We start from the raw sequence: 46028 nt of genomic DNA on the forward strand, positions 1-46028 counted from the left end.
AAATTAATCCCAACAGTATATCTCGTATTTGTCGCTTTTGTCAAGGCATAAACAATACCACCGCTATCACCACTATTTGAAGTATATTTTGCCAATATAACATCCTTGTAAATAGTTTTTTGTGCTGAGTTAGGAACGTCATAGCTTGCATTAAATATAGTTCCTGAACTTCTTTTAGAGACCATTCCAACCATATTTATCCAAGAGCCTTTTGGCGGTTGAGCCAAAGCTATAGAAAGTGTATCTTTTTGCAAATCTTTCATGAATTTGATTTTATTAGTTGGAGCATGTTTTTTTGATGTTATTGAACAAAATGCAGCGTCAACATAATACTCTTCCTTTGAATATAAACACTTGCCAATTTCTACGTTGGCTGAATCTTTTAAAATATCATTAACTTTTATAAAGTGACCTGCTGTGACAATGCCTATATTGCCATTTTTATCTTTAGCTCTATACCCTATAGATGCATTGTGTGTTTTGCCATCACGAATTGTCTTGATTTCACCAGCACAATCAATTCCGTCATTAAGAATGATTTTTCCGCAATTTACAAATTTGATTTTATTGCTATCGCAGATTTTTTTCTTGAATTCTTGGATTGTAGATGAATTTTTATGAAGCAACCCCACTTCTACTATATTTTCTTTTTCAGATATGCCATATATTGTCACATTTTGATATAGAAAGTTATTGCCTTCAAGTGCTTTTTGCCGAATATCCTCAACCACTTGCTGCAACTCTTTATAAGAGTATTGGCAACTTTCATAAATAGTTGAACGAGATAATGCTGCTCTAGTTTTTAGAACAGATACACCTTCTCCCTTTTTTACTAAGACTACAAGATTTCCATCATCATTTATATAGCATCCACCATAATAAGCAGGGATTTCAGCTGTGGACATACTTCTTGTTGGCGAACTATTTAATGATTTCATAAGTTCAAGATAATCTGCATAAGCATTCTCTTGAAGAGAGACCTCCTGTCCGTTTTGAACTTGTTGCGCTTCAACAGAAGCGTTCTTGTCTTGCTCTAAATCATTGTTGCAAGAATAGAATGTCAATAATCCTACTAAGCAAGCTAACATTTTTAAATACACTTTTGCTTTCATAATTAAAACGTTTTAAGTTGGAACTTATTTATACAGTAAATATCTTAAAATATTACTTAATACTCAAGTTACATATACCCATATAAAAAGCGAAGTCCCACCGTGGTACGCATCGTTGAGAGGCGTGGTGGGATTTGTTGCTGCAAAAATACGCTTTTTTGTCGGAATCTCCAAATATTTTCTTAGAAAACTGCATTTCATGCATAGGATTTAACACAAAAAGTTCTAATTGCCATAAAATTCTCATCGTAATTCATTGGATATTTAGAAAATTATCGTATCTTTGTCCCCGAATTAAGGCGTTCTTTGTATATTGCAAAATACAGAAACGGGCAGAAGTCCGCTCGTTTCCATATTGTTACCTGTATAATATAGGTAAACGCCCAAATTCTTGATTTTCAATCAAAGTCCAATTTAGAGCGAGTTAGCTTTTTTAACATAAAATAATTGCTTATCTCGTTAATAATCAGTATTTTTGCAGCTGTATAATCATAAAGACGCAAAGATATGGATAAATACTTATCAAGAAGCATCGACCAGGCTTTGCTGGAATGGAAGGATAATCCTCGAAGAAAACCTCTTTTGGTGAGGGGCGCCCGACAGGTGGGCAAGTCGAGCACCATTCGGCATTTGGGCAAGAGCTTCAAATATTTTTTGGAAGTTAATGTGGAAAGAAATCCTGAGGTGATGGAATTCTTTAAGGGCTGTCGTGATGTGAAGAGCATAGCTGCTAAGCTATCCGACTTCTTTAATGTGCCGGTTGTTCCGGGCGAAACTCTTCTTTTTCTCGATGAGATACAAAAGAGCGAGGACGTCATTCACAGCCTTTGGTTCTTTAAGGAAGATTATCCTGAACTTCATGTCATTGCAGCAGGTTCGCTCCTGGAGTTTGCGCTGAAGGATTTGTCATCATTTGGAGTGGGCAGAGTAAGTTCACTGTTTGTCTATCCGATGTCTTTTGATGAATTCCTGACGGCAACGGGGCAAGAGGGGCTTCTTAGAACCAAGCGAAATAGTAGTCCTATGAATCCGCTGCCCGAGGCATTCTATAACAGATTGGTGGAGAATTTTCGAAGTTATATGCTGGTTGGCGGAATGCCAGAAGCCGTGGCAACCTACACGGAGACAGGGTCTTATCGCTATAGCAGTAATATTGTAAATGAAATCATCCAGGGGTATCAGGACGATTTTGCCAAGTACGGAGCCAAGGCAAATCCTCTGCTTTTGCGCCAAACTCTCATAAGCGTAGCGCATCAGGCTGGAGCCAAGTTTGTTTACAGTAGGGTAGAAGGACAATATCGTTCGGCAGAAGTAAAGGTGGCTTTGGAGATGCTGAAGGATGCCGGACTAATCATCCCGACCTATCATACGGATGCCAATGGGGTGCCGCTTGGGGCTGAAATCAACGAGCGGGTTGTGAAATATCTTATCCATGATACAGGCGTGCTGCTTGGAATCCTGGGAATAGATGACGACATCGACGACAGCATCAAGGAGATGATGGTGGCAGATTCCATCGATCTTGTTGACAAGGGGCATGTAGCAGAGATGATGGCGGGTTTGGAACTGGTTAAATATTCTTCTCCGCAGAAGCGGCATCAGTTGTACTATTGGCAAAACATGAACAAAGGTACTTGTGCCGAGGTGGATTATGTGATAGCTCGCAGTGGCAGCATTGTTCCGATAGAAGTAAAATCGGGTGTGAAGGGTTCTATGAGCAGCATGTATTCGCTGATGCGCAATCCGCAGAAGCATATAGAAATGGGCATCCGCTGTTCTCTCGAAAACTTTGGTACATTCGAAAGTCCCGATGGCAAGAAGATAAACATCATTCCTCTTTATGCTATCTCCAATTTGTTTGCGGAGAAGTAGATGGGGGATATAAAGAAATATCAAAAAAAACTAAGAATATGGCTAGAGCAACAGGTTCAATCAATTATTTGGAGCATCGCACGCCCTTGAAGGACGAAAGCGGTAAGTATCAGATACATCCGATGTTCGTAAAACGGGATATCGTTGACCGGGAGAAGATGGAGACGCGTGTTCGCGATCATTATGCGATGAACGTTTCGTCCTTTATCTCCGCATTGGAAACGTTGGAGGATGAAACGCTTTACGCCTTGGCTGAGGGCAACGAGGTGAGGGTAGGCGATATGTTTATCGTCAAGCCTAAGCTGGGGATGGTGAAGCATAAGGACAAGAATGGAATCGAATGGAAAAGAACCTATCATGAGGGTGACCTGATTCCAGCCAACGAGGTGGATATCTGCGGCTTGGAAATTCAGCCCACGAAGGAGTTTCTGGAAAGGCTGAAGCGCCACTCTAATGGTTGCAGCCGACAGTATTGGAGTGTGAAATCTACTCCAAAGGAGGCAGATAAGGAGTTTGCTGATATTGTAGAGATTTGTCAGCAGCAGGGTTATATTACGGTGAAGGATATGATTCGTGAATTCGGTGTCACCCGCTATCATGCCAATAAGGTATTGAATGATCTCTGTGAGGAACCGGCAGCCAGAATGTATGCTACCAAAGAAGGTCCTGTTACGATCTATCGTTTGAGAAAGAAGGAATGATGATAGGAAGTTGAAGTAAACGGCTTTTGGGGTTCAAGTAAGTATCTTTTGGGGTTGAAGTAAGTATCCTTTTGGTTTGAAGTAAGTATCTTCTCGGGTGCAATCAAGTATCTTCCCAACTGTTGCTACTAGGCTCAGCACCTCTGCCGAGCCTAGTCAGCAGGTCTGCTGACTGCAGTCAGCACCTCTGTCGAGCTTAGTGGCAACCCCTTGTTATCGTACAACTATAACCCCTTTAGTTGTACGGTTATAACCTGTATAGTCGTACGACTATACACCCTATAGTTGTACAATTGTAGCTTTATAGTCGTACAACTATACATCTTTTAGTTGTACGACCATAATATGATGATACTTCCATGATACATTGATGATACTTTTTGCTGCATTTTTTTAAGAAGTGTTATTGGTGTTAAGTTATTAATTATCAGAAAGATAACTGGTGTTTTGAGGGCAAAGTAGAAGGTGTATTGGGTACATCTCCAAGACCCGTGTTCTATGAAGAACTTGATCTCTTAGGATTAGAGTGATAGACCTTATGATATCGGAAGATAACGTTCAAGGCCTATGGAAAATAATTCTCTCAATTATGAACGGTTAGAAGGAAACAAAGAAGGATTGTCCTCGGTAAGAGTGAATGATCAGTATCGAATAGAATTTGAAGAAGAATTTGAGGATGGTAAGACTATTGATGAACTTCTTGCCGCAGTCCCGTCGGTTGATGTAAACAGCGAGGGAGAAATATCATTGCGTGGCAATGCCGATGTCCTTGTGTGGATAAATGGCAAAAAGATGGGGATGAACGATGACAACCGTGCCCAGATACTTCGTCAGCTTCCTGCTCAAGCCATTGAGAGCATTGAGGTCATGACGAATCTGTCTTCCAAGCATAGCACGGAGGGAACTGCCGGAATCGGACTTAAACCCCAACATGTACCCGGAGGCTCGGCATCACGCCGCAGTTATGACAATGGAACATATCTCAACTCTGACGGCGATAGCAAGAAGCATGAAAACAGCATGTTCCTTCGTCTGGGCACGAATTTCAGACCTGATGACAGGAATGATGTTTACCTGAGTGCAATCGGAACGCTCGGACACAAATGGGGACGTACGACAACCATTCACCTTAGCAATGTGCCGGGGCAATGGATCGGCAATTAAACTCCGGGGTGGAGATTATATCCCGCAACCTGCTGTTCAGACGGCTGACACTCACCACCACATTGAACCTTTACAATAGTCATCTCAAGGCTTGGAGTGCAGACTATCCGTTGCACGACAGCTTCTATGACGTACATGGTGACAAACAGAACCGTTTGATGTGGGATGTGCGCTGTATGGCATCGGTACGTCTGCCGTGGGACATGACTTTCCAAGCCGAGAAGAGCATCATTAGAAAAGACAAAAAAGAGGGAGGTTCTTTGTATGAGAATTGCCGTCACAAATTGAAGCATCGTGCAAGACCTGTAGGTGGCAAACATATTTATCAGTTCCTACATCATTTTCCTTATCATTATCTTGTCCATTCCCCAACTTTTTGAGGAATAGTTCCACACTATTTCCCCAATTTCCACAACCCTAATTTATGGCACAAAATTGATAACTATTTGTAAATCAACGGTATCATGGTTTTATCTGTTTTTTGGGCACGCTGGTTGCAACTATGAATAGCGGGTTCGATAATGAATCCACAAAACAGAGTAAATAACAATAAATTAGTAACAATTTAAAATAGATAAGATTATGAAGAAGTTCGTTTTTGCAGCTATCGCAGCTATGGTAATGGTTTCAGTAAGCAACGTATTTGCATCAGGCAAAATGATGATAGATAATTCTGAAGTAGTTCCAGTTGATACAGTAGCACCTGAAACTCCTAAGGATTCAGCAGAGGTCAGCACTCCTGTTTTGCCACAGGCTGGTGTAGAGGATTCTACAGAGCAGGCTACTCCTGCAGAGACAACATCTGAAGCAACATCTGAATCAACAGAGGCTACATCTGAGACTCCAGCAGAGTCTGTAGATACTACTCAGGCAGAGCAGCCTGCAGCACAGGCAACTGTTTCTGAGTAAGCAGTTCTCTGATATAACTCAATTCTAGGCATACACAAATGCAATACATTTTGCAGTACATATATAGATAGATAAAGAAGTAGAAAGAGTTTTCATCAAGGTAAAAGTTTATATTTAGGTTTAAATTGCAGTTTTATTATCTCAAAAGATAAGTAGGATTTTAGGTTCGGTTTATGAAAAGTGAAGCCTGCCGGCAGTGATGCCGGCAGGCTTCTGCGTTTACTGCTTCCTCAAACTATACTTGCCGTGCTTGTCGAACACGAGCCAATAGAGCACAGGCAGGATGGTGGCGATGAGTACCATCGAGATAAGCGTACCGAAGAAGATAACGGCTCCCATTGGCGACCACAGCGTATTGTTCTCTACCATCATAGGCAGTACGCCTACCGAGGCGGCTGCCGATGTAAGGAAGATAGGGCGCATGCGGCGCTCGCCAGCCTGGAAGGCGGCTTCCTTTACCGATAACCCCTTGTCGCGGCGCAGTTCCTCGGCATAGTCGAGCATGATGATGCCGTTTCTCACCAGGATACCCATCAGGCTCACAATGCCCAATATGCAGGTAAGACTCACGTCGAACCCCGTAACCAGAAGGCCTATCGCTGCACCGAAGATGCAGAGCGACATGGACGAGAGATTCACCAGTGCCAGACTGATGCGCTTGAAATGGAAGAGCAGGATGAAGAAGATGATCAAGGCTGCTATCATCACGCCCGATGTAACCTGAGGAAGGGTTTCGGCATCCTTTTCTGCCATACCGCCAATCTCCCAATCAAGACTGGAATCTAGCGGGAGTTTGGATACTTCCTGCTTCAGTTCGTTGGCCAATTGGTTGGCATTGAATCCCCTTAAAGGTTCACCTATGATAGAGATGGTACGCACGCCGTTTCTGCGTATGATGCTGCCGTCGTGCCAGTCGGGCGAAATCTTAGCCAGCTGGCGGAGTGGAACGCTCGATGTTCCTCCCATCACGGGGATGTATTCATTGGCAAGGTCGCTGTCGTTTTCCGATTTCAGAACCATCTTCACCGGATAGTCGCCTTCCCAAAGGGTGGCCATCGGGATGCCATCGCCAAAATGAATGGCAAGGTCGGCAGAGAGTATGGTCTTGTTCACACCCAGCCGGTTGGCCTCGGTGGCATCTGGAGTTACCCTGATGCCAGGCAGGGGCTCTTCGTAGTTGGTACGAATCAGGTTGATGCCTTCTATCTTGTGCATGCAGGCTTCTATCTTCCTGGCGGCAGCCTTCAGGTCGCCCATGCTGTCGCCGCTCACTCTTACTTCGATAGGGTAGGTGGCGTTGTTGTAATCCATCTGCTTGAAGCGGATGTAGCAGTCGGGAAAATAGTTGGAGTATCGGTCGACATATCGGTCGAGTACCTCTTCTGTGGCATCGTTATCTACCGTATTCACGATAAACTGTGCAAAGTTCTCACCGCCAATCTGTGGCGCATAGGTGGTGTGGAAACGGGGTGAACCCTGACCAACAAACGTGGTTACGGCTGTTACCTGCGGGTCGCGCTGCAGAATGTGGGCCATAGAATCTGCCACCTGTGCGGTTCTTGCAGCGGTGGTTCCGCTAGGCAGATAGAACTCTACGGCAAACTGGTTTCTCTCGGCGATAGGCATCATTCTCTGCGGAAGATGTACGAAGATGATGGCTCCGGTGCTCACCAGCATGATGCCCACGGCGAGGGTGGTGCGTGGAAAGGCAAAACAGCGTTTCAGCAACCAGGTGTACCCCATCTGCAGATAGTCGAGTGGCTTTTTGCGTGCGTTGGGCTTGTGCTGGCTGCTGATGCCCTGGTGAATCACCATATACTGTAAATAAGGTGTGAGCAGCAGCGAAACCATGAGCGAGATGCTCAGGATGATGAACATGGCCCAGGGGAATGATTTTACGAAATCGCCCATGTCGCCATGCATGGTAAAGAGGAATGGGAAGAAGGTGAGCGAGATGCTGAGCGTGGCAGAAAGCACCGACATGAAGAACTCTCTAGGAGCGGCGATGGCTGCATGCCAGCGTGACATGCCATGGCCCAGCTTCTCCATGTAGTTGTCGATGATAACCACGGAATCATCCACCACCATACCCAGTGTTACTATGAGGGCAGCCAGTGTAACGGTGTTCAGCTCCATGCCGAAAAGATAGAATATGCCCAACGACGAGAAGATGGTGATAGGGATGCTGAGGGCTGATACCTCTGCCACGCGGCGCGGCATGAGCAGGATGACCACGATGATGACGGAGATGACCGATATGAGCAGCTCGCGCAGGAAGTTTAGCACCGATTCGCTTACCACCTTGCTCTGGTCGGTAATGGTATTGATGTGTACATCGTCTGGCAGGGACTGTTCAAAATCATCCATCATCTTGTGTACGTCTCTTCCCATCTTCACGATGTCGTTTCCCGGTCGCATTTCAATGGATAGGAGCACGCATTTGTTGCCGTTGCTCTTGATGTATTTATTCAGTTTCGGATATTCTCTTTTAATCTGTGCGATGTCCTTCAGGCGCACGATGTTGCCCTTGGGGTCGGAATATACGATTTGTTCTGCCACATCCCGCTCGTTGTTGTAGGAGTCGGTGATGTGGATGGGCAGGTTGAGGTTGCCCATCTCCAGGTTTCCGCTCACGGTGGTGAAGCCCTGCAGGGCAAGGTCGTTCAGAATCTTATAGGGGCCGATGCCGTATTTGGCCAGTTTGTTCTGGTCCAGGCAGATACTTATCTGTTCGTTTTCCAGTCCGTAGGTTCGCAGGTTCGAGATGGCATCAATGCGGCGCAGTCTGTCCTTCAGCTGGTCTATGTATGTATTCAGTTCCCTATAGGTTTTCTGCTTGCTTTCCATCGTGATGAGCAGGGCAGAGGTATCGGCGATGTCATCCACAGCCTGCAGGGCAAGGACACCCGTAGGAAGGGAGCTCTTGAAGGCCTGCAGGCCATGCTTGAACTTGCTCCAGAAGGCATCCCGGTCCTCCACGTCGTCGTTGAGTTCCAGGAACACGATCAGCATGCCGTCCTTACTCTGGGTATAGGTCTTTTTCTTGTTCACCTCCTTGTATCCGAAGATGAAGTTCTCCAGCGGTTTAGCCACCCGTTCTTCCACCTCTCCGGATGTAGCGCCCGGATATACGGCTACGCAGGCACCCTGCCTGATGGTGAATTGCGGCATCTCCTGCTTGGGCATGATGCAGATGCCGAGTATGCCTAGAAATACGAGCATGCCCATCAGAAGTATCACGATGTTGTGGTTGCACATCGCCGACTCGATGAACGAGCGCTTGATGATGCGGTTGGGCTTCCTGGTGATGCGTGCCTTGATGTGGTCGCGAAGGGCGGTGTCTCTCTCCGGCTTGTTTGTCTCTTGATTCATATCTTTTCCCTCCACTTTTTTTATCGGTTATCGCTTTTTGCTGTATCTACATTCATTCCTTCCGAAACTTTCTGCTGGCCATTGATGATAACCTGGTCGCCAGCCTTCAGTCCCGAAAGGATGACGATGCCGTCGCCTTCGAAATCGCCGGTAGTTACGGGTTGCTGATGTGCCTTTCCGTTTACCACGGTCCATACGAATCGGGAGTTATCTACATCCAGTTCAATGCTTTGTGGCGGAACGGTGATGTGGGATGGGGTAGCAGCGCTACCCTGCACCTGGGCGTTGCATACCATGCCTGGGAGCAGACGGCCCTGCGGATTGGTGATGCCCACCTTGACATCGTAGGTATGCGAGATGGGGTTGGCATCGATGCCTTTTTCTGAAATCGTTCCCCGGAAAATGGCACCCGAAAGAGCGGCTACCGTCAGTTTCACCTTGTCGCCCACGTGCAGATGAGATATTTCAGCTTCGGGTACGGATACCTTGGCGTTGACTTGTGCCACATTGGCGAGTTTCAGCACAGGCTGTCCGGGGAGCACGTAGGTTCCCAAGTCCACGTTCTTGGCAGCGATGACACCTGCAAAAGGAGCTGTGAGGGTAGAGTGGGAGAGTTGCTGGCGGGCGATGCTTTCAGCCGCCTTTGCCTGTTCCAGTTTGCTTTCTATCTCCACCCATTTCATATCCGAGATGGTTCCCGACTGGTGCAGGGGCAGGAATCTTCTGTAGGCATCCTGCGCCTGTTTCAGGGTGGTGAGTGTTGCCCGGTGAGCCTCCTTCACGGTGGTAGGGTTGATGGTGGCGAGCAGCTGTCCCTTGCTCACTCTATCTCCTTCTTCCACCCGTATGGAAGTGATGTTCCCGGCTATCTCGAAGCTGAGTGTAGATCCCATCTTTTCCTCGATGGTTCCCACATAGTCTTTCGTTCCCCCCAGATTTGTATTCCCCACGGAGATAGTCTCAACTTTCACGTTTTTCTTCTCTAGCTTCCTGGATTTTTCGGTGCATCCCGCCAGCATCATACAGCTGATAATGAATGCGACAAGCCATCCCGTTATAACATCTTTCTGTTTCATATTGATTACATTTTGTTGTTTTTTGAAAAGATAATGCAAAGGTATGAATTTTAGCTGAATGCATAGGAAAAATAGGATTAAAAAAATAAAAAAACAACCGAACAATCTACACCTTAGACCGAGGGTTGAGTCGATTACAGAAGACAATGTGGAGTCAAATTGCTCCATGACCCGAAAAAATCCTCCAAAAGGAGTGAGTTTCTCAGATTTAATTTGTATCTTTGCCATGTTATGTCAGAGTTTTGCTTGTTTTCTTTTCGCAACACTAAGATAAGTGAAAATTCTCACATGGCAAAATCCTGAGCAACTTTTTGTTGTTCTGGGGCTTAAAAGGTTTGATTTATAATAGTGTTGTGGAATTAAGGTTATAACAATATTATGACATCGTTATTCATATTGCAACTTGTATGTTGCGTCATTACAGCCATGCTGGCATTGCAATTAGCCATGGCAAGTTTGCAGGTGAGATGGAAGGTGTGGCGCTACGAAATATCAAGATGGCTTCTTGTTGCATCCATGCTATTCTTCTCCGTCCACTACCTCTTGCAGATGGTTCATGGACTCCGTGCACAAGGTACCGATGTGGGCGCAGCATTCAACATACTGTTCTATACCCCAGTGGCATTTGCCATCACTCTCTCCATCATCAACATAGAGAGTACAGGCAGCAAAGTGCGCCGTCATTGTTTGCGTAGTATGATGGCATATATACTCATCGCCCTAGTTTTCGTCATTGGCATATTCCAAAATCGTAGTTTGCACATTGGCAATATGTTCTATGTGATGCTCGGTCTTTTTGTGGCTAGCATGGCATATTTTATTTTTGTCATTCGCAAAGAAACAAATACCCAAAGGCAGAAGCTCATGGAAAATTTCGGAAGTGACTTGATTCCATACGTGCGCTATTCGCAAGCCAGCATCATTTTGCTATACCTCACTGCTGGACTCCTGCCTGTAGCAATCCTCTTCAATACCTTATTATATATAATAGGTCCCTTGATGTTACTCTCTGTCATCTTTTTCGTCCACACTTTCATTGCTATGGGCTATTACATCACACCCAAAGGAGTCATTTCTGATGAAAATGATGCAGAGGCAAAAGTCACGGAAGCAGAAGACATAAATGACGATAAGAACACTCATAGCACAAATATCTTGACAGCTAATAGAAAGATGGAAATAGAATTAGCCCTCAAGAAATGGTGTGAAGAGGGATGTTATAAGGACTATGAAGTTAGCATCTATTCGTTAGCTACCAAGTTGGGATACAAGAAAATCGAATTGACAGAATACTTCAATCAGTCAGAATACACCAATTTTAGAACCTGGCTTAGCGACATTCGCTTTAATGAGGCAGTTCGCATGATGAAAGCCAACCCCGAATATAGCATTGACGCTATTTCCACAGAGTGCGGTTTCTCATCCCACACATGGATTTATCGTATATTCAAACAGAAAACGGGCATGTCACCTAGCCAATGGCGCCAACAGTTTGCCTCCATCTAAATATGAATTTTTGTAATTTTACATTAAATACTATTTAAAAAGTAGTAGTTTTCCTAGGAAAGCTACTACTTTTTTTGGTACGCTCGGCATGAGCATTATCTAACGGGTGCAAGTCCCGAGTAAGCCCTAATAGCGGGAATTACATAGCCAAGAGCAAGGGTGTTCATCGCAAGGTGAAATCTGAAGGAAGCTGGCGGCAAACATCTGACCTAACGAACAGGAACTTCATATAAGGCATTTAACCATGGATAAGATTGCCGAACAAATCAAAGTCCCATAGCTATTCGGAATGGTTGGTGTAAATGGAGTAGGTATAAGATGAAAAGATAATGCGCTTATCCGAGGAGGTCTCACGGACGCTTCAAATAGTTTTTTTTTTTTACGAAAGAAGCGGAGTAAAGCTTGCCGTGAGAAGTCAGCAGACGCCATAGTAGTGCAATACTCGATAACGTTGCATGAAGGGCTGAACCTAAAATTAAACGATAGTAACTGAAACATACCTTATGAAGGAAAGAATGCAGAAAACATTATCCCAAGTTAATGGCTGCCCCCAAAGAGATAGGTCGGAAACCGAATGGTATGGGGGAGTGCAGACCTTCATGTGGATGTGTGAAGACAACATCGTGGAAGTACCATTCGACAAGGAACACCTCTTAGAGCAAATCCTTAGTCCTACAAATCTCAATCGAGCCTACAAAGCAGTTATGAGAAACAAGGGTTGTGGTGGTATCGACAAGATGTCGTGCGAGCAGTTGCTCCCATGGCTCTTGACCAATAAGGAAGAACTCACTCGTTCCTTGATGGACGGCTCTTACCGTCCGAACCCAGTGAAAAGGGTAGAAATACCCAAAGACAATGGCAAGATGCGCCTGTTGGGAATACCTACAGTAGTAGACCGTCTGGTGCAACAAGCCATAAACCAAGTATTGACTCCCATCTATGAGAACCACTTTTCCAAGACGAGCTACGGTTTTCGTCCGAGACGCGGATGCCATGACGCACTACGGGGAGCGCAAAGGATAATCAACGAAGGCTACATATATGTAGTTGACCTTGACCTTGAACGCTTCTTCGATACCGTGAGCCATAGCAAACTCATAGAAATTCTCAGTCGTACGATAAAAGACGGCAGAGTGGTCAGTCTTATACACAAATATCTCCGAAGTGGTGTAATGAACAAAGGCTTGTTTGAAGCGAGCGAGGAAGGAACTCCTCAGGGTGGACCGCTAAGTCCATTGTTGAGTAATATAATGCTCAACGAATTGGATAAAGAACTCGAACGCAGAGGACTCCCCTTTGTGCGCTATGCTGATGACTCGATGATATTCTGCAAGTCCAAAAGGGCTGCAATGCGAGTAAAGGAGAGCATAACCCAATTTATAGAGAATACTCTATATCTCAAAGTCAACAAGGAAAAGACCGTAGTGTCATACGTGCGTGGAGTGAAATACCTCGGCTACTCCTTTTATGTGATGAAAGGCAAATGCCAACTCACGGTGCATTCAAAGTCCAAAGCTAAGATGAAGTCAAGGTTGAAAGAACTGACGAGTCGTAGCAATGGATGGGGATATGCCAAGAGAAAGCAGAAACTGAAAGAATATATAAGAGGATGGGTCGGTTATTATCATCTTGCCAATATGAAACGTCTTTTACTTGAAACAGACGAATGGTTAAGACGTAGAATACGCATGTGTATATGGAAGGCTTGGAAGAAAGTCAAGACAAAAGTGGCAAACCTCATTAGATGCGGTATTAATAAATACCAAGCATACGAATGGGGTAATACCCGCAAAGGCTTTTGGCGCATAGCTGACAGTCCTGTATTAACGAGGGCGATAAACAACAATAATCTGCGCTCAGCAGGGTATGCTACTTTAATGGAGGCGTATCTCGAATGGTATCCAAAATAGGAACCGCCGTATGCCGAACGGCACGTACGGTGGTGTGAGAGGTCGGTAAACACGAAAGTAGGAGATAAACACCTATGATTAGTGTTTACCTCCTACTCGATTGGAAAAGCTACAACTACCATAGGAAAGCTACTATCACTTTCAAAATAAAAAAGCTATTTTTGCAATCGAATCAATAACATAACAGATAATGAAAATGACAAGAGCAGAACCAACCATTTCAATTTCAGATGAAAATCTCATCATGATTGTTGTAGTGATCGTGACTGTGATTATCATAGTGTTCATCCTTGTGATGATACGCGACTACCGTCTCTATCTTGGGAATCATTGGAAAAAAAAATTCAGTTTCGCTGATTTCGTCAAGCAAGAACAATTCTATATTTATATACTGTTGTTCTTCCTTCTTTTGGTAGGTTCGGAATTGTTGTTACAAAACGAGTATTCATTTTAAAACAATAAATAATTATGAAAAAATCGTATCTATCATTATTCATCCTCGCAATAGGAGCGGCGATGTTTACTGCTTGTTCAGACGATGACAACAATGGGGAAAACGGAAATCCCAACATTCCTCTGGCAGAACTATCCAAGCCAAAGGCAAACCCTTGGCTGGCACAAGAGGAATACAGCATCACCCATTTCAATTCGGCTCAGACCGATGCTTTCACTGCAAAAGTAAAGGACGGCACGTTCTATGCCGACCTGACGAAATGCAAGACAACAAGCAGCGGTCCTGTGAACCTCATGACGCTCGCATCCACTTCCCCAAAATATATGTGGGGAATGAGCAGCGACAGAGTGTCTATCATAGACGTATCCAACGGCAATTTTGAAAGACTCGCAGAAGCTGGTTTGCCTGGAATAACAATGAAGAATCAAGAACAGCTCAATATCTTGACATCCAGCTACTCGTCTTACTCAGAACTTGCAACAGCCGTAACCGGAGTGCTAGGTGCTGCCCCACAGATGTCTATAGCCAATGGAAACTATGTGTTGTGCGACAAGGACAACTATGTATATACCAATGCTGGACATATCATGGCAAGATACAAGCTGAAGAACCCAAATAATCCGAAGGATGGCATAGAACTAGACAGTCAGATTAAGCTCACACCGTATATCAACAACTCTTACACGCTGGTGGGAGCTACCATGACATACGATGGACATTTGCTCGTGGCGGCACAGAATGCTCTTGTTGTACTCAACCGTGAGTTGACCACGGTAGAAGATACCTATCCACTGGCAAGCATCCAAATATTGACGAACTCAATAGCAGTGGATGAGAACGGCGGGGTATATGTGGCAAGCAACGCCAAGGAGGCCAACGGCAAGGGACTCATGCAAAAGCTGATATGCAAGAATGGAAAGTTCTCTGACAGCGAGAGCGATGGAGCATGGAAAGCCGAGTATGACGGAGGTCCAATGGCACCATGTATCAAGCTCGGATATGGTACAGGAGCAACCCCTACACTAATGGGATTTGGCAACGACGAGGACAAACTCGTAGTGCTAACAGACGGAGCAAAGAGAATGAAACTCGTAGCTTTCTGGCGTGACGCCATACCTGCCGATGCCAAGCCTGTAGATTCCGGCAACAAACGTTTGGCAGGAACGTTCGACATAACGTGCGGATTACCAGCCTCTACCGAATGGGTACAGTCGGAGCAATCCGTAGTAACCGCAGGATACGACGCTTTTGTGGTGAACAATATCAGCCAGACAACGGAAAAGATAAACGACAAGATTATAGGCGTGCTGGCAATCGGTCCTACCATAGAGACTCCTAGAGGTGTTGAATGCGTGAGCTGGAACACAAAGGAGAACAAGTGGGAGGCTAAGTGGACACGTGCTGACGTCAGTTCACCAAGCATGATTCCTGCTGTAAGCACATCGTCTGAAATGGTATTCGTAAGTGGATGGAACGATGCCACAGGATGGGAAGTAACCGGACTCGACTGGCGCACCGGCACCACACGCCACCGCACAATCCTAGGCAAAGACAATCGGGCCAATGGAGCATATGCCATCATACAGTTCTTTGACAATGGTGACTTACTCTACAACTCGGTATCTGGACCGTTCAGAGTGGAAATCAAGTAAAACAGAGTGAGAACAAAAAGTATATTAATTTAAAAAAACAGGAAGTATGAAAATCAAGCAAATTATCATGACCTCATTGCTAAGTTTTATCACGGCAATGACATTCATCGCATGTTCCGATGACGACAGCAACAACGATATAAAAATCCCTACCGTGTCACCTAAGGAGCAATGGGGCGCAACCCTGAAAGGTGATGGTGAAGTTCTCGGAGCATACCCGGACTTATATTCCAATTATTGGGAATACACCTATGAGATAGATAAAAACAGTGACAAGATTCTATGCCTGAAAGGAGAATATCCTCATTGCAGATATTTCAGCATATCACTATACAATGATAAGACAGGAGACGTTTTTGCAGGCATCGATGACCAGGACATCTCGGCAGATAACGGAAGCACGAATCCTTTCGTCGCAACCACTTCTGGAAAGAACTATTTCACCCTCTATGTGGTGCCAAACGGAACGTCACAAAGCGTAATAGACAAACTTGGAGAGAATGTGGTGAAAGTTAAAGAAGGTGTGAACAAAGTAGCTGTAGTTCTCAGACATTACCTGGGCACTACTGCCGATGGAAGCCAAAAAGATGAATACGCAGGAGTAGAACTGCCAGCCATCACTGCACTCGACATGAACTTGCATGAGACCTACGTGCCAGAACACGTTGTATCAAATGTCTATAAGATAACATCGAAGGTGTTTACACAGAAATCCGACGAAAACAGGGAGATGCCATTCTTCCTTGCTCCAGTTAGCATGTACTATCCAAACAACTCCACGGCATACCTTTATGGAAGAACGCACTTGCGCGAGGACTCTGTGCTCACATTCTCCTTCATACCGGCCACAGTGCCAACAAAGCCTGAGGAATACAGAAAAGCTGTGACACGTTACTGGTCTATCTGCATTGGCTCAGCAAGCGACACACGCTCATATATGTCTATATATGATGCGAAGGCTCGCTATGCCGATGGCAAGAAAGCAACATTTGTGGTTTGCCTGAAAAAGAATCCTAAGCTATCAGCCATACAGAGCAAGGTGAACGAAATGAATGCCAACGGAGAATATGTCAATCTCTTCGTTTGGGACAGTGAGAAAAAGAACATAGACGGCAATCCTATCGGAGAGATTGTGGCTGTCATGTACAGGAACATTCTTCCAGACAGGAAATGGATACACTCCATCGCAACCATGACACCTACTGCTTACAAGGATAAGACTGGCGAACCTATCGACCATGTGACCGATCCCGACAAGCAGCTTGCTCACAAAGCTCTTGGCGACTATGGACCACTTGGTGTAAAGGTAAGCAACGATGATTTCTTGCAGTAATGACCCCAAAGGCACAAAAAAAGGGCTAGCCCATTATCAGGACTAGCCCTCCGTTTTAATTATTTTCTAGGGTGCAATGAAATGTCATCCCGAAAGCTGCTTAGCACGTTATGAGTGATTACTTTACCTCAATGTGCTTAACATCGTCTTTCTTCTCCTCCTTGGCTACCTTAGGAATCTCAATCTTCAAGACACCATCGCTGACCTCAGCAGAAATCTTCTCGTGATTGGCATCCTCTGGTAAAGCATAGCTCTGAGAGTAGCTGCTGTAAGAGAATTCACGACGCAGGTAATGCTCTTCCTTCTTTTCCTCCTTCTTCTCGTTCTTGTTCTCGATAGATACATTCAGATAACCATCCTTATCAATGTTCATCTTGACCATATCCTTCTTCAAACCAGGTGCAGCAATCTCCATGGTGTAAGCTGTAGCATCCTCCTTGACGTTGACTGCAGGAGCAGTGGCGTTCATGTGTGGCATCAATTCGGTATCAAAGAAGTTATCATTAAACCAACTGTTCAACCAATTTGAAACACTGTTATTTCTACGAGCTAACAACATAATGTAAAACCTCCAAATTATATTTTTCTCGTCCTCTCTTCGCCTTCCGGCTCTGTCGGGATTTCTAATTGTTTATTAATTTATCCTTTTTCTTAATGAACGCTTCGGCTTTCGGGACTCAAGGATTTCGAGAAACCCTCAAATGTCATTGCTTAGGGTTCTTAACGTTCCTCTTGCCCTTTCGGCTTCCGCTTTCATCTTAGGTATTAGCAAGTTATGTGCCAGGTGAATTTTTATATCAGGAGTGAACGGTTTTTGCCAGAACTGGCAATAAATGCTGCAAAAGTGGCATGAAAGTATAATTAATTTAATCATTTCTGCCAAAATTTTCCGTTTCCCCTCCTCAGTCATTCCCGTCTGTTGCTTGAAGAACGAATGTATGTTAAACTTTTAATGAGAATACTTTTTCAAGTGAACTCTATCCTTTCAAGTCCTTATCTACCATGGCGCAGACACAGGAGTCTGACCATACATTCTCTGCCGTCTCTACCATGTCGATAATGGTATAGATTGGCAGGATGATACCCATGATGCCGATAGGAGCATTGATGCCGGACATCAGAGATAGGGTAAGGAAATAACATCCCATCGGCACTCCTGCATTACCCACTGCTGAGATAACTGAAATGAAGAGCCAGAGAATCATCGTAGTCCAAGGTAAAGGCATTCCTCCATTCTGCATCAGGAATAAGGAGGTTACGAGGATAAACGCAGCGCAGCCATTCATGTTGATGGTAGTACAGATAGGCAATACGAAGCGGGAAACCTGATTGGAAACTCCCAGTCTGTCTTCTGCTGTCTGCATCGTTACCGGCAACGTAGCAGCAGAACTCTTTGTAAACAGAGCCATTAATACTGCCGGCATCATCTTTCCCAATGTACGCACAGGATTCAAGCCTCTTGCCAAGAGGAAGAGTGGGAGGATGACGAAGAATTGAATGACATTACCTCCCAGGATAACAGCTACGTACTTTCCTAGTGAAGCCATCACGATACCTGCAGAGAACTGGGCTGAGAGTTGTGCTGCAAAGGCAACGATACCCAGAGGCAGAGCCCAAATTAATCCATGAATCAGCATGAAAAGCAAATCCTGTAATCCAAACAATCCCTTCATCACGACTTCTTTCTTGTCGCTTGATGGCATTTTGGTTAAAGCAATACCTGCTGCTGCAGCCAAAATCAGGATGGAGAGTACATTTCCTTCGGCAAACGGCTTGATGATGTTGTTGGGTATTACCCCAAGAATATGGTCATAATAGCTGGTTTCTCCCAGCTTTTGGGGAACATCTGCCATACCGCTCTGTACCAAGGTTGTAGGTAAATTGCCTGGAGAAACGATGTTGTAGAGCACCAGTCCCACTGCTGCAGCTGCTATCGTCGTGAGTAGGGTGTAGGTGATGGCGTGGCGGAATATCTTACCGGTATCTGCCTGGTTGCCCAAGGATGCCAGGGTTGTGATGACTGCCAAGGCTATGGTTGGTACTGCTAGAAGTTGGAATAAGCGGGTATAGACCGTGGCGATGAAATTCATCAGGCCATCCAGCCAGTTGATGCCGAACATACCTAAGACTGCGCCTACTATCAAAGCGCCAATCCATAGTGCCAACTGCCGGGTTTGCTTATTTTTCACTCCTTTTTGCTTACTGCTGCCAGCATTGCTATCCGGCTGTCTATTTCCCATATCATTTATTGTTTTTCCCATGATTTTAAATTATTATTTTTTTAGACAAAAGTATTCTCCTTATTCCAGCCCCCACATATCATTCAGCATACTGATCGCTGACTCCGAGCGGAATACATGGTCGCGGAAGGTGATGATGCCTTCGGGAGCAAGGTGGGCTTCGAAGGAATTCACCAGGAAATCTGCTTCGAGCAGAATGCGATGGTCGAGGCTGGTAACATCTTGATAAGTATGATGATGGGCAATGAGCCAGCAGATTCTTTCTGTCTGCGCGGCTGTGAATCCATCAACTTCTGACAGTACTTTTCTTGCCTCATCAGGACCCAGTTCTTCCTGGTGCTTGCCATCGCAGTTGCCGTATCTAGCTTCTGAAACGTGAATGCCTACATCGTGAAGAATGGCTGCAGCTTCGAGCACGAAGAGGTCTTCCTCGTTCATTCCCTCTGCTATCGCTATCATACGGGCAAAGTCGTGCACCTTTACGAAATGCTGGATGCGTGGCGCATCGCCGCCATCATACTTAATCATCGCTCTCATCAGTTGGGCGAGTGTCAATTCCTTGTTTGTCATAATCTTATGTTTTTTATCAATGTTTTTATGTCTATTGGATGGAATGGCTTGTTTTACAGTGGATTACGCCCCTAGAAGGAAGGTTAATCCGCTGATTCCGATATAGGCATAGATGATGTATTTGAGCAGGGAGCCGCTGAGGTGCCTAAACACCCAGGAGCCTATCAGGTTGCCAATGAAGACTCCGGCTATTCCATACACATAACCTATGGAGACCGTGGTGGTGAAGAAACCGTTATAGGCTCTTGCCAGTGTCATTATCAGATTGCCTGCCAGGAAATAGGTCTGTGTCATCGCCAGATAGCGATCCTTGTCGGGTTCTGAACTGACGAAATAGAGTACGGCTGGTGGTCCCTGCATACCGAAGAATCCTCCCATCAGTCCGCTCAATGTTCCTGCCGTAACCTGCACGGGCAGCGTAGTCTTCACCTTGATGCGCTTGCTGAAGAAGGCGAAGTAGATGCTCACGATGATCAGCGTAATACCGAGCAATATGTTCAGTATGTGATATTCCATCCGCTTGAGCACAAAGATGGCTCCGATGGAGATGATGATGAAGGTGAACAGAATGGGCAGCAGTCGCCTCCAGGTGATGTACTTGTATTTCTGAATGACGATGATCAGGGAGGTTGTCATCGCCAGGATGCCTGAGAGGGTTGTTGCCTCACCATAAGAGGGCATGATGGAGGGGAGCATCGTCATGATGAAGATGCCAAAACCGAAGCCAGTGGTGCGTTGCACAAAACTGGCTCCGATGCTCAACAGAAAAAGTTCGATGACAATATTGTCCATTCTGTTGTAGGCTTATTGATGGATGTAATCCAGAATCTGCTCTGCATGAATCTTGGTCTTGATCTCCTTTGGAGTGAAAATCTTCTCAATGATGCCTTCTTCGTTGACGAGATAAGTGGTGCGGAGGATGCCGATGGTCTTTCTGCCGCAGGTTACCTTCTCGCCCCAGCAACCGAGTTCCTGCAAAAGGGTGGTCTCTGTATCGGCAATAAGAGGGAACTGCAGACCCTTGGTTTCTGCAAACTTCTTCTGCAGTGCCTGCTTGTCCTTGCTCACGCCGATGATCTCGTAACCGGCTGCTGCCAGCTCCTCCTTATGAGCCTGCAGCGAGCAGGCCTCGGCAGTGCATCCGCTGGTGTTAGCCTTCGGATAACTGTAGAGTACTATCTTGCGACCACGATAGTCGCTTGCCTTGATCTCACGTCCGTCCTGGTCAATGCCAAGAATCTCTGGTATTCTATCTCCTACATTCATAATTTTATATTCTATATTTATTATTTATTTATATATGTCTTGTTGAAATGCAAAGATAATAAAAATAATGCGAACCGATGTGATTCTTATGATTTTTAACACTATTGATGACTGAACTAACGGTTATCGGTCGAAAGGAAAACGTAAAAGGCAAAAGCAATCAGGGTTTGAATGCTTTTGCCTTTTTGCGACTTGTTATATTACTTCTTGAATCCGAAAATCTTGTTGAAGATTTTCTTTACCACGTTTTCTTTCTTCTGTGGATTTACCACTGGCTCATACTTGCGTGAACCCTGCTTGTCGCCCTTTTTCTGAGCTGGGGCTGGCTTCTGCAGAGGAGCTGCCCCCGGTTTCTGTGGAGCTGCATTCTGCTTCTGCTGGTTGTTTGGATTCTGCTTCTTCTGAGCTACGCCTCTGCCACGACCGTTGCTTCCTGGGCGTACATTGTTTTCTGTACCAGGGCGCTGCTGAGGGTTTGTATTCTCAGCATTGTTACCGTTGTTGCCATTGTTACCATTGCGGCGTTTGTTGTTGTTGCGACGCTTGTTGTTTGGATTGTCGTTGCTTCTTGTCTGTTCGCCTTCCTGGTTTTGTGGATATGGCTTGTTCTGCTGAGGCTTCTTGTTGCCCTGCTTCTGCTGTCCGTTCTGACCGTTCTGACCGTTCTGCTGACCGTTCTGCTGAGCCTCACCGTTCTGTACCTTTCCTTCCTTAGGAGCTTTCTCCTGTCGGTTGTTAGGGTTGTTTGGCTTATGCTTATGAGCAGTCTGCTCGCGGTCTTTCTGGCGTCTGTTTTTAGCCTTGGTCTTTTCGCCGTTCTCATTTCCGCCACGTCCATTGCCCTTGCGTCCGTTTCCGCCCTTGCCTCCACGTCCGCCTTTCTTGCTAGGCTTGTTCAGCTTGATATATTCAGGCCCCTCGCCGCATCCCTCAGGAAGCGGCATCTTCTCTACCACCTTCTCCAGGAACTTCTCAATCTGCTGGAACCAGAACATGTCCTCTTCGTTGACGAAGGTGATGGCTCTACCGTCGCGGTTGGCACGTGCTGTACGACCGATGCGGTGAACGTAATCTTCGGTATCGTGAGGCACGTCATAATTGATAACCATCTCGATGTCGTCGATGTCGATACCACGAGCCACGATGTCGGTAGCCACGAGCACGTCATACTGACCGCTCTTGAACTTGAACATGACATCATCACGCTCAGCCTGCTCCAGGTCTGAGTGCATGGCGCCGCAGTTGATACCGGTCTGCTGGAGGGCAGCAGCCAGCTGCTTCACCTTCATCTTGCTGCCGCTGAATATGATGACACGCTTCATGTCGCCAGCCTTGAAGATATCCTTGATGATGGTCATTTTCTGGGTTTCATAGCATACATAAGCCTCCTGCTTGATTTTCTCTGCAGGCTTGCTCACTGCGAGCTTGATCTCTACCGGATCCTTGAGCAGTGACTTTGCCAATTCCTCAATCTTCTCTGGCATGGTAGCCGAGAACATGATGGTCTGGCAAGTCTTAGGCAGCTTGGCAGCGATGGTATTGATATCCTCTGAGAAACCCATGTCGAGCATGCGGTCGGCCTCGTCGAGGATGAAGAAGCTTACCTTGCTGAGGTCTACGTTGCCCAGCGAGATGTGGGTGATGAGACGTCCTGGTGTAGCGATGACTACATCGGCACCCATGCGGAGACTCTTCAGCTCCTGATCGTAGCGGTTGCCGTCGTTTCCACCGTATACAGCCACGCTGCTCACGTCCTGCAGATAATAGCCGAAGCCCTGCATCGCCTGGTCAATCTGCTGTGCGAGCTCACGGGTAGGCGACATGATGACGCAGTTGATGGCATCCTTAGGATAGCCACCATCATCCAGCTTGCTCAATACCGGCAGCAGATAGGCAGCTGTCTTTCCGGTTCCGGTCTGGGCTACGCCGAGCACATCATGACCTTCCAATATCTCTGGTATACATTTTTCCTGTACTGGGGTGCAGGTGTCGAATCGCATATCGTATAATGCGTCGAGCACGTTGTCGTTTAAATCTAATTCGTCGAAATACATTTTCTTTCTTTTTTTCAATGTTTATTACCTCGGTGCCTTGCGGTAGCAGAAGTATGCTACGAAGGCGTAAATGATGTTAGGCAACCATGCCGCCAGCATTGGCGGGAAGTTTGCCTGGATGGCGAAGGTGGCGCAGACGGTCTGCAGCATGATATAGCCGAAACTCAAAGCCAGACCCAGTCCCAGAGCCTTACCCATGCCGCCCTTGCGCTTGCGTGAGGAGAGCGATACGCCGATGATGGTGAGGATGAATGAGGCGAAGGAGGAGGCGATGCGCTTATGATACTCCACCTTGTACTGTACCACATTGCCCGAACCGCGGTTGATCTGCTTGGAGATGTAATCCTTCAGCTCCGGACTGGTAAAGGTTTCCTGCTGTCCCTTGGAGTAGACCAGGTCGGTTGGCTCCATGGTGATGAGCGTATCTTTATTCATTCCGCTTGTAATCTTCTCTTTCATGCCATGCAGTCGGCGTACCTTCCAGTTGGTTAGTTTCCAGTGGTATTTGGAGTCGCTGATGGTATCATACTGTATTTCTGATGCTGTCAGGTGGCTCACCAGTTTCTTTTCCTGGAACTTGTCTAGACAGAATCCGTAGCCCCTCTTCGAGTTGTTGTCGTAATGCTGGATGTAGGCTATCACGCCTCGGTCCACCTGCAGCTGCACGTTTTCGGCAGAGGTATTCTTCTTCTTGTTCTTGTACATCGTCTCAAAGTTCTGTCGGATGACCGTGCCGTGCGGAATCACATAGGCAGAGAGCGTGTAGGAGAGTGCCGAGAGGAATATGCAGGTAATCATGTACGGGCGAAGCAGGCGCTTGAACGATACTCCCGATGCCAGCATGGCGATGATCTCTGAATTGCCTGCCAGCTTGGAGGTGAACATGATGACCGCTACGAACACGAACAGCGCACTGAAGAGGTTGGCGAAGTATGGCACGAAGTTGGCATAGTAATCGAAGATGATAGCTCGTGCCGGTGCATGATACTCGGTAAACTTCGACAGGTTGTCGTTGAAGTCGAACACGATGGCAATGGTGATGATGAGCGCTATCGAGAAGAAGTAGTAGCCTACGAACTTCTTGATGATATACCAGTCCAATCGTTTGATGTATCTCAGTGGGTTGAGATACTTGAGCACCTTGAGGAATCGCAGTTTATGCCCAATCCATCGCATGACCTTTCCCATCCAGCTCAGTTTCCTGCCCAGCCATCTGAGGGCAGCGGTGAGCCATCCGAATCTTCGAGCCATGGTTCTGCCGAACTTTAATCTTCTGCGATGTTTTCTGATGTATTTAAAATCTTTCATAAATCAGTATTTTCCGGGAGCAGGAGCCGTCGGGGGCTTCATGCTCCTGAGACTTCTTGCTCCTAACTTCAGTAATTTAAATTCTTCTGCCGAGCTGGTCGATGACAGATCGCTTCCACTGTACGAAGTCGCCCTGCTCTATATGCTGGCGTGCATCGGTAACGAGTCGCAGATAGAACGAGAGGTTGTGGATGCTGGCTATTTGCATCGCCAGGAGTTCCTGTGCCTTGAAGAGGTGGTGCAGGTATGCCTTGCTGGTAATCTGGTCGATTTCGCATCCGTCCGGATCCACTGGGCTGAAGTCCATCTCCCATTTCTTGTTGCGCATGTTCATGGTGCCGTTGTAGGTGAAGAGCATCGCGTTTCTTCCGTTGCGGGTTGGCATCACGCAGTCGAACATGTCTACGCCTCGCTCGATGGCTTCCAGGATGTTCTGAGGGGTACCCACGCCCATCAGGTAACGTGGCTTGTCCTTTGGCAGGATTTCGTTCACCACTTCTATCATCTCATACATCACCTCGGTAGGCTCGCCTACAGCCAGACCTCCGATGGCGTTGCCGTCTGCTCCCTTGTCTGCGATAAACTTGGCTGCCTCGCGGCGGAGTTCCGGGAAGGTGCAGCCCTGTACGATAGGGAAGAGGCTCTGCTGGTAGCCGTAGAGTGGTTCGGTCTCGTTGAAGCGCTTCAGGCAGCGGTCCAGCCAGCGCTGGGTCAGTTCAAGACTCTTCTTGGCATACTGGAAGTCGCTCTGTCCCGGAGGGCATTCGTCGAAAGCCATCATGATGTCGGCACCGATGATGCGCTCCGTATCCATCACGTTTTCCGGTGTGAAGAAGTGCTTGCTTCCGTCGATGTGTGAGCGGAATTCGCAACCTTCCTCCTTCAGCTTGCGGATGCCCGTGAGCGAGAATACCTGGAAGCCGCCGCTGTCGGTGAGGATAGGGCGGTCCCAGCCGTTAAACTTGTGCAGTCCGCCTGCAGCCTTGATTACTTCAAGTCCCGGACGCAGATAGAGGTGATAGGTATTGCCCAGGATGATCTGAGCCTTCACCTGCTTTTTGAGTTCCTCGAAGTGTACACCTTTCACGCTGCCCACCGTTCCTACTGGCATGAAGATAGGAGTCTTGATCTGTCCGTGGTCGGTGGTGATGATGCCGGTGCGTGCATCGCTAGCCTTATCTGTTACTTGTAATTCAAATTTCATTTTTAATTCTTTTTGTCATTTTCTGGAATGGTGAAGTCGATAGGGTGCTTTACCTTTTCATCGGTGAGGGCAAATTCCCATACGTCGGCCACGTCTTCTACATAGTGGAAGGATACGCCCTTGAGATATTTTGCCGGAATCTCTTCGATGTCTTTGCGGTTGTCCTTGCAGATTACGATGTCGGTGATGCCGGCGCGCTTGGCTGCAAGTATCTTCTCCTTGATGCCGCCTACTGGCAGAACCTTTCCGCGCAGGGTGATTTCGCCCGTCATGGCTGTGTTCTTGCGAACCTTGCGCTGGGTGATGGCCGAGGCGATGCTGGTGGCGATGGTAATACCTGCCGATGGACCGTCTTTCGGAGTGGCTCCTTCCGGTACGTGGATGTGGAGATTCCAGTTCTCGAAGATGCGGTAGTCTACACCCAGCAGGTCGATGTGCGACTTGATGTATTCCAGGGCGATGACTGCCGACTCCTTCATCACGTCGCCCAGATTGCCGGTAAGGGTCAGCTTGCCTGCCTTGCCACGGCTCAATGAGGTCTCGATGAAGAGAATCTCGCCGCCCACAGAGGTCCACGCCAGTCCGGTTACCACTCCGGCATAGTCGTTGCCCTGATAGATGTCGCGGTTGAATGGCGGATTGCCCAGGAGTTCCTTCACCTCGTCCATGCCGATGGTAGAATGCTCCAGCTTGCCGTCACATGCCATCTTGTATGCCACCTTTCTCAGGCACTTGTTGATCTGCTTCTTCAGCTGTCTTACTCCGCTTTCGCGTGTATAGTGCTCGATGATGCATTCCAGGGCAGCCTTGTTGAAGCTGATTTTCTCCTCCTGCTTGTCAAGACCGTTGTTCTCCAGTTCCGTAGGTACCAGGTGGCGCTTGGCTATTTCTATCTTTTCCTCGGTAATGTATCCGCCCACTTCTATCAGCTCCATACGGTCGAGCAATGGGCGTGGGATGCTTCCCAGGTCATTGGCTGTTGCGATGAAGAGAACCTTTGAGAGGTCGTAGTCGGCATCCAGATAGTTGTCGTGGAAGGCGTTGTTCTGTTCCGGGTCCAGCACTTCGAGCAGAGCCGATGCCGGGTCGCCCTGGAAGTTGTTCTTGCCCACCTTGTCTATCTCGTCGAGGATGAAGACAGGGTTGCTGCTGCCGGCCTTCTGGATGTTCTTGATGATGCGTCCTGGCATGGCTCCGATATAGGTGCGGCGATGACCGCGTATTTCTGCCTCGTCGTGCAGTCCGCCTAATGACATGCGCACGTATTTGCGCTTCATGGCGTCGGCGATGCTCTTGCCGAGACTGGTCTTTCCTACTCCCGGAGGACCGTAGAGGCAGAGTATCGGACTCTTCTGTCCGCCGTTCAGTGCTCTTACAGCCAGGTATTCCAGGATGCGCTCCTTCACCTTTTCCATGCCGTAGTGGTCACGGTTCAGTATTCTCTTGGCGCGCGACAGACTCAGGTCGTCCTCGGTATATTCATTCCAAGGCAGGTCTACCATGGTCTGCAGGAAGCTTATCTGTATGGAGTAGTCGGGACTTTGCGGATGGATGGTGTCCAGCTTGGCAAGTTCCTTCTTGAATATCTTCTGAGTGGTCTCGTTCCATTTCTTTCCTTTGGCTTTCTCTATGATTTCCTTTCTCTCTGGTCTTCCGTCTCCATCTCCCAGTTCCTTTCTGATGTTTCTTATCTGCTGTTTCAGGAAGTATTCCTTCTGTTCCTCGTCCAGGTCATAGCGGGTCTTCATGCTGATTTCGTTCTGCAGGTGGAGCAGTTTCGATTCCTTGTGCAAAGCCCTGAGGGCTTCCAGCAGACGGTCGTTCAGTGTGTCCTGTTCCAGCATCTTCATCTTGTCTTCGATGCTGAAAGGGATAGCGCTGCAGATGAAGTTTCCCTGGATGGTGCTATGCGACATCTCGTTGATGGCATAAACCAGGTCGGTAGGGATATTATCGTTGGCGTTGATATAGCTGATGGTTTCCTTCAGGAGCGTCTGGTGGATGGTTGGGAAATCGGTATCGTTTTCCGCTGGCCATATTTCCGGCAGACTGGTTACGCTGGCGCTATAGTATGGAGTGGTTTTCTCGATTTTCTCCAGGTGACATCTGCCCAGGCACTGGATGATGATGGTCTGGTTGCCCGAACCGTCAGGCATGTTGATTACCTTTACGAGTTTGGCGAAGACACCTGTATCATACAGGTCGGCTTCCTTTGGATGGTCTTCATCCTTGTTCTTCTGGCAGAAGACGCAGAAGATGGTATTTGGCTTGTTAGCCAGTTTTTCTGCCAGATTCTTGCTGGCAGCTCTCCCCACGACGATAGGGATGAGCACAGTAGGAAAGGCAACGAGCTCTCTGGTGCAGAGCATCGGATAGATTCCTGCCGGATTTTCTGTGAGCAATGAGCTTGGATCGCCCTCGAAATCGGCAAACATTTGTATCTGAGTTTCGTTTCTTTTCATTTCTTTTATCGAATTCTTATTTTTAAGGTGCAAAGTTACTCATTTTTTTGCGAATTCGTGTAGAAGTATAGATTATTTAATAAATAAAAGCCGATTTATCTCCGTTATGAGTGGCAAAAGACAGTCTTTTTCCCGATATTTTACAATATATGGCTCTGTTGCACGTTATTATCTCTGAAATGGATAGTTTTGGAAAATAAAAAATAACGAGAGAAGATTTATGGCTGGATTTACATTTAAACAGTTTGAAATACAGCAGGATTGCTGTGCGATGAAGGTGGGCACCGACGGGGTGCTGCTGGGTGCATGGGCTGAGGGTGGACAACGTATACTCGACATCGGGTCGGGTACGGGACTTATCTCGCTCATGATGGCGCAGCGTTTCCCTGAGGCTCAGGTTTGGGGAATAGATATTGATCCGGATGCCTGCATGCAGGCTAGGGAGAATGTGGCAGCCAGTCCTTTTGCCGACCGGGTAGGGATAGCGTGCTGCGCCTTGCAGGATCTTTCTGAAGAACATCTGTTGAGGGGACAGGATGAAAGGATGGAAATGGGGAATGGCAAGGTGATGAAGGAGGATGAGAAAATGATGGAAAAGTCGGAAGCGGCTAAGGTTGACGGAATGCTTTTTGATGCGATAGTAAGCAATCCGCCTTTCTTTGTGAATGGGTTAAAAAATCCTGACAGTAAGCGTGCGATGGCTCGGCATTCTGACAGTCTGCCGTTCCCGGTTCTGATGAAGGGTGTCAGACGATGGCTTTCCGATGAGGGAGTGTTCTCTGCGATAGTGCCAGCCGATGTGCTGGAGTCTTTTGTGTCAGAAGCCTATTGTTCAGGACTTTCGCTTGTTCGTCAGTGTGGCGTAAAGACGGTGGAGCGCAAGCAGCCCAAGCGCTATCTTGTTGCCTTCTCCAAGCGTCGTGCGGGCATGATGGATAAGTGCACGGAAATCATGACGGATTCTGAAGGAAACCGCTCTGAATGGTATGCGAAAATTACGGAAGAATTTTATCTGGAATAGTGATTGTTTAGTAGTGATTAATTATTAGTGATTAGTGATTATTTAGTAGTGATTAATTATTAGTGAATAGTGATTATTTAGTAGTGATTAATTATTAGTGAGTAGTGATTATTTAGTAGTGATTAGTGGGTAATTGCACAGGGATGATGTCAACCCGCAGGCAAATTAATCACTACTCACTACTCATTAATCACTATTTCAAAGGTTCAGTTTCCTTTGCACCATTTTGCTGATGGCTTCCACCTTCTTGCTCTGTCGCTGGATGTCCTTGTGGATATCGTCGCGCACGGCATTCAGGTCGTTGAAGAACTCGGCAATGCCATTCTGTATCATGTTTGGCTTGCGTACGCTCTTGTCTGCAAATGGGTTAACTACCATCTTGATGCCTTTTTCCTCCAGGTGAACATCTATTTCGGCTCCCGTCATAACCGGATCGCCATCATAGTGTATCACGCCAGGCTGGCTTCTCGTGATATGCAACTTCTTACAACGGAACGATTTGATTTTCGAGTTTTTGTCGAGTGTCTTGTTGAACATGTCGAAACTGACCTGCGGAGCCTCAATCACATCGAACGGCTCCATGATGACAACGTCTATCAGTCCGTCGCTCATCGAAGCCTGCGGAGCAATATAGGCATTGTTGCCATATTGCGATGCGTTGGCGCAGGAAATCAGGAACGCCTTGTATTGCTTGGTTCCCGTCTCGTCTTCCAGCGTATACGTCTCCGGCTCATACTTCAGTCCTTCTCTCAGTATGTTTTCTGCATAGCTGATAGGTCCTCTCTTGCCGCTCTCTGCAAATTTCATGCTGACGAAGGCGTCGAAGCCCATGCCGCAGGTGCAGAAGAATGGATGACCGTTGATGACGCCATAGTCGAGGTCGTGAATCTTGCATGCGTTGATTACCTCGATGCTCTTCTTCAGGTTCATCGGCAGGAGGAGGTGGCGTGCCAGTCCGTTGCCCGAACCGCAAGGCAGAATGCCAAGGGCCGTGTCCGAATGAACCAGCGAACGGGCTACTTCGTTGACGGTTCCGTCTCCCCCCACAGCCACTACGATGTCGGCGTGGTTGTTCTTAGCCTCTGTAGCCAGTTCCGATGCATGTCCTGCTCTTTCAGTCAATTTTATCTCGTACTCAAAAAGCTCTTTGTCCAAAGTTGAATCAATCAGATTCGGAATGCCAGCCTTGCTGGCTGTTCCCGAAATGGGATTCATGATGAATATTATCTTTTTCTTCATTTTTGTGTCAAGAGTTTAGTGATTTTGTACTGCAAAAGTAATAAAAATACCTAAAATGGCAAGATTTATCATTAAAAAAAACGCTAAAAATAAACTTTCTTAGGAAAATAGCGGATTTATTAGTCTTTTTTTGTATCTTTGCACCCTGAAATGTAGAAAAATAAAAAATCGAAAATAAAGTACACCTATTAATAATGGGACAATTACAAGAAAGATACAAGAATTATCGTGAACCACAGAAGTATATGGCTGCCGGTGTGTATCCATATTTCCGTGAAATCACAAGTAAGCAGATGACCGAGGTTACCGACATTGACGGTCACAAGATTTTGATGTTCGGCTCTAATGCTTATCAGGGTTTAACCAACGACCAGCGCGTTATCGATGCAGCTAAGGCTGCGCTCGACAAGTACGGCTCTGGCTGTGCAGGAAGCCGCTTCCTCAATGGTACCCTCGATTTACATGTGCAGCTCGAGAAAGAGCTCGCTGAGTTTATTGGTAAGGATGAGACATTGTGCTTCTCTACTGGTTTCTCTGTAAACCAGGGTGTGTTGGCATGTGTGGTAGGTCGTAACGACTATATCATCTGTGATGATCGCGACCACGCTTCCATCGTAGACGGTCGCCGTCTCTCTTTCGCTACCCAGCTTCACTACAAGCACAACGATATGGAAGATCTGGAGCGTGTGCTCTCTAAGCTTCCTGAGGATGCTATCAAGCTCATCGTTGTGGATGGCGTGTTCTCTATGGAGGGCGATTTGGCTAACTTGCCTGAGATTGTAAAGCTCAAGCATAAGTACAACTGCTCTATCATGGTAGACGAGGCTCATGGCCTTGGCGTATTCGGCAAGCAGGGACGTGGCGTTTGCGACCACTTCGGTCTGACCGATGAGGTAGACCTCATCATGGGTACCTTCTCAAAGAGCTTGGCATCTATTGGCGGTTTCATCGCATCAGACAAGGATACCATCAACTTCCTCCGTCACAACTGCCGTACCTACATCTTCAGTGCATCCAACACTCCAGCAGCTACAGCAGCAGCGCTTGAGGCACTCCACATCATTCAGAATGAACCAGAGCGTTTCGAGAATCTCTGGGATGTTACCCACTATGCATTGAAGCGTTTCCGTGAGGAAGGTTTCGAGATTGGTGAGACAGAGAGCCCAATCATTCCTCTTTACGTACGCGATGCAGAGAAGACCTTCGTGGTTACCAAGATGGCTTATGATGCAGGTGTGTTCATCAACCCTGTTATTCCTCCAGCTTGTGCTCCTCAGGATACATTGGTACGTTTTGCCCTCATGGCTACTCACACAAGAGACCAGGTTGAGCAGGCTGTCCAGATCTTGAAGAAGATTTTCGTAGAAGAGGGAATCATCAAGTAGTATGTATTGAGCAATCATATATATTATATATAATAAGGTATATAGGGCGATTTCGGTATGAAGTTGCCCTATATTCGTATATAAAGGCAGGCGAACAGAGGGAAAAGAATCTTTTTTAGAAAAAAGTTATTCAAAAATTTGGTGAAACAAAAAAAATGTTGTACCTTTGCAGCCGCAAATCAGAAATGATACTTGCCCTAAATGATAAGAGGTTATCATAGAGAAAAAGACGGGGTGTAGCGCAGCCCGGTAGCGCTCCTGTTTTGGGAACAGGTGGTCGCAGGTTCGAATCCTGTCGCCCCGACTTCAAATCATTGCTTCTGGTTATCGCTTCTATTGTTAGCGGGGTGTAGCGCAGCCCGGTAGCGCTCCTGTTTTGGGAACAGGTGGTCGCAGGTTCGAATCCTGTCGCCCCGACTTCAAATCATTGCTTCTGGTTATCGCTTCTATTGTTAGCGGGGTGTAGCGCAGCCCGGTAGCGCTCCTGTTTTGGGAACAGGTGGTCGCAGGTTCGAATCCTGTCGCCCCGACTTCAAGAAAGCTAAGAAGAGTTAAATCTTCTTAGCTTTCTTGGTATATATAGGTTTTGGTTAAATAGTTTTAGAGTTATGATTATTACGATTGCGCGCCAATGTGGATGTGGCGCTGTTCATGTGGGCAAGTTGCTGGCTGAACATTATGGCATCCCTTTCTATACCCGTAAGACTTTGATGGATATGGCACGGGAGCATGGGGTGCTTGATGAGATGGAGTCGTTCTTTGATGAACGTCCGGTAGACGAGCTGCTCTTTGCCATGTCTTCCCTGGGTGAGCCTCAGAAGGCGCTCACCGAAAAGCCGATTCAGGTATTGACGGATATGATTGGGCAGGAGAACTGCATCATCATCGGCCGTTGCGGCAATTATATCTTCCGCGACCGCAAGGATCTTGTTTCGGTGTTCCTGAAGGGCAATCTTGAGGAGCGCATTGCGAATATCCGCCATGAGGAAGGTCTGGGAAGACTGGAGGCTGAGGAGTTCGTGGAGCATGCGGATGACTGCCGCATCGCCTATCATAAGTATTATACCGGGCTTACCTGGGGCAATGCCGATGACTATGACATCTGCCTCGATACCGTGCGCCTGGGGGCAGAAAAGACTGCCAGCATCATTGAACAGTATATAGGGTTGTTGTAAAAGAGAGGTTTGCTTTTGGGCTTCCTGCTGGCCTTTCCTGGGGAGGGAATCCGATGGAATCGGATTCAACGGTGGCTCAGGGGGGCATGGGTAATCATAAAGCTCAAAGTTCAAGGTTCAAAGTAAAAAGTAATTCAGGATGAAGTTTTTAATTCAATTTTTGATAATCATAGCGTTCTCTTTTGCGGGAGAACTGCTCCATTTCCTGCTGCCGTTGCCGATTCCTGCCAGTATCTATGGCATCATCTTGCTTTTTGCGGCATTGGAGCTGAAATGGATTAAGGTGAAGGATATTCGTGAGACGAGCAGCTTTCTGATTGCCGTCATGCCGGTGATGTTTATTCCTGCTGCCGTGGGGCTCATTGATTCCTGGCAGGCGATAGGCAATTCGTGGCTGCAGTATATCATTGTGACGGTGGTGAGCACCTTCATTGTGATGGGTGTTTCGGGATGGATTACCCAGATGGTAATCCGCAAGAACCGGATGAAGGCGCAGCAGGAGAAGACTGCTGAAAGCCTTGCAAGTGTAGAAGTTTCAGAAAACAAGACAGAAAAGGAGGCAAAGAAATGATGATGAGTTCTATTTCGCTTTTCCAGGATTCCGTGTTCTTCGGAGTCTTGATCAGTCTGGCATCATACGGCATCGGTATGCTGCTGAAGATGAAGACGGGGTGGTCGCTGATGAATCCCCTGCTCATCGCTATCGTGTTGGTAATCTGCGTGTTGCTCCTTACGGGTGTAGACTACAAGACCTATTCTGCCGGTGCCAATATGATCAGCTATCTGCTTACTCCAGCTACCATCTGTCTGGCTGTTCCTCTGTATCAGCAGGTAGAATTGCTCAAGAAGAACTATCGGGCTGTTGTGGCAGGCATCGTGTCGGGTGTCCTTGCTAGCTTGTGCTCCGTATTGCTGCTTGCCCTGCTTTTCCATTTCGATCATGCCTCTTACGTCACCTTCCTGCCTAAGAGCATCACTACGGCCATCGGTATCGGCATTTCTGAGGAGTTGGGCGGCCATGTGGCTGTGTCTGTGGTAGTTATCATCGTTACGGGTGTGCTGGGCAATATCTTTGCCGAGAAGTTCCTGAAGCTGTTGCGCATCCAGGAACCGATAGCCAAGGGTATCGCCATCGGCTGTTCTGCCCATGCGCTGGGTACGGCAAAGGCGATGGAGATGGGTACCATCGAGGGTGCCATGAGCAGTCTGAGCATCGTGGTCTGCGGTGTGATGACGGTTGTTGGTGCCTCTATCTTTGCCTTGTTCATGTAACAGTTTATGTTGCGGTTGGCTTTCTGCAAGGCTGCATAATTGAATGCAGGCAATAATAGTAAAAAGCAGAATGCAATAATACGTCCCTTTTTTCGTTTTATAGAAGATATGAAACGAAAAAAGGGATTTTTTTATATAGTAGGTTGTGGAGCGCTGGCGGCTGCGATGCTGTCGGGATGCGCGGAAGACGAGAGTTTCTCTACGTCTCGGAGCGATGTGCTCTCATTTTCAGTAGATTCCGTATCGCTCGATACCACGTTCTCCAATGTGCCTACGCCTACCGCCTCTTTCTGGGTGTATAATCGTGCAGGCAAGGGCTTGCGCTGTTCTTCGGTGCGGCTGGAGAACGGCAATCAGTCGGGCTTCCGTGTCAATGTGGATGGAACGTATCTGGGCGAGACGGCGGGCTATCAGACTCAGGATGTGGAGGTGAGGAAGGGTGATAGCATCCGTGTCTTCATCGAACTTACCTCGCACACGCAGCATCAGGATACGCCCCGGAAGGTGGAGGATAACCTAGTGTTCACCCTGGAGAGTGGGGTGCAGCAGAAGATGAATCTCTATGCCTATTCCTGGGATGCGCTGATGATGCGCAATGCCAGGATCAGCCGCGATTCGCTCCTCCAGTCGGCTAAGCCGGTGGTAGTGTATGGTGGTATTCGGGTAGACAGTATGGCTACGCTTACTGTGGGTGCCGGCACGCAGCTCTTTTTCCATGAAGATGCCGGTATGCAGGTCTACGGCACGCTCAAGGTGAAGGGCGAGGCGGGCAAGGAAGTAGTGATGAGGGGCGACCGGTTGGACCGCATGTTCCCTTATCTGCCTTATGACCGCACGCCGGGTCAGTGGCAGGGCATCGAGTTGATGTCTTCTTCCTACGACAACGAGATTTCCTATGCCGATATTCATAGTGCCTATTCTGCGCTGAAGGTGGATTCGGGTGATGTGAGCCGTCAGAAGCTGCTCCTGCAGAATTCTTCGGTTCATAACAACCAGGGTTGGGGCGTTCTGATTGATTCTGCCAAGGTGCAGATCAATAATTGCCAGCTGAGCAATGCCTTGCTCTCTCCGCTCTTCGTCCATGGCGGTGATGTGGAGGTGAACGGCTGTACCATCGCTCAGTTCTATCCTTTTGATGGCAGGAGGTCTACGGCTCTCGGTTTCCAGTATCCGCTCCCTCAGCTCACGGTGCGCAATTCCCTGATTACGGGCTATCATGATGATGAGGTGGTTTGGACGCCACCGTCTTCTTCTTCCGAAAGTGCTTCCGGGGATGGTTCCTCTTCTTCAGAAGGTTCCTCTGCGGAGATTCCTTTCAATTTCCTCTTCGACCATTGCGTGCTTCGCACGGAGAAGATGCAGGGGGACGACAGTCTGAAGTTTACCCATGTCGTCTATGAGGATGTGAAGGATACCACGATGTATGGCGAGAAGCATTTCGTGCTGTTCGATACCGATAATCTGAAGTATGATTTCCGTCTCCGCAAGGAGTCGGCAGCGATAGGAAAGGCTGATCCGGCTACCTCATTGCCTGTAGACAGGAACGGGTTGAGGAGAAAGGAGACGCCTGATGCCGGCTGCTATGAGTCGGAGTATGAGAATGGGGAGGAGGAGTAAATGAAGTTTAGGGTATTGGTTGGTAGCCTGCTTGTCTGGGGGAGTTTGCCGGGTTGGGCAATGCCGGGTAGTTCAATGTCGGGTAGTTCAATGTCGGGTCGGACAATGCAGAGTTTGGGAATTTTAGCCCTTTCTGGGGGTAGGAGCTTTTGTGCTTTCAGCCCATCCTTGGAGCACTCGAAAAAGATAGAAGAAAGCGCTTCCTTTCAAGAGAAGAAGGGGGATAGGAAGGAGGATGCCGAGCAGTTGGCGAGGGCATTGGATTACTTCGCTTCCGAGAAATTTCATGAGTGCCTGGTGTTGCTCCAGCCGCTCAACAGGCGTTATAAGCTGAATCCCCGCTACCGGGCTTATCTGGCGGTGTGCCTGTATTATGAGTGGGAGTATGCCGAAGCCATCCGGCTTTTTGATGAGGTGATTCCGCAGTTGCAGGGTGTGGCTCCCCATGAGCTTTCGCTCTATTACTGGATGGATGCCGAGAGTTATTTTGCGCTCCAGCAGTATGCCCGTGCCTTGCCGCTCTACGGGAAGATGCTGCCGCTCTGCAGGGATAATGAGAAGCCTGATGCCTATTATCGCCTGGGCTTCTGCCATCTCTTTGCGGCAGAAAGTTCGGGGGCTTCTTCTTCAGAAAAGGTTTCGGGTTCTTCGGAAAGTTCGGAGGCTTCAGAAAAGGCTTCGGGTTCTTCGGAAAGTTCGGGTTCATCGGCAGAAGAAAGGAAGAAGGCGAAGGAATGTTTCGAGCTTTCCCTGGAAGGATATTTAAAGTATAGGAACACTCCCAAAGAAAAGGCAAGAATCGCTCAGATTCGCCACATGTTAGGAGGTTTGAAATAAGACAGAAACTCCCGCTAGGCTTTTCCGATTGCCTAGCGGGAGTTTTGTTGATGATGAATTCCCTTTATTCCTTCATGTTCGCATCCACGAAAGAGAAGGGGAGGAGGTCCTTGATGCTGTGGAAGCAGAAGATGCCATTCTCGCCATAGAGCAGGATGCGGACGGGCTGCTGATAGCGGTCTTCCATTTCCAATATCACCTGGCGGCAGGCACCGCAGGGCGAAATAGGCGACTTGAGGAAACCGTTCTCGTTGCGGGCAGCTATCGCCAGGGTGGTAATCGCCAGCTCAGGATAATAGCTCTGCGCACCAAAGATGGCACTGCGCTCGGCACACAGTCCCGATGGGAATGCCGCATTCTCCTGATTGGCTCCTATCACCATTTTGCCGTCGGCAAGAAGACAGGCAGCACCTACGTAGAAATGACTGTAGTTGGCATAGGCGTGATTCGTAGCGTCCATCGCTTTCTTCACCAACTCCTGCTCTGTTTCGCTCAACTCCGAGAGCTCAGCTATCTGGTATTGGATCTTTAATTCTTTCTCTTTCATAAGTTGTTCTATTATAGGTTTTTTTAACCGCTCATACTACTTCGTATAGAAATCGATGATCTGCTTCAATGCATCCTGGCAAACGGCGCAGAACTCCGGAGTCTCGTTGATGCGCATGCGGCAGTCCTGAACGCCACGGTATACGCCCTTAGGACTGTATCCGGCACCCTCGAAGACGCCCACCTTGGTCTTTGCCACCTTCTCGTTCTTTGACAATGGAGTAGGAACCTTGGTGCCCTTCTTGATCATGTTCTCCCATTTTCCGTGGAAGTCGGCAAGGGTGGTGATGTTCTTCTCCCATGGCTCCACATCGTGTGGATACATCGGAATCTGCTCTGACTCGTAGGCATACTCATCGGCAAGACCGGCAAATGAATGTCCGAACTCGTGTACCACTACCGGCTTGAACCACTGCTGGTGGCAGGTGGTGAGGTTGTAGGAGTTGAGGATGCCGCCGCCACCGTATTTGTCTGAATTCACGAGGACGATGATGTGCTCGTATGGCGTACCAGCCAGCCAGTTGTGCAGGTCCTTCAGATGCAGGGTGGTCAGGTATCGGTCGCTGTAGAAGGTGTCGAAATGGGAGCTGAGTGCAGTCTTGTGCCAGATGCCCTTGGAAGGGATGCTAGGTCCGCTCTCCTGGGATGGCGACTTCACGGCAACGATGTTGAAGCGGTCTCTCATGCTCTTGAACGGCTCGTGGGCGAAGATGGCCTCCGTAGCCTCCTTGGCATCCTTCAGGAAGACAGGCATTTCTGCCTCGGTGTAGCCCTCAGCCACGTAGGCGATGTGGATACACTTGGTGGTATCGGCAGCCTGCTGCAGGGTTTCGTAAGGAGTTGGCTGGTTGCCCATCTGATGGATGAGGATGTCCTTTGGAGCCACCTGATGGGTGAGCGATGTCATCACCTCGCGTCGGTTGTTGCGCAGGTCTACGGTGATGTCTACCGTATCCTTTGGCATCGGCACGAGGAATACGTTTTCGAAACTCTGTGTATTCTTCTCTGATTCCGGGTAGGAGAGCCATTCCTGGAAGAGGGTAGAGAAGGAGTTGCGGTAAATGACCTTGCCCGTGCGATGGTCGCGGACGGTAATCTGTCCGTTGCCCTCTACAGGCAGTTCAGCCAGTCGCTGGTGCCTGCCATACCATCGTGGCATCACGTTCAGCTGGTCTACGGCAATCATCTGTGTCTTCTTGTTGCCGGCAAAGGTATAGTCTACTCGCAGTGTCTTGTCTACGAAATAATCGTCAAAGTTCTGCGCCTGTATTGTGCTGGGCGCCAGCAGCATCGCCATGGTGGCGAGGGATAATATCATTTTCTTCATTGTCTTTTCATTTGAAATTCACATTCACATTCACATTTCGTTCACATTTCCGGCAGGTGCCATGAAATCACCGAATCACCAAGTGACCGAATCACTAATCACTAAAAAATAATCACTAATCAATTATCTCACTCTCAGCCTGTCGCCTATTCTGAGCTTGTAGTCGGCAGGGAGATGGTTCTTCTTGTAGAGATACTTCATGCGCATGCCATACTTCTGCGAGATGGTGTACATGCTTTCTCCCGGCTGAACCACGTGTGGACGTCGCTTGTACTGCTTAGGCGCCTTCTTGCGTTTCTTCTTCAGATAGATGATGTCGCCCTTCTTCAGCACGTCGTGCTTGTCGCGCTCGTTGTATCTAGCCAGTTTTCTCCAGCTGATGCCCACTTCCTTGCCCAGTGCCTTGAAGGTATCTCCCTCGCGGGCATAGAGATAGTAGTTGTCGTTGAACAGGTGGATAGGGTGGAGCAGCCCCTGACCGTTGATAGGCTGGTCGGTGCCGCTGTGGCTTGCCATGAAGCGGTCGTAGCGCTTTGCCTTGTCGTAGTCGAAGAGCTTGTAGAGTTCGATAATCTGTATCAGCTTGTTGGCATACTGCGGATTGGTGGCATAGCCGCAGGCCTTCAGTCCTCTCGCCCAACCCTTGTAGTCGGTCTGCGAGAGCTGGAACAGTCGGGAATAGCGTGGCTGTCTTGCAAGAAACTTGCTATGGTCTTCATAGCTGTCTCTTGCGTCACGGTATACTCTGAAGCATTCGCCCCGGGCATCGTCGTCATGATACTGTGTAGGACCGGTCCAGTCGTGGCATTTGATGCCGAAGTGGTTGTTGCCCTGCCTCACGAGGTCGCTCCTGCCGGCAGCACTCTCAAAGAGTCCCTGTGCTAGGGTGATGCTGGCAGGTATGCGGTAACGTAGCATCTGTTCGATGGCCAGGTCCTTATACTGGTTGATGTATGTCTGGTAGGTCTGATTCCATTTCATCTGTGCTCCCGAAGAGAGTGCGCAGGTTGATAGCAAAAAGGCCAGAAAATATGTTTTTATTCGATTCATAGTGCAAAAATAATAAAAAAAGGAATAAAACCATCATTTATTTAAGTATTTTCACTATCTTTGCATAAGAATTATATTAATTGGCTGCCTTCGGCAATTCGGGGAACCGTTCTTTCGTAGCTCCCGGCAGCAAAAATGAAGAGAAAATGCTTAATTTCAAGAAGAAAATACTGATCATCTTTGCAGTGGGTTCCAACGAGAATCAGAAGAATCATGTGGCTATGGCCAAAAGTCAGCTGGAGAATGCCTTTGAAGACATCAGGTTCAGCCCTGACATGTGGACCAAACCCATCGGCATGCCTCATTCCAAACCGTTTCTCAATACGGTTGGGGCGACGTATGTCCATGTGGTTGAGGACCGTGTGCTGCAGGCGTTCCGGGATGTGGAGCGGAGATGTGGGCGCACCGTTGCCCGCAGCAGGCGTGGGGAGATTCTGATAGATGTAGACCTGCTCTTCTATGAGGATCACTTCTGCCATGAAGAGGACTGGGACCGCGACTATATCCGGCAACTGGTCAGGGAACTCAAGCCGTATCTCTCGGAAGAAGAGTGGAAGATGCTGGCGGAGAAAATCAAGGAATAAAAAAAGAATCCGAATCTCGTGCTTTTGGGAATCAGAGCACGGGATTCGGATTTTCTTTTGTGAGATGTATTTCTACTACCTTGCCTTCCTGCAGGGATTTCTTTACATTGATGATGCGCTGGTTGCTGCTGCCCCGGAAGAAGAGGTCGGTATCGCGCTTGTCCTTCTGGTAAGGACCGTCTACCAGTACGTCTATCAGCTTCAGGAGTTCAAGCTGAGCCGGATTCTTCACCAGATTCTCGAAGAGAAAGCCCGTGAAGCACCAGATGGTCTTGTCGCTCTGCTGGCGGATGGCTCGTGCCAGTTCGGCAAAACCCTCTGCCTGAAACATCGGGTCGCCGCCCGAGAAGGTGACGTTGGCGAAGGGATCGTCCATGATTTCCTTCATCAGCTCCTCGGTAGACGTCATCGTGCCATGGTTGATGTCCCATGACTGGGGATTATGACACTCCGGACAGTGGTTCGGGCAGCCGGCACAATATATGGATGTGCGGAAGCCCGGACCATCTACCATCGTATCATGTACTACGCTTAATACGCTGATCATTAATCAATAATCACTAATAATTAATCACTACTTTGAACCTCCAATATGTGTCACACGGTCGTGGAGCTCTGCCAGCTTGCCACTGTTCCAGCGGTCGGTGGTACCTACCAGGTAGCCGGTGATGCGCTGAAGCTTGTCGATGTGGTGGCTGCCGCACTTTGGACAAACCTCCAGGTTGGCATCAGCATTCTCGTAGCCGCAGTCCAGACAGCGGTTGCGGTTGTGGTTCACGGAACCGTAGCCCATGTTGTACTTGTCCATCATGTCTACCACGCTGGCGATGACTGCTGGGTTGTGGGTAGCGTCGCCGTCAATCTCTACATAGAAGATGTGACCGCCACGGGTCAGGTCGTGGTAAGGAGCCTCGATCTTTGCCTTCTGCAGCGCTGTACACTTGTAGTATACAGGCACGTGGTTGGAGTTGGTATAGTAGTCGCGGTCTGTAACGCCTGGGATGATGCCAAACTCCTTGCGGTCCTTCTTGGTAAACTTGCCGCTCAAGCCCTCGGCTGGGGTAGCCAGCACGGAGTAGTTGTGGTGATATTTCTCGCTGAATTCGTTGGCACGGTCGCGCATGTAGGTCACGATCTTCAGACCCAGCTCCTGAGCTTCCTCGCTCTCGCCGTGGTGCTTGCCGATGAGCGCCTTGAGGCACTCTGCCAGTCCGATGAATCCGATGCCCAGTGTACCGTGGTTGATGACGCTCTCGATGGTGTCAGTAGGCTCCAGCTTGTCAGCGCCCACCCAGAGATATTTCATCAGCAGTGGGAACTGCTTTGCCATGGCTGACTTCTGGAACTGGAATCGCTCGTCCAGCTGCTTGGCAGTGATATCCAGCAGGTTGTCGAGCTTGGCAAAGAACATGTCGATGCGCTGCTGCTTGTTCTCGATGCCCATGCATTCGATGGCGAGCTTCACGATATTGATGGTAGAGAAGCTCAGGTTGCCTCGTGCGATGCTGGTCTTCTCGCCCCAGCGGTCTTCGAATACGCGGGTGCGGCATCCCATGGTTGCTATCTCCCACTTGTAGCGCTCAGGGTCGTCAGCTCTCCACTTCTCGTTCTGGTTGAATGTGGCATCCAGGTTCAGGAAGTTAGGGAAGAAACGGCGTGCTGTCACCTTGCATGCAAGCTGGTAGAGGTCGTAGTTTCTGTCCTCAGGCAGATAGTTGACGCCTCTCTTCTTCTTCCATATCTGGATAGGGAAGATGGCAGTCTCGCCGTTGCCCACGCCGTCGTAGGTGCTGAGCAGGATTTCGCGCATGATGCAGCGACCCTCGGCACTGGTATCCGTACCATAGTTGATGCTTGAGAATACCACCTGGTTACCGCCACGTGAGTGGATGGTGTTCATGTTGTGGATGAAAGCCTCCATAGCCTGATGCACGCGGTTCACGGTCTTGTTGATGGCGTGCTGCTCCAGGCGTGCCTTGCCCTGCAGTCCGTCCAGCGGCTTCTCCTCGTAGTCATCGATAGGAGCGTCGTAGAGGTCCTTCAGGTCTTCGCCTGTCAGCTTCTCCAGGTTCTTCACCTCTTCCTGATACGACATGCGTACGTATGGAGCCAGGTAGAAGTCGAAGGCTGGGATAGCCTGTCCGCCGTGCATTTCGTTCTGGCAGGTTTCCAGCGAGATGCAGGCCAGTACGGCTGCTGTCTCTATGCGCTTGGCAGGACGGCTTGAACCGTGGCCTGCGGTGAATCCGTGGTGCAGGATGATGTCCAGTGGATGCTGCACGCAGGTGAGGCTCTTGGTTGGATAGTAGTCCTTGTCGTGGATGTGGAGATAGTTGTGCGTAACGGCGTCGCGCGACTCTTCTGAGAGCAGGTAGTCGTCAACGAAAGGCTTGGTGGTCTCCGATGCGAACTTCATCATCATTCCGGCAGGAGTGTCAGCGTTCATGTTGGCATTCTCGCGGGTGATGTCGTTGTTCTTGGCATTGACGATGCTCATGAACACGTCGCGTGTCTTCGCCTTGCGGGCGATGTTGCGCTGGTTGCGGTATGCGATATACTTCTGGGCAACATCCTTGCGGGCACTCTTCATGAGTTCCATCTCGATGGCGTCCTGGATGGCCTCCACGCTCATCTGGCTCTTGCCACGATAAGAGATGTGGTCAGTGATCTGCTCGATGAGGGCGGTATCTTCACCCTTATCGGTATGCAACATGGCTTTACGGATTGCAGCCATTATCTTTTGTTCGTTGAATCCAACGATGCGTCCGTCGCGCTTTACTACTGTCTGAATCATTATACTATTACTTTTACGATTAATGACTAAATTGCTTTATATTAAGTTCTTATGTTACGAATAGATTACAGTGTAACCATTTTCGACATTGCAAAGATACAAATAATTCCTGAAACGGCAAGCTTTTGGATAACTTTTTTATAGTTAAAAAATATTAAGTCGCTGAAAATCAAGGAAATAATAAAACGTTTTGGAAAACCTTTACAAAAATTTGTTTTCCAAAACGTTTAAATGGTTATATATCAGGCCGTTGCGGCGCTGTGCTTTCTGTGGGTGCTTTTTTCTTGTTTCTTGTGCTTTCTCTGCCGGGGCAGACTGTTACTCCTTCTGCCCCCTCTTGTAGTCGAGGGCAGCGCCGATGGCGGTACAGAACTCCGAGTATTTCGGTATTCTGAATCTCACGCCGTAGAGCTTCTCCATTGCAGGGAAAACCTCGCGGCACTGGGGCAGGAGGGTGAGATTGCCTATCATCACGAAGTCCTTGATGCCCGATTCCAGGGACGAGAGGATGGTGGCAGAACCGATGCTCTGCAATACCATGCCGATGAGTCCCATGGCGATGTCCTCGCGCGATGCATTCGCCTTGGCATTGCTGAAGAGCGAAGCCGTGGCGGTCATCGGAAGACCCGGCAGAGGCTTGGCGCTGATGTCGCCTATCAGGAGGTTGATCTTCGAGATGTCACCGTCCTTAGCCAGGTTCACTATCTGCTTGATGTCGTCGGTCTTCAGCATGATGCGGCTCAGTCCCGCCAGGGTGCCGCCTCCGATACCGATACCTCCGATGTGCTTGATGTCGTTGCCGTCGCATTTCACGAGCGATGTTCCCGTGCCCATGCTCACCACGATCATGCGGTCGAGCTTGCTCTCATATCGGGCTCCCAGTCCGTCGGCAACGAATTCCTCACTCTTCGATGTGGGCAGACCGTAAATGCGCTCGTCGATGTAGGCTGCTCCCACACCGGTCAGCATCACGTGTTCCACCTCGTCGAGGGCAATCCTGTTGTCGTGCAGGTATTTTCCGAAGGCTCCGTAGAGCGATGTGATGGGGTCGGTAGCCTTGATGCGGATAGGGCTGATTACCATTCCGCTGGCGTCGATACCTACTATCTTGGTCGTAGAAATGCCTACGTCTATTCCGATTACTATCTTCTTCATCTCAATATTTTTCTGTATTTTGTTTTTGCGGGTGCAAAGTTACTCCAAAAAAAAGACACTGCAAAATAAAACCTCATTTATTTTGCAGTGGTCTCTTATTTATTGTAGTTTCTCCTTACAGGATTCCCATGCGGCAGAAGAATACCAGCACGGAGTAGCCTATCAGGATGCTGATGACACCGATGGTGGCTCCTGCCTTCACCATGTCAGTCTGCTGGATGAGTCCGGTAGAGTAGGCGATGGCGTTAGGAGGGGTTGAGATAGGCAGAGACATCGCACAGCTGGCTGCTACTGCCACACCGATGAGGATGGTGGATGTACCGCCGATTTCGGCAAGCTTGTCGCCCATGCCGGCACATACCACGCTCAGGATAGGAATCAGGAGGGCTGCGGTGGCGGTGTTGGAGATGAAGTTACTCAGCGCGAAGCATACCAGACCGGAGATGACCATGATGACCAGCGGGTTGAACTCGCCAAACGGAATACTCTTCACGGCTACCTCGGCAAGTCCGGTACCGTTCATCGCAAGACCCAGGGCGAAACCTCCGGCTACCATCCAGATAACCGCCCAGTCGATGTCCTTCAGGTCGTTGGCGTTGATGACGCCCGTGAAGGCGAACACAGCGATAGGCAGCATAGCCACGGTATTGGCGTTGACGCCCAGCTGCTTACCGAATACCCAGAGGATGATGGTGAGGATGAATGTGGCAGCCACTACGGCTGTGCGCCAGTTGCTCTTCGCATGGCTCTCTATCTTGATTTCGATGGTTTTCTGTGAGAATGGGAACATCTTGAGCAGGATGAACCATGCCACGATGAGCATCAGGATGACCATCGGCGCCATGATCATCATCCAGTCGCCGAATCCGATGCCCATGTTCAGTCCCTGAGGGTCGTTGAGCACCTTGTAGGCGAAGGCGTTAGGAGGGGTTCCGATAGGTGTACCCATACCGCCCAGGTTGGCTCCGATAGGAATGGCCATGGTGAGCGCCACGCGGCCCTTTCCGCCCGGAGGCAAAGCCTTGAACACAGGGGTGAGGAAGGTGAGCATCATGGCTGCGGTGGCTGTATTGGAGATGAACATCGAGAAGATGCCGGTGATGAGCATGAAGCCCAGCAGCACGTGCTCCGAGCGCTTGCCGAACGGGGCTATCAGCACTTTTGCCATCTTGGCATCCAGTCCGCTCTTCGTGGCTGCTATCGCCAGCACGAATCCGCCCAGGAAGAGGATGATGGTTGGGTCGGCAAAGCATGCCATCACACCCTGATAGTCGAGCAGCTGTCCCATCTCGGCCTCAGAACCCTGCATGATCTTGAATGCCGAGTCGCTGGCAAAGAAGAGCAGCACGAAGATGATTACCACACTCGTGGCCCAGGCCGGAATAGCTTCGGTGAGCCACAGCATCACTGCCATCACGAAGATGGCGATGATGCGCTGTTGAACTACTGTCAGTCCGTCGATGCCGAAGCTGTCGATGGGCAAGTTCCAAACGATGACCGTGACGAGTGCCGTCAGTAGGAAGAGCAGTGCCTTCTTGCGATTAAAATCGCCGGTCAGTACCTTTTTTACCGTTTCTTGCATTTCTCTATGTTATTATGTTATTGTGTTATTTGTTAGTTTTGCTTTTAAATTGATAGTTTTTCTTTTCTTCCGGTCCCAATACATTATTATATATATAAAGGGGCTTTCAGATTATTGGAGCGCCACCTTGGGGCGGCACTCCAACACATTGCAAAAATACATATAATTTTTGAAAAAACCATGTTTTATCGGGAAAAACGATGGAAAAAGCACTTTTTTTAGAGAAAATTACGCTAAAAACTGCCGAATAGCTTAAAATGAGCTATTTATGAGTCTTTC

37 protein-coding genes, 3 tRNA genes and 1 pseudogene are annotated in these 46028 nt (G+C 48.2%); 20 read left to right on the forward strand and 21 right to left on the reverse strand.

What is annotated here, in order from left to right:
- Positions 1–1112: hypothetical protein (locus F7D73_RS03390; protein ID WP_153122288.1), on the reverse strand; the 1112-nt coding region annotated here is incomplete at its 3' end.
- Positions 1113–1619: 507 nt separating this feature from the next.
- Here F7D73_RS03390 and F7D73_RS03395 point away from each other — a divergent pair.
- The 5 genes from F7D73_RS03395 to F7D73_RS03415 all read left to right on the forward strand — a co-directional run bounded on the left by F7D73_RS03395 (position 1620) and on the right by F7D73_RS03415 (position 5758).
- Complete coding sequence (locus F7D73_RS03395; protein WP_153122289.1) at positions 1620–2984, forward strand: ATP-binding protein; 1365 nt, start codon at positions 1620–1622, stop codon at positions 2982–2984.
- A gap of 38 nt (positions 2985–3022) precedes the next feature.
- Positions 3023–3685, forward strand: coding sequence for a hypothetical protein (locus tag F7D73_RS03400; RefSeq protein WP_153122290.1), 663 nt, complete (start codon positions 3023–3025; stop codon positions 3683–3685).
- Positions 3686–4252: 567 nt separating this feature from the next.
- Complete coding sequence (locus tag F7D73_RS03405) at positions 4253–4849, forward strand: TonB-dependent receptor plug domain-containing protein (RefSeq protein WP_153122291.1); 597 nt, start codon at positions 4253–4255, stop codon at positions 4847–4849.
- Positions 4834–5229 carry a hypothetical protein gene (locus tag F7D73_RS16410; protein ID WP_153122292.1) on the forward strand — a complete coding sequence of 132 codons (396 nt, stop codon included), beginning with the start codon at positions 4834–4836 and terminating at the stop codon, positions 5227–5229. The genes F7D73_RS03405 and F7D73_RS16410 overlap by 16 nt, the downstream gene beginning before the upstream one ends.
- Positions 5230–5431: 202 nt before the next feature.
- Positions 5432–5758: a hypothetical protein gene (locus tag F7D73_RS03415; RefSeq protein ID WP_153122293.1), complete on the forward strand. Its 327-nt coding sequence runs from the start codon at positions 5432–5434 to the stop codon at positions 5756–5758.
- Positions 5759–5977: 219 nt separating this feature from the next.
- Here the strand turns inward: F7D73_RS03415 and F7D73_RS03420 are convergent, their stop codons facing one another.
- The 3 genes and pseudogenes from F7D73_RS03420 to F7D73_RS16160 form a co-directional block, all read right to left on the reverse strand.
- Positions 5978–9130 (reverse strand): efflux RND transporter permease subunit, encoded by a 3153-nt coding sequence (locus tag F7D73_RS03420; protein WP_153122294.1) that lies wholly within the window; start codon positions 9128–9130, stop codon positions 5978–5980.
- A 20-nt stretch (positions 9131–9150) separates the two neighbouring features.
- The gene (locus F7D73_RS03425) at positions 9151–10206 is read right to left on the reverse strand and encodes an efflux RND transporter periplasmic adaptor subunit (RefSeq protein WP_218417509.1); all 1056 of its coding nucleotides are present in this window, start codon (positions 10204–10206) and stop codon (positions 9151–9153) included.
- 96 nt (positions 10207–10302) lie between these two features.
- Positions 10303–10434: pseudogene (locus tag F7D73_RS16160) on the reverse strand (IS1380 family transposase); the annotation flags it as partial.
- A gap of 150 nt (positions 10435–10584) precedes the next feature.
- On the opposite strand from F7D73_RS16160, the gene F7D73_RS03430 reads away from it, so the two are divergent.
- The 4 genes from F7D73_RS03430 (at position 10585) to F7D73_RS03445 (ending at position 17061) form a co-directional block, all read left to right on the forward strand.
- Positions 10585–11712 (forward strand): AraC family transcriptional regulator, encoded by a 1128-nt coding sequence (locus F7D73_RS03430; protein WP_153122296.1) that lies wholly within the window; start codon positions 10585–10587, stop codon positions 11710–11712.
- 503 nt (positions 11713–12215) lie between these two features.
- Positions 12216–13622, forward strand: coding sequence for a group II intron reverse transcriptase/maturase (gene ltrA, locus F7D73_RS03435; RefSeq protein ID WP_153122297.1), 1407 nt, complete (start codon positions 12216–12218; stop codon positions 13620–13622).
- A gap of 468 nt (positions 13623–14090) precedes the next feature.
- Positions 14091–15728, forward strand: coding sequence for a hypothetical protein (locus F7D73_RS03440; RefSeq protein WP_153122298.1), 1638 nt, complete (start codon positions 14091–14093; stop codon positions 15726–15728).
- A 46-nt stretch (positions 15729–15774) separates the two neighbouring features.
- On the forward strand, positions 15775–17061 hold the full coding sequence (locus F7D73_RS03445; RefSeq protein WP_153122299.1) for a hypothetical protein: 1287 nt from the start codon (positions 15775–15777) through the stop codon (positions 17059–17061).
- Positions 17062–17179: 118 nt separating this feature from the next.
- Here the strand turns inward: F7D73_RS03445 and F7D73_RS03450 are convergent, their stop codons facing one another.
- The 9 genes from F7D73_RS03450 to lon all read right to left on the reverse strand — a co-directional run bounded on the left by F7D73_RS03450 (position 17180) and on the right by lon (position 28165).
- A complete protein-coding gene (locus tag F7D73_RS03450) occupies positions 17180–17620 on the reverse strand; it encodes an Hsp20/alpha crystallin family protein (protein WP_153122300.1) in 441 nt (146 codons plus the stop codon).
- A gap of 418 nt (positions 17621–18038) precedes the next feature.
- Complete coding sequence (locus tag F7D73_RS03455; protein WP_194256837.1) at positions 18039–19322, reverse strand: dicarboxylate/amino acid:cation symporter; 1284 nt, start codon at positions 19320–19322, stop codon at positions 18039–18041.
- Positions 19323–19361: 39 nt separating this feature from the next.
- Positions 19362–19871, reverse strand: a complete 510-nt coding sequence (locus tag F7D73_RS03460; RefSeq protein ID WP_153122302.1) for an HD domain-containing protein — start codon at positions 19869–19871, stop codon at positions 19362–19364.
- A 63-nt stretch (positions 19872–19934) separates the two neighbouring features.
- A complete protein-coding gene (locus F7D73_RS03465; protein WP_153122303.1) occupies positions 19935–20663 on the reverse strand; it encodes a sulfite exporter TauE/SafE family protein in 729 nt (242 codons plus the stop codon).
- A gap of 12 nt (positions 20664–20675) precedes the next feature.
- The gene (locus tag F7D73_RS03470) at positions 20676–21137 is read right to left on the reverse strand and encodes a peroxiredoxin (RefSeq protein ID WP_153122304.1); all 462 of its coding nucleotides are present in this window, start codon (positions 21135–21137) and stop codon (positions 20676–20678) included.
- A gap of 200 nt (positions 21138–21337) precedes the next feature.
- Positions 21338–23191: a DEAD/DEAH box helicase gene (locus F7D73_RS03475; RefSeq protein ID WP_153122305.1), complete on the reverse strand. Its 1854-nt coding sequence runs from the start codon at positions 23189–23191 to the stop codon at positions 21338–21340.
- Positions 23192–23215: 24 nt separating this feature from the next.
- Positions 23216–24367, reverse strand: a complete 1152-nt coding sequence (locus tag F7D73_RS03480) for an LptF/LptG family permease (RefSeq protein ID WP_420377639.1) — start codon at positions 24365–24367, stop codon at positions 23216–23218.
- Between the two features lie 208 nt (positions 24368–24575).
- Complete coding sequence (gene tgt, locus F7D73_RS03485) at positions 24576–25703, reverse strand: tRNA guanosine(34) transglycosylase Tgt (RefSeq protein WP_153122307.1); 1128 nt, start codon at positions 25701–25703, stop codon at positions 24576–24578.
- A 2-nt stretch (positions 25704–25705) separates the two neighbouring features.
- Positions 25706–28165: an endopeptidase La gene (gene lon, locus F7D73_RS03490; RefSeq protein ID WP_228117616.1), complete on the reverse strand. Its 2460-nt coding sequence runs from the start codon at positions 28163–28165 to the stop codon at positions 25706–25708.
- A gap of 220 nt (positions 28166–28385) precedes the next feature.
- Between lon and F7D73_RS03495 the strand changes: the two genes are divergently transcribed.
- Positions 28386–29186: a tRNA1(Val) (adenine(37)-N6)-methyltransferase gene (locus tag F7D73_RS03495; RefSeq protein ID WP_153122308.1), complete on the forward strand. Its 801-nt coding sequence runs from the start codon at positions 28386–28388 to the stop codon at positions 29184–29186.
- Positions 29187–29384: 198 nt separating this feature from the next.
- On the opposite strand, the gene F7D73_RS03500 is transcribed toward F7D73_RS03495, so the two are convergent.
- Entirely contained in the window at positions 29385–30425 is a 1041-nt protein-coding gene (locus tag F7D73_RS03500) for a diacylglycerol/lipid kinase family protein (RefSeq protein WP_153122309.1), read from the reverse strand.
- Between the two features lie 194 nt (positions 30426–30619).
- Between F7D73_RS03500 and spt the strand changes: the two genes are divergently transcribed.
- From spt to F7D73_RS03545, 9 genes are all read left to right on the forward strand, one after another.
- Complete coding sequence (gene spt, locus F7D73_RS03505; RefSeq protein ID WP_153122310.1) at positions 30620–31810, forward strand: serine palmitoyltransferase; 1191 nt, start codon at positions 30620–30622, stop codon at positions 31808–31810.
- A gap of 230 nt (positions 31811–32040) precedes the next feature.
- A tRNA-Pro gene (locus tag F7D73_RS03510) sits at positions 32041–32114 on the forward strand.
- A gap of 39 nt (positions 32115–32153) precedes the next feature.
- Positions 32154–32227, forward strand: a tRNA-Pro gene (locus F7D73_RS03515).
- A 39-nt stretch (positions 32228–32266) separates the two neighbouring features.
- Positions 32267–32340 (forward strand) — tRNA-Pro (locus F7D73_RS03520).
- Positions 32341–32418: 78 nt separating this feature from the next.
- A complete protein-coding gene (locus F7D73_RS03525) occupies positions 32419–32985 on the forward strand; it encodes an AAA family ATPase (protein WP_153122311.1) in 567 nt (188 codons plus the stop codon).
- A gap of 139 nt (positions 32986–33124) precedes the next feature.
- Entirely contained in the window at positions 33125–33556 is a 432-nt protein-coding gene (locus tag F7D73_RS03530; RefSeq protein WP_153122312.1) for a CidA/LrgA family protein, read from the forward strand.
- On the forward strand, positions 33553–34257 hold the full coding sequence (locus F7D73_RS03535; protein WP_228117617.1) for an LrgB family protein: 705 nt from the start codon (positions 33553–33555) through the stop codon (positions 34255–34257). The genes F7D73_RS03530 and F7D73_RS03535 overlap by 4 nt, the downstream gene beginning before the upstream one ends.
- A 108-nt stretch (positions 34258–34365) precedes the next feature.
- Positions 34366–35874: a right-handed parallel beta-helix repeat-containing protein gene (locus F7D73_RS03540; protein WP_153122313.1), complete on the forward strand. Its 1509-nt coding sequence runs from the start codon at positions 34366–34368 to the stop codon at positions 35872–35874.
- Positions 35875–36042: 168 nt separating this feature from the next.
- Positions 36043–36711 carry a tetratricopeptide repeat protein gene (locus F7D73_RS03545; RefSeq protein ID WP_194256838.1) on the forward strand — a complete coding sequence of 223 codons (669 nt, stop codon included), beginning with the start codon at positions 36043–36045 and terminating at the stop codon, positions 36709–36711.
- A gap of 64 nt (positions 36712–36775) precedes the next feature.
- Here the strand turns inward: F7D73_RS03545 and F7D73_RS03550 are convergent, their stop codons facing one another.
- The 3 genes from F7D73_RS03550 to F7D73_RS03560 all read right to left on the reverse strand — a co-directional run bounded on the left by F7D73_RS03550 (position 36776) and on the right by F7D73_RS03560 (position 39634).
- Positions 36776–37258 carry a cytidine deaminase gene (locus tag F7D73_RS03550; protein WP_153122315.1) on the reverse strand — a complete coding sequence of 161 codons (483 nt, stop codon included), beginning with the start codon at positions 37256–37258 and terminating at the stop codon, positions 36776–36778.
- A gap of 36 nt (positions 37259–37294) precedes the next feature.
- Positions 37295–38584, reverse strand: coding sequence for a M64 family metallopeptidase (locus F7D73_RS03555; protein WP_153122316.1), 1290 nt, complete (start codon positions 38582–38584; stop codon positions 37295–37297).
- 123 nt (positions 38585–38707) lie between these two features.
- The gene (locus F7D73_RS03560) at positions 38708–39634 is read right to left on the reverse strand and encodes a glucosaminidase domain-containing protein (protein ID WP_153122317.1); all 927 of its coding nucleotides are present in this window, start codon (positions 39632–39634) and stop codon (positions 38708–38710) included.
- A 146-nt stretch (positions 39635–39780) separates the two neighbouring features.
- Here F7D73_RS03560 and F7D73_RS03565 point away from each other — a divergent pair, with 146 nt between their 5' ends.
- Entirely contained in the window at positions 39781–40218 is a 438-nt protein-coding gene (locus F7D73_RS03565) for a 2-amino-4-hydroxy-6-hydroxymethyldihydropteridine diphosphokinase (RefSeq protein ID WP_153122318.1), read from the forward strand.
- A 31-nt stretch (positions 40219–40249) separates the two neighbouring features.
- Here the strand turns inward: F7D73_RS03565 and nrdG are convergent, their stop codons facing one another.
- From nrdG to F7D73_RS03585, 4 genes are all read right to left on the reverse strand, one after another.
- Positions 40250–40765 carry an anaerobic ribonucleoside-triphosphate reductase activating protein gene (gene nrdG / locus F7D73_RS03570; protein WP_153122319.1) on the reverse strand — a complete coding sequence of 172 codons (516 nt, stop codon included), beginning with the start codon at positions 40763–40765 and terminating at the stop codon, positions 40250–40252.
- 27 nt (positions 40766–40792) lie between these two features.
- Complete coding sequence (locus tag F7D73_RS03575; RefSeq protein ID WP_153122320.1) at positions 40793–43012, reverse strand: anaerobic ribonucleoside triphosphate reductase; 2220 nt, start codon at positions 43010–43012, stop codon at positions 40793–40795.
- Positions 43013–43330: 318 nt separating this feature from the next.
- Positions 43331–44167 (reverse strand): type II pantothenate kinase, encoded by an 837-nt coding sequence (gene coaW / locus F7D73_RS03580; RefSeq protein WP_153122321.1) that lies wholly within the window; start codon positions 44165–44167, stop codon positions 43331–43333.
- 115 nt (positions 44168–44282) lie between these two features.
- The gene (locus F7D73_RS03585; protein WP_153122322.1) at positions 44283–45749 is read right to left on the reverse strand and encodes an SLC13 family permease; all 1467 of its coding nucleotides are present in this window, start codon (positions 45747–45749) and stop codon (positions 44283–44285) included.
- Positions 45750–46028: the final 279 nt, after the last annotated feature.

The sequence above is a fragment of the Segatella copri genome, assembly GCF_009494395.1.
GTDB lineage: Bacteria > Bacteroidota > Bacteroidia > Bacteroidales > Bacteroidaceae > Prevotella.

Coding starts and splice junctions, on each gene's coding strand:
- F7D73_RS03455 (WP_194256837.1), bottom strand. CDS start 19,322: ATGGGAAAAACAATAAATGATATGGGAAATAGACAGCCGGATAGCAAT.
- F7D73_RS03395 (WP_153122289.1), top strand. CDS start 1,620: ATGGATAAATACTTATCAAGAAGCATCGACCAGGCTTTGCTGGAATGG.
- F7D73_RS03500 (WP_153122309.1), bottom strand. CDS start 30,425: ATGAAGAAAAAGATAATATTCATCATGAATCCCATTTCGGGAACAGCC.
- F7D73_RS03480 (WP_420377639.1), bottom strand. CDS start 24,367: ATGCGATGGATTGGGCATAAACTGCGATTCCTCAAGGTGCTCAAGTAT.
- nrdG (WP_153122319.1), bottom strand. CDS start 40,765: ATGATCAGCGTATTAAGCGTAGTACATGATACGATGGTAGATGGTCCG.
- F7D73_RS03440 (WP_153122298.1), top strand. CDS start 14,091: ATGAAAAAATCGTATCTATCATTATTCATCCTCGCAATAGGAGCGGCG.
- F7D73_RS03585 (WP_153122322.1), bottom strand. CDS start 45,749: ATGCAAGAAACGGTAAAAAAGGTACTGACCGGCGATTTTAATCGCAAG.
- F7D73_RS03400 (WP_153122290.1), top strand. CDS start 3,023: ATGGCTAGAGCAACAGGTTCAATCAATTATTTGGAGCATCGCACGCCC.
- F7D73_RS03535 (WP_228117617.1), top strand. CDS start 33,553: ATGATGATGAGTTCTATTTCGCTTTTCCAGGATTCCGTGTTCTTCGGA.
- lon (WP_228117616.1), bottom strand. CDS start 28,165: ATGAAAAGAAACGAAACTCAGATACAAATGTTTGCCGATTTCGAGGGC.
- F7D73_RS03475 (WP_153122305.1), bottom strand. CDS start 23,191: ATGTATTTCGACGAATTAGATTTAAACGACAACGTGCTCGACGCATTA.
- F7D73_RS03405 (WP_153122291.1), top strand. CDS start 4,253: ATGGAAAATAATTCTCTCAATTATGAACGGTTAGAAGGAAACAAAGAA.
- F7D73_RS03540 (WP_153122313.1), top strand. CDS start 34,366: ATGAAACGAAAAAAGGGATTTTTTTATATAGTAGGTTGTGGAGCGCTG.
- F7D73_RS03460 (WP_153122302.1), bottom strand. CDS start 19,871: ATGACAAACAAGGAATTGACACTCGCCCAACTGATGAGAGCGATGATT.
- F7D73_RS16410 (WP_153122292.1), top strand. CDS start 4,834: ATGGATCGGCAATTAAACTCCGGGGTGGAGATTATATCCCGCAACCTG.
- F7D73_RS03550 (WP_153122315.1), bottom strand. CDS start 37,258: ATGAAAGAGAAAGAATTAAAGATCCAATACCAGATAGCTGAGCTCTCG.
- F7D73_RS03560 (WP_153122317.1), bottom strand. CDS start 39,634: ATGAATCGAATAAAAACATATTTTCTGGCCTTTTTGCTATCAACCTGC.
- F7D73_RS03465 (WP_153122303.1), bottom strand. CDS start 20,663: ATGGACAATATTGTCATCGAACTTTTTCTGTTGAGCATCGGAGCCAGT.
- F7D73_RS03420 (WP_153122294.1), bottom strand. CDS start 9,130: ATGAATCAAGAGACAAACAAGCCGGAGAGAGACACCGCCCTTCGCGAC.
- F7D73_RS03425 (WP_218417509.1), bottom strand. CDS start 10,206: ATGAAACAGAAAGATGTTATAACGGGATGGCTTGTCGCATTCATTATC.
- F7D73_RS03530 (WP_153122312.1), top strand. CDS start 33,125: ATGAAGTTTTTAATTCAATTTTTGATAATCATAGCGTTCTCTTTTGCG.
- F7D73_RS03430 (WP_153122296.1), top strand. CDS start 10,585: ATGACATCGTTATTCATATTGCAACTTGTATGTTGCGTCATTACAGCC.
- F7D73_RS03565 (WP_153122318.1), top strand. CDS start 39,781: ATGCTTAATTTCAAGAAGAAAATACTGATCATCTTTGCAGTGGGTTCC.
- F7D73_RS03415 (WP_153122293.1), top strand. CDS start 5,432: ATGAAGAAGTTCGTTTTTGCAGCTATCGCAGCTATGGTAATGGTTTCA.
- coaW (WP_153122321.1), bottom strand. CDS start 44,167: ATGAAGAAGATAGTAATCGGAATAGACGTAGGCATTTCTACGACCAAG.
- F7D73_RS03575 (WP_153122320.1), bottom strand. CDS start 43,012: ATGATTCAGACAGTAGTAAAGCGCGACGGACGCATCGTTGGATTCAAC.
- F7D73_RS03555 (WP_153122316.1), bottom strand. CDS start 38,584: ATGAAGAAAATGATATTATCCCTCGCCACCATGGCGATGCTGCTGGCG.
- ltrA (WP_153122297.1), top strand. CDS start 12,216: ATGAAGGAAAGAATGCAGAAAACATTATCCCAAGTTAATGGCTGCCCC.
- F7D73_RS03450 (WP_153122300.1), bottom strand. CDS start 17,620: ATGTTGTTAGCTCGTAGAAATAACAGTGTTTCAAATTGGTTGAACAGT.
- F7D73_RS03445 (WP_153122299.1), top strand. CDS start 15,775: ATGAAAATCAAGCAAATTATCATGACCTCATTGCTAAGTTTTATCACG.
- F7D73_RS03495 (WP_153122308.1), top strand. CDS start 28,386: ATGGCTGGATTTACATTTAAACAGTTTGAAATACAGCAGGATTGCTGT.
- spt (WP_153122310.1), top strand. CDS start 30,620: ATGGGACAATTACAAGAAAGATACAAGAATTATCGTGAACCACAGAAG.
- F7D73_RS03525 (WP_153122311.1), top strand. CDS start 32,419: ATGATTATTACGATTGCGCGCCAATGTGGATGTGGCGCTGTTCATGTG.
- tgt (WP_153122307.1), bottom strand. CDS start 25,703: ATGAAATTTGAATTACAAGTAACAGATAAGGCTAGCGATGCACGCACC.
- F7D73_RS03470 (WP_153122304.1), bottom strand. CDS start 21,137: ATGAATGTAGGAGATAGAATACCAGAGATTCTTGGCATTGACCAGGAC.